Consider the following 56,399-nt stretch of genomic DNA (forward strand, 5'->3'; position numbering starts at 1 on the left):
AAATCAAGGACTTGGCGTGCTTTTGTTGACGTGCTGCAGGTGTTGCCGGACTCTCTGTAAGAAAAGCCGACGCCGCCCGTCAAGGCTGGCCGCCTTGCGGCGAAGGATCCAGCAGAGCGTGCATATGGGGCAGCAAGCGTTGCCCTGGCACATAGTCGCGCATGGCCGTGGCCAGCTGACGCGCCGCCAGCCTGGCCCGGCCATCGTCGAGCATGCGCGTCGCGGCATGGCGCAGGGCGGTTTCCTGGAAGCGGTCGGCGCGCAGCAGCAGGCCGGCGCCGGTCCCCGCGATGCCGTGCATGTTGAGGAATTGGTCGAGGTTGCTGGCGATGCCGATGACGGGCACGCCTGCCGTCAGCGCCTGCTGGCTGGTGGGGCTGCCGCCGTTGCAGATCACCAGGCTGGCGCGCCGGGCCGCCGCGTCGCCCGGCAAGAAGGGCGCGACGTGGGCATTCGGCGGCACGGCATCGACGCGGCCGGTGCCGGCCGTGGCCGCCAATACGGTGACGGGCAGGGGCGCCAGCGCGTGCAGCACGCGCGGCAGCAATTGCCCCTGGCCGGAACTGCCCAGGGTGACGTAGATGATGGGTCGTCCACTGCTCAGTTCCGGGCGCTGCCACCAGTCCGGCAAGTCGAGCGGCGGCGCCCAGATGATGGGGCCCAGGTAGTCGTGCGTGGACGGCATGGCGTGCGGCGGGAACAGTTGCGGAATATCCGCATACACGGTGCGGTCCGCATCCGTATAGATGCGCCGCAGGTCGCTGCCCAGCGACGGCAGGCCATGGCGGCGGCGCACGCGGTTCAGCGGCACGGCATGCGAGGCGAAGGCCAGCGGCCGGATCAGGCGGAACAGGGGGGCTGCCAGCCAGATGGGCAGCAGGCGGGTCAGGGGCAGGCTGGGCACCGTGTAGTGCTGGCGCACGTACGGACTCCAGTAGGCATTGCTGACGGTGAGGTAGGGAATGCGCTGCAGGCGCGCGCTGACGGACAGCGACAGGCGGAAGTCGCCGATCACGAGATCGGGCTGGACGGTATTGAGCAGGCGCAAGTCGTCTTCCACATATGCGTGCAGGGTGCTTTCCGTGTAGACGGGCTTGCCGTGCGCCAAGGCCTGCAGGAATTGCAGCGATGAAATACTGTCGATGCGCCAGCGGCGAAAGGGCGCTTGCTTGAAGCAAAAGTCATAGCCATCGGCGCAGGCAAAATGCACCTCATATTTGTCCTCGTCGAGTCCCTGGGCCAGGCTCAGGGGGCGGCCGACGTGGGCCAGGGTCACTGCCTCGGCCATAAAGAGGATTGTCTTGCGCGCCATGGGGATTGCTTGCATTCGCAGGTGAGAGACCTGCCAGGTTGGAGTGGCGCCGCGCCGTTTAGTTCCCGCGGCGGCTTGCCACTGGCGGGCGCCAGGATTTGGCCGCATCGGCTAGAGTGGGGCAAAGGAGGTCACATGCAAACCCAATTCCGTCCTGCCCTGTTGCGTGCGCACAGCACGCCCGAACCCGATATGCCGCCACCGCCGGAAGGCGATCCCGTCACGCCGCCGCCGGAAACGCCGCCCCACATCGAGCCCGTGCCCGTCGAGGAGCCGACGCCGCCGCCGCCGCCCGTGAAAATGCAGTGACGGGGCGCGGTGCGCCGCCGGCATGGCGGTGACGGGGAGATGCGCGCCGCGTTTATTTCCGATCGGAAATGGACTGCGCGATGGCCGCCAGCGCCACGCCATTTAAACAACAAAAACGCCAATAAATGTTGCCGAGTGGATACAAATCAAGCTCTAACTGTCGAGTGTCATGCGGCCGTCACGATTCTGTTCTTATAATGAGACATCATAAAAATTCTTGTACAGGAGACCATCGTGGGCAATTCCTTGCATAACAAAATTTACCTGGGCCGGCGCCCTGTGATCACCAGCAAAAACCTCGTGGCGCTGGCCCTGGCGGGCGCCGTGGCGGGTTGCGGCCTGGCATGGCTGCTGCTGCGCAGCTACAAATAACGGTCGTCACGCCCGTGTTTCCGCCGCCTGGCCGCCTGGCGGGCGGCGGTAGATTCACGTTGCCTGTTGCCGATGCGCAGCGGGGCGCGTACCATGGGGGCCGAACACCTGGCCTTTTATGGAAAAGTAATGAAGAACGAGAAATTAACGACCGATGAATATGACGCGCTGGAGCAAGTTGCACGCGGCATCAAGACCGAGCGCCCCAGCGCTTGCGTTGCCCGCAATGCCAAGCGCCTGTCCGGCCTGAAGCTGCTCAGCTATGCACGCGATGGCCGTTTGTCCATCACCGAGAAAGCACAACAACTGCTGTTCCTGCGCCGCTGCATCATGGGGCTGCGCGCCGTCGCCACTGATCCGCTGACCAAGCTGGACTCGGACGTGGCTTATTTCCTGGGCAAGAAAGCCCACATCGTGGCGCGCGCCGAAGGCGAGGGCCACGACATTTCCGACAAGGGCCGCGACTCGCTGGCCGACATCGATACCCTGGGCCTGTAAGTCCCGCAACCGGCCCCTGGGGCCGGTTTTCACATCCTTCCCCTTTTTATTATTTCCCCTTTGGAGAACACTTTGGACAGCGCGATGAACTGGTCGGCCCACGAACTGACGATGACGGTCTTGATGACGCCCGATATGGCCAACTTTTCCGGTAACGTGCACGGTGGCACCATCCTGAAGTACCTCGACAGCGTTGCCTATGCCTGCGCCAGCCGCTATTCGGGCAGCTACGTGGTCACCCTGTCGGTGGACCAGGTGATGTTCCTGCAGCCTATCCACGTGGGCGAGCTGGTGACGTTCCTGGCGTCGATCAATTACACGGGCACGACGTCGATGGAAGTGGGTATCCGCGTGGTGACGGAAAACATCCAGCAGCGCCTGGTGCGCCACGCCAACAGCTGCTATTTCACGATGGTGGCCGTGGATGCGAACCGCAAGCCCGTGGCCGTGCCGCCGCTGGCGCTGGAGACGCCGGAACAGCAGGTGCGCTTCGAGCAGGCCAAGCTGCGCAAGCTGTCGCGCCAGAAAGTGTCGAAGAAATAAGTCGTTGCGGACATAAAAAAACGGCCACCAGAGCGATCTGGTGGCCGTTTTTCATTGCATGCCTAGAGGCAATGGCAAACCGTGATTAACGGTCGCCGTAGCTGCGGCGTGCGCCGTCGGTGCTGCGCGGGTTCGAACCCTTGTAGCCGCCGCCGGTGCTTGGTGCGCCGTCTTTACGCGGTGCGCCCGGCTTGCTGAACGTGCGTTGGCCTGGCTTCGCGCCGCCACGGTTGTCGCCTGGTTTCCAGCCGCCTGGACGGGCGCTCGAACGTGGTGCCGATGCCGTTTTCTTTGGCTCGAAACCTTCGATGACATTGACCGGGATCAATTGCTTGGTGAAGCGTTCGATGCGCTTGACGTTCATGCCTTCAGCGTGGTTCACCAGCGAGATGGCCAGGCCATTGCGGCCAGCGCGGCCGGTACGGCCGATGCGGTGGACGTAGTCTTCCGGGAACTTCGGCAGATCGTAGTTGAACACGTGGGTGATCGTTGGCACGTCGATACCGCGGGCGGCAACGTCGGTGGCAACCAGCACTTTGACCTGGCCGCGGCGCATGCCGTCCAGGGTGCGGTTACGCGCGCCCTGATGCATGTCGCCGTGCAAGGCGGCAGCCGAGAAACCGGCGATGTTCAGACGGTCGGCGATGGTGTCGGCGTCACGCTTGGTGGCGGTGAACACAACAGCCTGATCCAAGGTTTCGTCGCGCAGCAGGTGGTCCAGCAGGCGATTCTTGTGCGACAGGTCGTCGACGAAGTGGACGCGCTGCGTGATGTTTTCATGCTTGTTGCTCGAGCTTGCCACTTGGATGACCAGCGGGTTTTTCGTGATGCGGCGGGCCATGTTGCCGACCACGCCATCCAGCGTTGCCGAGAACAGCATGGTTTGACGGCCTTCCGGCGTCGCTTCGACGATCTTTTCGATGTCGTCGATGAAACCCATGTCCAGCATGCGGTCGGCTTCGTCCAGCACCAGGATTTCCAGTTGCGAGAAGTCGATCTTGCCCGAGTCCATGTGGTCGATCAGACGGCCTGGGGTCGCGACCAGAATCTCAGGATTCTTGGCCAGCAATTGCATCTGTTTAGGGTAAGGCATGCCGCCCAGGATCGACACAGCCTTGATGCGGCGGATGCCGGTGCTGTACTTGTCGGTGTTGGTGGTCACTTGCAGGGCCAGTTCGCGCGTCGGCGTCAGCACCAGCATTTTTGGCTGGGCAGCCTTGAAGCGTGGACGCTCGCCGCGGGCGCGCGATGCTTGCATTTCCTGGTTTGGCGTCTTGCCGGCGGCGCTTTGTTCGGCGCTGGCCAGTTTGTGCAGCGACGGCAGCATGAATGCTGCGGTCTTGCCCGAACCGGTCTGCGACGAGACCAGCAGGTCACGGCCCTCGATCGCGGCTGGAATCGCTTGCGACTGTACCGCGGTTGGCGCGGTGTAGCCCGATTCGGTCAGAGCGGCGAGGATGGACGGATGCAGGCCTAAGGATTCAAATGTCATTCTTTTTCTTTCGTGAAAATCAGCGTTCTTGCAAAAAGCAGAACGCAAAATAGCAACGCCAACCAAAACGAAATGACTCAACTAGAAAGAAATTTCGGCACAAAAGCTTTGCGCCGGGACGGTGTCAGGTGCGACACACAAGGCGGGAGGGCTTTATTAAGCGGCATCCTGTGGATGCGCTAAGGCTTGCGAAGCTGCTAAGTTTGTAGTGCATGTAACTGCGGTGTTGCCATCGCTTCAAGGAAACATATTGCAGCGCACAACGACACTATACCGTATTTGCTGCCGTTTTGCACGGCTTAAATGGGAAGAAACGACAGTCCTACCACGTTTTGCTCATGTTTCCTATGTGAAATCAGTAAGAATACGTAGTTTTCTTCCGTCTAATGGAGCATGGCCACGATGTCGGCGGGCAGCGGCGGCGCCTGTCGCGTTTCTCGGGCCAGGTTGATTTGCCGGGCCGCTTGTGCCACGTCGACCAGGCGCCAATTACTCTACTTCCGGATTGACGGCCATCACTTGCGAAAAGCCGCCATCGACGTAGGTAATCTCGCCCGTGATGCCGGAAGCCAGGTCGGACAGCAGGAAGGCGGCCGTGTTGCCCACTTCCTCGATGGTGACGTTGCGTCGCAGCGGGGCGTGTTCGGCCACAAAGCCCAGCAGCTTGCTGAAATCCTTGATGCCGGACGCGGCCAGGGTCTTGATGGGGCCGGCCGAGATGCCGTTGGCGCGGATGCCGCGCGGACCCAGCGATTCGGCCAGGTAGCGCACGGACGCTTCCAGCGACGCCTTGGCCAGGCCCATGGTGTTGTAGTAGGGCACGGCGCGCACGGCGCCCAGGTAGGTCAGGGTCAATACGCAGGCGCCCGGATGCAGCAGGGGCAGGGCGGCCTTGGCCATGGCGGGAAAGCTGTAGGCGGAAATGTCGTGCGCGATGCGGAAACTGTCGCGCGACAGGCCGTCGAGGAAGTCGCCAGCGATCGCTTCGCGCGGCGCAAAGCCGATGGCGTGCACGAGGCCGTCGAGGTGTTCCCAGTGCTGCGCCAGGTCGCTGAAGACGGCGCTGATCTGTTCATCGCTGGACACGTCGCAGTCGAAGACCAGTTCGCTGCCGAATTCCGCCGCAAATTCCGTGATGCGCTCCTTGAAGCGTTCGCCCACATAGGTGAAGGCGAGGGTGGCGCCTTCGCGGTGGCAAGCCTTGGCGATGCCGTAGGCGATGGAACGGTTCGACAGCAAGCCCGTGATGAGGATTTTTTTGCCTTGCAAGAAAGCCATGACGACTCCTGTCTGGGTAGGTGGGCGGGTAAGGCGGATGTGCAACCGGCCGCGACAGCAAGGCTGTGGCGGCCGGTGAGGTAGGTCAATACAGCTCAGGCGATCAGTGACGGGCCTTGGCGCGACTGTTGCCGCCGCCGCGCTGGATGCGCGGTTTCACCAGAGAAATTGGCGCGGCTTGCACCTTGCCTCCCTTGGCGGCGCGGCGCAGTGCCTTGGCGGCCCGTTCCGGACGGTCCGCTTCCAGCAGCATGGTGGCGCTGTCGGCGATTTCCTGGGTGATGTCCTTGTTCATCGTGGCCGAGGTTTTCGGCACGAGGATGGTGGAGCCGGCGCGCAGGCTGGTGCGCTGCGGAATATTGTTGGCCTGGCGCAGCACGTCGGCCGTGGTGCCGAATTTCGACGCCAGGGTTTCGATGCGTTCGCGCGCATTGGTGATCTTGTGCGTCGTCCAGCTCGACAAGGCATGGCCCCATTGCGCCAGGTTGGTGGTGAACTTGGCGGCGTTTTCCTGTGGCAACAGAATCTTGGTCTTTTCGCCGCCGATGATGACGGGGCGGTTAAATTGCGGATTCAAGGCCTTGAATTCATCCATCGACAGTTCGGCCAGCTGGGCGGCGACGGTGATGTCGATGTCGCTGGTCTTGTCGATGGCCGTGAAGTAGGGCTGGTTGTCGACCACGGGCAGGGTCAGGCCGAACTGGGCCGGATTGGCGATGATGTTTTTCACCGCTTGCAGCTTGGGCACGTAGTTGCGCGTTTCGGCCGGCATCAGGTCGGCCAGGCTTTCGAAGTCGGTCGGCTTGCCCAGCGCCTGGTTTTTCTTGATGGCGCGCTGCACCGAGCCTTCGCCCCAGTTGTAGGCGGCCAGGGCCAGTTGCCAGTCGCCAAACATGTCATACAGGCGCTGAAGGTACGTCAGGGCCGCATCGGTCGAGGCCAGCACGCCGCGGCGCTCGTCCTTGAACATGTTTTGCTTGAGGTTGAAATCGCGCCCCGTGGCGGGCACGAATTGCCACATGCCGGCCGCATTGGCGCTGGAGAACGCTTGCGGATTGAAGGCGGACTCGATGAACGGCAGCAAGGCCAGTTCCGTCGGCATGCCGCGCTTTTCCAGTTCCTGCACCACGTGGAAGATGTAGCGCGAGGCGCGCGCCGTCGTGCGGGCGATGTAGTCGGGGCGGGTGGCGTACCAGTTGACGTGATTGGCCACCAGCTGGTTGTTGATGTCGGGAATCGCATAGCCGCTGCGGATGCGGCCCCAGACGTCGGCTTCGCGCAGCGGATCGGAATTGTCGCTGAGGTTTTTCAGCAGGCGGTCGGTCTTTTGCAGGCGGTTGTCGAGGGTGGGGAGTTTCGCCGTGACCTGGGCGGTCATCGGGATCAGGGCAGGTGCAGCGGCGGCGACTGGCGCGTTATCGCTCTCAACACCGGCTTCGTACGCCTGGCTGAGGGCGGGCGCAAGCGCCAGTGCCAACGCCGCCAGGACGGTAGATTTAAAGGAGTTTTCGTGCATAGTGTTCCATTGTTGTCGTCGGAGAAACATCGGACAGACCCATGATCAAGCAGCGAGTGTACGTATATCCACATGCAGGAGTCAAGAATTATGTCAGCATGATGACAGGAAATAAGCGGCAATAAGTGGGATACGGCTGAGTTTCCATTCGCAAATGCTGTCATTATTGCAAATTTAATTTGCCCAATGCGTGATTCGGCCGCTGTTATAGCATACATGGCGAAGAGGCTGGCGCAAGCTTGGACAGCGCCGGGCATGAGGCTGCGCAAAAGTGCGTACAATTTGGCTTTGGCCGGCCATTCGGCTGCCGGCCGCCATATTGATAGAGAGTTAAGTATATGAACACCCCGACGCGCCACGACGACGACAACGCCGTCATCATCGCCAATACCGTTGCCTGGCTGGAAAAGGCCGTGATCGGCCTGAACCTGTGCCCGTTCGCCAAGGCCGTGCACGTCAAGAAGCAGATCCGCTACGTGGTGTGCGAATCGAGCAATCCGGAAGATTTGCTGGCGCTGCTGATGGACGAGCTGCAAATCCTGGCCGACACGGACCCCGAGCAGATCGACACGACCTTGCTGATCCATCCATATACCCTGAACGATTTCCTCGACTACAACGAGTTCCTCGATGTGGCCGACGCGGCCGTCGAAGACATGCACCTGGCGGGCGAACTGCAAGTGGCCAGTTTTCACCCTGCCTATCAGTTTGCCGAGACGTTCGAGGACGACATCAGCAACTACACCAACCGTTCGCCGTACCCGACCCTGCATTTGCTGCGCGAAGACAGCATCGAGCGCGCCGTCGAGGCATTCCCGGAAGCATCGGAAATTTTCGACAAGAATATTGCCACACTGGAAGCGCTGGGCACTGAAGGCTGGGAAAAGCTCGGCTTGCCGAAGGTATCCTGATGGCGGACAAGGAATTGCCGCCGCGTCCCGATACGCCCTGCGTGGCCGTGTGCTCGACGACGTTCGATGAAATCTGCCGCGGCTGCGGCCGCAGCGTGGTGGAAGTGGCCCACTGGGTGTCGATGACGGATGAAGAGAAGGAAGTGGTGTGGGTGCGCATCCTGGCGCAAGGGTATCCGCGCCGGAATACTTGACGTGTTTGTGTTGCCGAACCCAACGGCAAATGCTGGGGTCAGACCCGACGGATCTGACCCCATATTTCAGCGCTAACGATTAATAACTACCAATAAAATCCTTCTTGCCCACTTCGATGCCATTGTGACGCAGGATGTCGTACGCCGTCGTCGCGTGGAAGAAGAAGTGCGGCAGCGCGTAGTGGAACAGATAGGTCTGGCCCGTGAAGTGCTTGGTCTTTTCGCCGCTGCCGGTGGTGATGGCGCGCGTTTCGCTGCCGTCGATGTCCGCTTGCGGCAGGCTTTCCAGGAAGGCGATGGTTTTCACGATGCGCGCCTTCAGCTCTGCAAAGCTCTGTTCGCTGTCTTCATACGGCGGCACGGCCACGCCGGCCAGGCGCGCGCCGCAGCCCTTGGCGAAGTCGGTGGCGATCTGGATCTGGCGCACGAACGGCAGCATGTCCGGGAACAGGCGGAATTGCAGCAGGGCGTTCGGGTCGATTTTCTTGTCTTGCGCGTGCGTTTCCGCCTTGTCCAGGATGGCGGCCAGGCTGCCCAGGATCTGTTTGAAGACGGGGATCGAAGCGGAGTAGATGGAGAAGGTCATGATGGTTCCTCTAGGTAAAGTGGCGCGATGATAGCAAGCTGCGCGCTTTTCTGCTGGCGCCGGCCTGGCGCGCCGGCATGCGTGTGGTTTTTCAACCCTGTTTATATGACATCAGGTAGCCGCCGGCGCGTGTTTGTTGGTGACTTTTCCCGCTTTTTGCATGCATAATTGCTCCTGATAAAGATTCGTCCCGCCTCGCCACCCGATTCCCCTGTAAAGTCAATGATCGCCCGCCTGATCCCTGTTGCCCTGTCGCCGCATGTTTAATTCACCTTCTCAGCGCCTGCGCGCCAGCCTGCGCGTGCTGTATGGCTCGTCGATCTATGGCGCCTTGCTGCTGGTGGTCTTTGGCGGATTGGTCGTGCCCGCCATCTTCGGCAGCTACGTGCTGGTCGGCGTGCATGAGCGCCAGTCGGCGCGCACCAGCCTGAACGAGGCCTTGCAGCGCAATGCCGACATCCTGGCGCTGGGCATGCAGGAGTCGCTGTGGAACATGAATGCGGAATCGGCCCACTCGCTGGTCGAGTCGGTGATGCGCGACCGCTCCGTGCTGCTGGTGAAGGTGCTGGGGCAGGGCGACACGGAATTCATCCGCCTGCGGGCGCCGCAGCGCCCCGTGGGCAATCTGTACCGCGCCGAGCGCGACATCCTCGTGCGCGGCGAACGCATCGGCCACGTCGTCGTCGAAATGGACGATGCGCGCAGCCAGCAGGAGCTGCGCGAAAAGCAGATCTCCTATATTTTCGTGCTGGGCGCACAGCTGGCCGTGTCGATGGCGCTGATCGTGCTGTTCCTGAACCGCCGCCTGTTGAAACCCCTGCGCCGCCTGACGCGCTTTTCCGACCGCCTGTCGCACGGCGATTTCGACACGCCCCTGGCTTCGCATAGCAATGACGAACTGGGGCGCCTGACGGCCCAGCTCGAGCAAATGCGCGCGGCCATCGGCCAGCTGTTCGAGGACGTGGGCCAGCGCGAAGAGCGCTTCCGCAGCATCGTCACGCAGGTGCCGGGCGCCGTCTTCCGCTACCGGCCCGACGGCCCCATCGATTTCGTCAGCGACGCCATCGAGGAAATTTCCGGCTATTCGGCGCGCCAGTTCATGCGCGGCACCACGCATGCCTGGGCCGACCTGATCTGCCCGGAAGACCGCCGCGAGCACCGCCGCGCCGTGCGCCAGGCGGTGGCCGAGGTACGGCCGTATGCGCTGGAATACCGCATCATCGACGCTTTCGGCATCGAACGCTGGGTGGCCGAGAATGGCCAGCCGCAGGCGGGCGAGCAGGGCGTCATCTGGGTCGACGGCATCATTGCCGACATCAGCCAGCGCAAGCACCACGAGATGCGCATCGAAGCGCTGCTGACGGAGCAGAGCGCGATTCTCGATAACGTGATGTTCGGCGTGATGTTCGTGCGTCACCGCCGTATCATTTCCGTCAATCGCCGCTGCGAAGAGCTGTTCGGCTACGACCATGCCGAGATGACGGGCCGTTCGACGTCCATCGTGTTTGCGAGTGCGTATGACTTCGAGGATGCGGGCGAGCGCCAGTATCCGGCGCTGGCCCAGGGCGGCGATTTCAGCGAGGAGCGCCAGTACAAGCGGCGCGACGGCAGCCTGTTCTGGGCGCTGGTCAGCGGCTGTGCGCTCGATCCGCTGCGCCCCAATGAAGGCAGCATCTGGGTGTATGCCGACATCACGGCGCGCAAGGAAGCCGAGGAAAAGCTGCGCCTGTCGGCCACCGTGCTCGAACATATCGCCGACGGCGTGATGGTGGTCGATGCCAGCGGCATCATCGTCACCGTCAATCCCGCCTTCACGCAGATTACCGGCTATGCCGAGGCCGAGGCGGTGGGCCAGCACTCGTCGCTGACCCGCTCGGCGCGCCACGACGCGGCGTTTTACCAGGCCATGTGGGACGAATTGAAGGCCAGCGGTTTCTGGCGCGGCGAAATCTGGCACCAGCGCAAGAACGGCGAACTGTACCTGGAGTGGCTGACCATCAGCGCCGTGCGCGACACGCACGCCACCACCACGCATTACGTGGGCGTGTTCAGCGACATCACCCTGATCAAGGAGTCGCAGGAAAAGCTCGACCACATGGCCCACCACGACCCGCTGACGGCGCTGCCGAACCGCCTGCTGTTCCACGACCGCCTGCAGCACGCCTTGCTGCGCGCCGCGCGCGACCAGGAGCAGCTGGCCGTGCTGTTCATCGACCTGGACCGCTTCAAGAACGTCAATGATACCCTGGGCCACCATGTGGGCGACGAATTGCTGCAAAAGGTGGCCGGCCAGCTGGCGGCCCGCCTGCGCGAAGGCGACACCCTGGCGCGTCTGGGCGGCGATGAATTCATCGTCCTGCTCGAACGCGTCGACGGCGAGTACGGTGCGACGCAGGTGGCGGAAAAGCTGATGACCATGTTCGACCAGCCCTTCACGGTGGCCGACCATGAACTGTTCGTCACCTGCAGCGTGGGCATCAGCCTGTATCCGGACGATGCGCTGGACTTGAACATGTTGATCCGCAATGCCGACGTGGCCATGTACCAGGCCAAGGCGCGCGGGCGCAACGGCTACCGCTTCTATGCGCCGTCGATGACGGGCGAAGGCGTCGAGCGCCTGCGCCTGGAAACCTTTTTGCGCCGCTCGATCGAGAAAAACGAGATGTTCCTGAATTACCAGCCGCAGGTGGAAATCGACACGGGCCGCCTGGTCGGCGTCGAGGCGCTGGTGCGCTGGAACCATCCGGAACTGGGCCTGGTGCCGCCGGCCCGCTTCATTCCGCTGGCCGAGGACAGCGGTTTCATCAACCAGCTGGGCAAATGGGTGCTCGACGAGGCGTGCCGCCAGATGATGCGCTGGCAGGCGCAGGGCTTGCACGTGCCGAAGATGGCCGTGAATCTGTCGGTAAAACAGTTCGAGCGGGGCAGCATCGCCGGCATGGTGGCCGACATCCTGATGGAAACGGGCCTGGAGCCGCAGCGCCTGCAGCTGGAAGTGACGGAATCGGTGATCATGAACACGGGCGACGCGCTGGGCTTCATCAACGATTTGCACGCCATCGGCGTGGGCCTGGCCATCGACGATTTCGGCACCGGTTATTCCTCGCTCGCGTATCTGAAGCAGTTGCCCGTGCAGACGCTGAAGATCGACCGCTCCTTCATCAAGGATATCTCGACGGACGTCAATGACGAGGCGATCGCGATCGCCATCATCCAGCTGGGCAAGAGCATGCAATTGTCCGTGATCGCCGAAGGCGTGGAGACGGAAGAGCAGGCCGCCTTCCTGCTGCGCCATGGCTGCAAGCTGGCGCAAGGTTATTTTTATAGCCGTCCGGTGCTGGCACAGGATATGCTGGAGCGCTGGACCGATCCGCTGGATCAACCACTAACCAATTAAAGGGTATCCCATGGCCGGAGAAAAAAACACGTCGCGCCGCCGTTTCCTGCTCGGCGGTCTGGGTCTCGGCGTGGCCGGCGTGGGCGCCCTGGTGCTGGGCTGGGGCGTGCTGCCGCCGCGCCAGCGCCTGCATGGCAGCGCGCCGCTGCCGCTGCAGGATGGCGCCGTGGCCCTGAACGGCTGGCTGGCCATAGGCACGGACGGCACGGTGACCCTGGCCATGCCGCGCAGCGAGATGGGGCAGGGCGTGCACACGGCCTTGCCGATGCTGGTGGCCGAGGAACTCGACGTGCCTTTGAGCAGCGTCAAGCTGATCCAGGCGCCCATGGACAAGATCTTCGGTAATGTCGCCATGCTCAAGGATAGCCTGCCGTTCCACCCGGACGACCAGGGCCGCCTGAAGGCGCTGGCGCAGTGGACGGTGGCCAAGGCGGCGCGCGAACTGGGCGTGGTCGTCACGGGCGGCTCGTCGAGCGTGAAGGATGGCTGGGGCCCCATGCGCGAAGCGGGTGCGTCGGCACGCGCCATGCTGGTAGGCGCCGCTGCCGTGCTGTGGCAAGTGCCGCCCGGGCAATGCCGCACGGAAGATGGCGCAGTGCTCCACCCGGACGGGCGGCGCGCCAGCTACGCCAGCCTGGCGCAGCACGCCGCCGCAATCGACCCGGGCGCGCCCGTGCTCAAATCTCCCAAGGATTTCAAGCTGATCGGCCAGCCGGCGCCGCGCCGCGACACGCCGTCCAAAGTCAATGGCAGCGCGCGTTTCGGCATCGATGCGCGTCCGCCCGGCATGCTGTATGCGGCCCTGCATCTGCCGCCGCGCCTGGGCGACACCCTGGCCGCGTTCGACGCGGCGCCCATACTCGCCATGCCGGGCGTGAAAAAGGTGCTGGACCTGACGCCGCACCTGCCACAGCGCGGCACGTCGGTCACCTCGTGCGCCGCCGTGGTGGCCGACACCTGGTGGCGCGCGAAACAGGCGGCCGCCGCCTTGCCGACGCAGTGGAAGGCCGGTCCGCAGGCGAACCTGTCCAGCGCCGGCGTGTATGCGGAGTTTGCCCGCCTGCTCGACAGCGAGGCGGGCCATGCGTACCACGCCAGCGGCGAGGTGGAAAGCAAGGCCGTGCAGGGTTTGCGCAGCGTCAAGGCCGAGTACCGCGCGCCGTTTCTCGCGCACGCCGCCATGGAACCCGTCAACTGCACCGCGCAAGTCAAGGATGGCAAGGTGATGCTGTGGGTGTCGACGCAGGCGCCCGGTATCGCCGTCGATGTGGCGGCGAAGGTGGCCGGCGTCGACGCGAAGGATGTGACGATCGAGGTGCTGCTGCTCGGCGGCGGTTTCGGCCGCCGCCTGGAAGTGGATATGGTGGCCCAGGCCGTCGCCATCGCGCTGCAGTGCGGCGGCGCGCCCGTGCAACTGGTGTGGACGCGCGAACAGGACACCCGGCACGATATGTACCGTCCCGCCGCGCTGGCCCGCTTCGCGGCCCGCCTCGACGAACACGGCCGCATCGCGTCCTGGGACAACAAATCCGTCAGCGCTTCCATCACGCATCAGTTCTTGCAGCGCAATTTCGGCTTGCCCGGCGCGGGGCCGGACAAGACGACGGCCGAAGGCGAATTCGACATGCCGTATGAAATCGCCAACCAGCGCATCGCCCACGTGATCGCCGACAGTGCCGTGCCGGTAGGCTATTGGCGCTCCGTGGGGCACTCGCACAATGCCTTCTTCAAGGAAAGCTTTATCGACGAACTGGCGCACGCGGCGGGGCAGGACGGCGTCGCCTTCCGCCGCGCCATGCTGGTGAAACATCCGCGCCACCTGGCCGTGCTCGATGCGGCCGTTGCCAGGGCGGGCAGTCCTCCGCCTAGCCATGCGCATGGCGTGGCCCTGCACCAGTCGTTCGGCAGCATCGTCGCGCAAGTGGCGCAGGTATCCGTGGAAAATGGCGAGATCCGCGTGCAGCGCGTGGTGTGCGCCATCGATTGCGGCATCGCCGTCAATCCGAACATCATCGCCCAGCAGATGGAGTCGGCCGTGTTGTTCGGCTTGTCCGCGGCGCTGGGCGGCGAGATCACGTTCCAGGAAGGCAAAGTGGAGCAAAGCAACTTCCACGACTATCCCGTGCTGCGCATGGGGCAAACGCCCGAGGTGGAAACCATCATCATCGCCAGCGCGGAACACCCCGAAGGCGTGGGCGAGCCGGGCACGCCGCCGATCGCGCCGGCCGTGGCCAATGCCGTGTTCAGTTTGACGGGGAAACGGCTGCGCAGCCTGCCGCTGCGCCTGGGCTGATCTTACTGATCGAGTGTCGCGGCCAGCATGTGGCGCAAGTTGCAGTCGCGCTGCCAGTCGCGGCGTTCCTGCGTGCTGCCGGCCAGCGCCGCCAGTTCCTGCGCGCTGAGCGCCTGCTGCGCCTGCACCATGCGGTGCGCCAGGCCGCCGTCGGGCAGCACGGTGCCGAAGAAGGCCACGTTGTCGTCGTGCTGGATCAGCAGGGTGGGGAAGTTGTCGATGTCGAGGTCGCCCACCACGTCGGCCTGGTCTTCGATGTCGACCCAGACGAAGACGGTGTCCGGGTGGCGCGCGGCCAGTTCCTCGAACGTGGCGCGGTAGCTGCCGCAAGTGCCGCACCACAGCGCGCACAGGCAGGCCACCGTCCAGCGCGGGCCGGCCAGGGCTGCCGCGACGTCGGCGCGGTTATCGGTCGTGAGGGTCAGGCTGTGCATGGTCGTATCTATTCAGTAGGGCGATGGGCGCCGGGCGCCCGATGCGCGTATTCTACCGCGCCCGACGACGTCAGTCGCGGGAATGCATGAGCTTGTTTATCCGTGTTTTTTGATGCAACGCACCTTTCTGGTGGATAATGCTGGTAATTGCGCGCTGATTACGCTGGTCCATGTTGTTTCCTGGCCCCGCAGCCTGACCCCTCCAGTCTGTTTTCATGCCCTGCCCGGTGTCAGCGCTCCCGCCTTTATTTATTTTTATTATGGAATTAGCCAGCTTATGTTGAGTTACCGCCACGCCTTTCACGCGGGTAATCACGCCGATGTGTTGAAACATTATGTGCAGATTCAGTTGTTGCAATATCTGAATCAAAAAGATACCGCCTATAGTTATATCGATACCCATTCCGGCGCGGGCGTGTATGCGCTCGACGGCGGCTATGCATCGAAAAATGCCGAGTACGAAACGGGCATCGCGCCCCTGTGGGACCGCACGGACTTGCCAGCTTCGCTGGCCGAGTACATGAAGTTGATCAAGGAAATGAATCCGAGCGGCAAGATGCGCTATTACCCGGGTTCGCCGTACTGCGCCGACAAGGTCAGCCGCGAGCAAGACCGTCTGCGCCTGTTCGAGCTGCATCCCGCCGATGCCAAGATTCTGGCCGACAACTTCCGCAAGGTCGAGGCGCATGCTCTGGCCCAGGGCGAGCGTCCTACCGTGCGCGGCAAGCGCGTCATCATCACCAAGGCGGATGGTTTCCAGAGCCTGAAAGCCCTGCTGCCGCCGCCATCGCGCCGCGCGCTGGTGCTGATCGATCCGCCGTATGAAGACAAGATGGATTACCGCAAGGTCAAGGACACCCTGGCCGACGCCCTCGTGCGCTTCCCTTCGGGCATGTATGCCGTCTGGTACCCCGTACTGCAGCGCATGGAATCGCGCCAGTTCGCCGACAAGCTCAAGCAACTGCCCAGCTCGGACTGGCTGCACGTGACCCTGACGGTGAACACCCCGTCGCCGGACGGCTTCGGTTTGCACAGCAGCGGCATGTTCATCCTGAATCCGCCGTACACCCTGGAGCCGATGTTGCGCGAAGTCATGCCTTACCTGGTGAAGGTGCTGGGCCGCGACGACGGCGCCAAGTTCGTATTGGAAACGGGCAAGGGCGGACAGAAGAATACGGGCACCAGAAGAGTGTAATCCTGCTTGTCTTGGTAGTACTGTAATAAAAAACGCCACGGGCAATATACCCGTGGCGTTTTTTATGGGCGGGGGATTACTGTCCCAGCAGCAAGAACACGGTCGGTTTCTTGTGGAAGTCAGGAGCCTTGCCGGCAGCCAATTGTTTCTTCCACTGTCCGCCATTCCACGTTTGCACGCTTTCCGTGTCCAGGCTCAGGTCGGTGGCGACGCAGATCAGGGTCGATGGCGCGCATTGCGCCACGAGGGCGTCGAGCATGGCGGCGTTGCGGTATGGCGTTTCGATGAACAGCTGGGTCTGCTTTTCATTGCGCGAACGCCCTTCCAGTTCCTTGATGCGCTTGGCGCGCAGGGCCGCATCCGTGGGCAGGTAGCCGTTGAAGGCGAAGCTCTGGCCGTTCAAGCCGCTGGCCATCACGGCCAGCAGGATCGACGAAGGGCCCACCAGCGGACGCACCTTGATACCGTGCTGATGCGCCAGGCGCACCAGGTCGGCGCCAGGGTCGGCCACGGCGGGCACGCCCGCTTCCGATACGAGGCCCGCGTCGCGCCCCGCCAGCAGGGGCGCCAGCAAGCCGGCCAGCGCTTGCGCCGGGGTATTCACGTTGAGTTCGGAAATCGTGATTTCCTGCAGTGGCTTGGCCAGCGGATGCTGGTTGCCGATCAATTTCAGGAAGGCGCGCGCCGTCTTGGCATTTTCCGCAACGAAATAATCGAGCTGGGACGTGATGTGCCGTACTTGCTCTGGAATGATGTGGGCCAGCGGGTCGGCCGGGCTGTCGGACAGGCCGAGGTGGTTGGGAATCAGGTACAGGGTGCCGGTCATATTCTTATTGTCGGTAAATTAAAGGGTGAAAAACGTGACGCCTGCCTTGCGCAGCATGCCGGTGAGGGCGATCAGCGGCAAGCCGGTGAGGGCGGTCGGGTCGGTGGTGGCGATGCGTTCGAGCAGGGCGATGCCCAGGCCTTCGTTCTTGGCGCTGCCGGCGCAATCGTACGGCTGCTCGATGCGCAGGTAGGCGTCCAGCTCGGCATCGGGCAAGTCGCGCACGGTGACGAGGGTCTGGACATCTTCCACCTGCGCCACAGGCACCGCCTGGCGCCCGTCCAGCAGGCACAGGGCCGTGTGGAACACGGTCTGGCGTCCGCGCATGGTTTGCAGTTGCTGCAGGGCATTCGCATGGTTGCCGGGCTTGCCGATCTGCGCGCCATCGAGGGTGGCGACCTGGTCGGAGCCGATGACGAGGCTGCCAGGATGGCGGTCGAGCACGGCCTGCGCCTTGGCCTGGGCCAGGCGCAGGGCCGTGGCGCTGGGGCTTTCGCCTGGCAGGGGGCTTTCGTCGAGATCGGGCACGGCGACTTCGAAAGGCAGGCGCAGGCGTTCCAGCAATTCCTTGCGGTAGGTCGAACTCGATGCAAGAATCAAGCGCAATGGGGCGGAAGTTGGTATCATTCGGTGGTGGATGGCGGCCGGCATGGCCGCGCTGGTCGATGTCAGTGGAATTTCACGCAAATTCCAGGGCGCAGAGCCCCTGACTGAGGCTCCATGCGGCATGACGGTGTTAATGAAATTGTCATGTTTATGGCAATGATTGCGTCAAAAAAAGATGCTTAGCCTTTGACTCCGTGCTAAAAACCCTGTTATTATCGCAGGTTTTCCGGGGAAATTTTCTACCAATGAATGCTTTTGTGATCGACGCCTTTGATTTTTGTCGTATCAGCGGGAGCCGCGAGGGTGTAACTCCTGTCGCTGAAATGACCCGGTTGACCAAGGATTGTGCAGATAATTCCGGCGAGATCGCCTGGAAGATCGTCGGCGGCACCAGCAAGCTGGGCTACCCGCAACTGACCTTGTCGGTCAACGGCACCGTTCAGCTGGTTTGCCAGCGCTGCCTGACTCCGTATGCTTACGCGATAGATTCTTCGACTGTTCTGATGCTGGGCAAGGATGACGAGCACGCGGACGAGATCGAAGAAATCATCAACGATGAAACGATCGACGTGATCGTCGGCAGCCGCAGCATGGATGCCGCGGCCCTGATCGAAGATGAAGCCTTGCTGGCCCTGCCGCAGGTACCCAAACACGACGTCTGCCCCGATACGGCGCAGCTCGATGCTCTCAAGACTGAAAAGAAGTCGCCGTTCGCGGCACTGAAAGACTTGAAGCCAGAATAAGTAGTGTAAGAAAGGAAACCTTAAAAACCGTGGCGAGCGGTCAGCGCAGCAGGTTTGTGGGGTTCCGAGTAAAGAACGTGTCAAACGCGTGTAGTAATCGAGTATGGCAAGTGTAGTGAAATGTAATTGTAATAAACGATGTCGGTCCGGGCTATTTTCGGGTAGTCTTTGCCGCTGGGATACTCGATTCGCATGTATTTGCTAATCGATTGTGCTAAAATTTTAGAACTTATGTATTAGGAGTCATCATGGCAGTTCAACAGAACAAGAAAACCCCTTCCAAGCGCGGCATGCACCGTTCGCACGACTTCCTGGTCGCGCCGCAATTGAGCGTCGAGCCAGTTACCGGCGAAACACACATGCGTCACCATATCAGCCCTAACGGCTTCTATCGTGGCCGTAAAGTGTTGAAGACCAAAAACGACGAGTAATCGACGTTTTTGTTGGGTAAGATGAAAGCGGTGTTGCGTGGTTATTCGGCGTGGCGCCGCTTCTTCTTTTTTATCGGCTGCAATTCATCTTGCGCACCCGTCATTTTGAATCAAGCTTGCTCAGGCGGTGCATGACATGCTGCGCCCTGCATATGCTCCAGTCCGATTCACATCTTGCCGCACGCCCGCAGCGGTATTGAATCAACACAAATGACAATCAAAATTTCTATCGACTGCATGGGCGGAGATCACGGTCCCTCAGTCACTATCCCCGCAGCAATTTCCTTCGTAAAACATGAGCCTGAAGCCGAACTGATCCTTGTTGGATTGGAAGACGTGATCCGTGCCGAACTGAAAAAACATAAAGCCGACACGCATCCGCGCCTGTCGGTATTGCATGCCTCCGAACAAGTTACCATGGACGATCCCCTGGAAGTGGCCCTGCGCCGCAAGAAGGATTCCTCCATGCGCGTGGCCATCGAACAGGTCAAGAACGGCGTGGCGCAAGCCTCCGTTTCCGCCGGTAATACGGCAGCCCTGATGGCCGTGTCGCGCTATGTATTGAAAACCATGTCCGGCGTCGACCGCCCGGCCATCTGCAGCATCTTGCCGAATCAAAAGAACGGCCCCACCTACATGCTGGATCTGGGCGCCAACGTCGATTGCGAACCGCATCACTTGCACCAGTTCGCCATCATGGGTTCCGTGCTCGTGTCCGCCATGGAAGGCATCGCACGCCCCACGATCGGCTTGCTGAACGTGGGCACGGAAGATATCAAGGGCAATGAAGTGGTGAAGCTCACCTCGAAGCTGCTGCAGGCCGACCACGAGCGTGGCGCGCTGAACTTCTACGGCAACGTGGAAGGCAACGATATCTTCAAGGGCACGACCGATATCGTCGTCTGCGACGGTTTTGTCGGCAATGTCACCCTGAAGGCCATCGAAGGCCTGGCGCGCTTCATGAAAGACGTGCTCACTTCCGAATTCAAGCGCAATCCGATTACCATGCTGGGCGCGCTGATCGCCCGCGGGGCCCTGAAAGCCATCGGCAACCGCTTGAATCCATCGCGTTACAACGGCGCCAGCCTGCTGGGCTTGCGTGGTCTCGTCTTCAAGAGCCATGGCAGCGCCGATGCCTATTCCTTCGAATGGGCCTTGCGCCGCGCCTTTGATGCGGCAAAAAATGACGTGCAAGCGCACCTGGCCAGCCTGATCGCCGAGCTGATGCCGCGCACGCCAGTACCGGACGAACCTACATCAACAAGCTCTACCATTTAGTGGACGGGTATTTGCATGACTGTTTTTAGCAAAACTTACAGCAAAATTATCGGTACCGGCAGCTACTTGCCGGAGAAGCGCGTCACCAACCAGGATCTGACCGAACAGCTCGCCGCCAAGGGCATCGAGACGTCGGATGAATGGATCGTGTCGCGCAGCGGCATTTCGGCGCGCCATTACGCGGCGCCGTCGCAAAACTCCTCGGACCTGGGCGTGGAAGCGGCCAAAAAGGCCCTGGAAATGGCTGGCCTGAACGGCAACGACCTGGACCTGATCATCGTCGCCAGCTCGACCCCCGATTTCTTCGGCAGCTTCCCCAGCACGGCCTGCATCGTGCAAAACAAGCTGGGCATCACGAACAACTGCGCCGCCGTCGACGTGCAAGCCGTCTGCAGCGGTTTCGTGTATGCGGTGGCCACGGCCGACAGCTTCATCCAGTCGGGCATGCACAAGAACGTGCTGGTGATCGGCGCCGAAGTGTTTTCGCGCATCCTCAATTTCGACGACCGCGGCACTTGCGTGCTGTTCGGCGACGGCGCCGGCGCCATCGTCATGACGGCATCGAAAGAGCCGGGCATCCTGGCCACCAAGCTGCACGCGGATGGCCGCCACTCGAACATCCTCAGCGTGCCGGGCAGCCTGGCTGGCGGCGCGCTGGACGGCAGCGCCTTCCTCTACATGGATGGCCCGGCCGTGTTCAAGCTGGCCGTGTCCGTACTGGAAAAAGTCGCGCACGAAGCCCTGGAACATGCCAACATGACCTCGGACCAGATCGACTGGCTGATCCCGCACCAGGCGAACATCCGCATCATGAACAGCACGGCCAAGAAACTCGGCTTGCCGCTGGACAAGATGGTCGTCACCGTCGACCAGCATGGCAACACCTCGGCCGCCTCGATTCCGCTGGCGCTCGACATCGCCGTGCGCGACGGCCGCGTCAAGAAGGGCGACAACGTCATGATGGAAGGCGTGGGCGGCGGCTTTACCTGGGGCGCCGTGCTGGCGCGCATGTAATCCCGCAACATTATTAAAAAAAACGGAGTCGACATGACACAATTTGCATTTGTTTTCCCAGGCCAAGGCTCGCAAGCGATTGCGATGCTCGACGGTTTCGCCGGCAACCCCGTGGTTGCGCAGACCGTCGCCGAAGCGTCGGACGCCCTGCAATTCGACCTGGGCAAGCTGATCGCCGAAGGTCCGAAGGAAGAACTGGATCTCACCACCAACACGCAACCGGTGATGCTGACGGCGGCCGTGGCCTTCTACCGCGCCTGGCTGGCGGCCGGCGGCCCCGTGCCGACGGTCGTGGCCGGTCACAGTCTCGGTGAATACTCGGCGCTGGTCGCCGCCGGCGTCATTTCCTTCAAGGATGCCGTGCCGCTGGTGCGTTTCCGCGCGCAAGCCATGCAGGAAGCCGTGCCCGTCGGGCAGGGCACGATGGCTGTCGTGCTGGGCCTGTCGGATGACGACGTGCGCGCCGCCTGTGCGGAAGCGGCGGCGGAAAACCCCGCCCTGGTGGTCGAGCCCGTCAATTTCAATGCGCCAGCGCAAGTCGTCATCGCCGGCCACACGGCTGCGGTCGAGCGCGCCTGCGAACTGGCCAAGGCCAAGGGCGCCAAGCGCGCCATGAAACTGCCCGTCTCCGCGCCATTCCACTCGTCGCTGCTGAAGCCCGCGTCGGACCGCTTGCGCGAATACATGGCCGGCCTGACGTTCGCCGCGCCGCAGATCGCCCTGATCAACAACGTCGACGTGGCCATCGTCAACGACGTGGCCGGCATCAAGGATGCGCTGGTACGCCAGGCGGCCAGCCCCGTGCGCTGGGTGGAAACCATGCAAAAGGTTGCCGCGGATGGCATCACGCAAGTGATCGAATGCGGTCCGGGCAAGGTCCTGATGGGCCTGGCCAAGCGCATCGACCCGGTGCTGGTGGGCGACGCCATCGTTGACCAGGCTTCGCTGGAACGCATTTTGACGCAGCTCAAATAAACATCAGATCGCGGCAGGCTGCCTGCCGCGGTTGCTCTTAAGGATACTCATGAATTTAGCAAATCAAGTCGTGCTGGTCACGGGCGCCTCGCGCGGCATCGGCCGCGCCATCGCCACCGAACTGGGCAAGCAGGGCGCCACCGTGGTCGGCACCGCCACCTCGGAAAGCGGCGCGCAAGCGATCACCGATTACCTGGCCGCCGAAGGCGTGGCGGGCAAGGGCCTGGTCCTGAACGTGACCGATGCGGCGCGCTGCGCGGCCGTCGTCGATGAAGTGCAGAAAACCTACGGCAGCCTGTCGATCCTCGTCAACAACGCGGGTATCACGCAAGACCAGCTGGCCATGCGCATGAAGGATGAAGAGTGGGACAGCGTCATCTCGACGAACCTGTCGGCCGTCGGCCGCCTGTCGCGCGCCGTGCTGCGTGGCATGATGAAAGCCAAAACTGGGCGTATCATCAACATCACGTCGGTCGTGGCTTCGTCGGGTAATCCGGGGCAAATGAATTACGCGGCGGCCAAGGCCGGCGTGGAAGGCATGAGCCGCGCCCTGGCGCGCGAAATCGGCAGCCGCAACATTACCGTGAACTGCATCGCGCCGGGCTTCATCGATACCGACATGACCAAGGCTCTGAGCGAAGAGCAGCATGCGGCCCTGTTGACGCAAATTCCCCTGTCCCGCCTGGGCAAACCGGAAGACGTGGCAGCGGCCGTGGCCTTTTTGGCCTCGCCGCAAGCGGCGTATATCACGGGCACGACCCTGCACGTGAACGGCGGAATGTACATGAATTGATGTGAAAGGTAGACAGGGCGGGCGTTTGTGGCATGATTCAACGGTCGTTTTTGTCTATAATCGCATCTTTTAGCAGCAGCTTCGGTTGAATTAGCAGCAGACACCGAAATTAGTATTCGGACGCGCAAACCTGATAAAATGCGCGCACTTTCCGTAACACACACTTTGGAGCCATAACATGTCGGATATCGAACAACGCGTTAAGAAAATCGTCGCTGAGCAACTGGGCGTTGCAGAAGCAGACATCAAAATCGAATCCTCCTTCGTCGACGACCTGGGCGCCGATTCCCTGGACACCGTGGAACTGGTGATGGCCCTGGAAGACGAATTCGAAATGGAAATCCCTGACGAACAAGCTGAAAAAATCACCACCGTGCAACAGGCGATCGACTACGCCACCGCACACGTCAAGGCCTAAGCCTGTCTGACCGACTTCAGGAGAATCGCTTGAGCCGTTCTAAAAACCGTCGTGTTGTTGTCACCGGCCTGGGTTGCGTTTCACCAGTCGGCAATACTATTGCCGAGGCGTGGGGCGCAATCATTGAAGGTAAATCCGGCATTGCCACGATTACCAAGTTTGATGCACAGCCATTCACCACGCATTTTGCCGGTGAAGTCAAAGGTTTCAATATCGAAGAGTACATCTCCGGTAAGGAAGCCCGCCATATGGATACCTTTATCCATTACGGCATGGCTGCAGGCATCCAGGCGATGCAGGACTCCGGCCTGGAAGTGACCGAAGAAAACGCCGAGCGCATCGGCGTGATCATCGGTTCCGGTATCGGCGGCTTGCCGCTGATCGAGGAAACCAAGTCCGAGTACGAAAAGCGCGGTCCGCGCCGTATCTCGCCATTTTTCGTGCCTGCCTCGATCATTAACATGATCTCTGGCAACCTTTCGATCAAATATGGTCTGAAGGGCCCGAACCTGGCGATCGTTACAGCGTGCACCACCGGTTTGCACAGCATCGGTGCCGCAGCGCGCATGATCGAGTACGGCGATGCCGACGTCATGATCGCCGGCGGTGCCGAATCGACCGTGTCGCCGCTGGGCCTGGGCGGTTTCGCTTCGGCACGTGCCTTGTCGACCCGCAACGACGATCCGGCAACGGCATCGCGTCCGTGGGATGCCGACCGCGACGGCTTCGTGCTGGGCGAGGGCGCTGGCGTCATGGTGCTGGAAGAGTACGAGCACGCGGTGGCCCGCGGTGCCAAGATCTATGCCGAAGTGCATGGTTTCGGGATGAGCGCAGATGCTTATCACATGACCTCGCCGCTGGAAGATGGTAGCGGCGGCAGCAAATCGGTGATCGCGGCCCTCGACAACGCAGGCTTGAACGCGGATCAGATTCAGTACCTGAACGCGCACGGCACGTCGACCCCGCAAGGCGACGTGGCGGAAGTGATGGGCATCAAGCGCACCTTCGGTGATCACGCCAAGAAACTGGTCGTCAACTCGACCAAGTCGATGACGGGCCATTTGCTGGGCGGCGCGGGCGGTCTGGAAGCGGTGTTTACGGTCCTGGCATTGCACCATCAGGTGTCGCCTCCGACCATCAACATCTTCAACCAGGATCCGGCGTGCGATCTCGATTTCTGTGCCAACACGGCGCGTGATATGAAGATCGATTATGCAGTGAAAAATTCGTTCGGCTTCGGCGGCACGAATGGCACGCTGATTTTCGGTAAAGCGAAATAAGCAGGAACTTTCAAGCGCTCGCTACGGTCAAATCGTAGTGAGCGCTGATTCGCCGCCAACGTTCGTTGGCGGCTGAATTTGCCCGGCATGGTGCCGGCGCGCCTTTTTTCTCCCATGAACTATGTCGATCGCGGTAGCGGCTGTCATTCGCACGCCTGTCTGTTTGCGCCTGTTGCAAGCGGTGCTGGGACTGTGCGCCTTGCTGGCCGCCTGGCCCTTGAGCGGTCTCTGGCGCAGTCTGCCCGCGTCCGGCCAGCTGGTGGGTGGCTATGCGCTGGGCTGGAGCGGTGCCTTGCTGAGTGCGGCTGGCGGCGTGTTTTTGCTGGCTTTGCTGCGCCGGCGCAGAAAGCCGCAGGCGCTTGATATTTCGCCGGTCGGGCAGTTGCGGCTGGCGGTATATCTGGAGCATGGCGCGGCGCCGGATGCCGGTGCCGCCGGGCAGGCGCAGCCGGCCGGGCCGGGGCCTGTGGCGGCGCCGGGGCTGCGCCTGTTGCCGGGCTCGACCCTGTGGCCGTCGCTGCTGGTGCTGTGCCTGGCGGATGCCGCCGGACGGCGCACGGCGGTGCTGGTGCAGCGCGGCGGCAGTTGCACCGCCTTCCGCCCGCTGGCCGTGGCTTGCAGGGCGATCGCGGCGCGGAACAGGGAAGAATAAAAGTGGGACGAACACTGAACTTCTTGCAGCGGGCCAACTCTATATCCATACAGGCGCCCACGCTGCATGACTACAGGGACATCGGGCGTGAGGACAGAGCGCGAGTATGATCAGTTGCTGGTCGAGCGGGTGCAGGCTGGCGACAAACGGGCATTCGATGTGCTGGTATCGAAATATCAGCGCCGCTTGATGCGCCTGGTGTCGCGCCTCGTGCATGACCCGGCGGAGGCTGAAGATGTGGTGCAGGAAACCTTTATCAAGGCATACCGGGCGCTGCGCCATTTTCGCGGCGAGGCCGCCTTTTATACCTGGTTGTATCGCATCGGCATCAATACGGCCAAGAATTATCTCGTCACGCAGGGGCGGCGCGCCGCTACATCCAGCGACGCCGACGCCGAGCAGGCGGAGTCTTTCGATGACGGCAATAAATTGCGCGACAACAATACGCCCGAATCGGTGCTGGCCAGCAAGCAGATTGCCGCCACCGTCAATGCGGCCATGGATGTGCTGCCCATCGAATTGCGCACGGCCATCGTGCTGCGCGAGATCGAGGGCCTGAGCTATGAAGAGATATCGGAGATCATGGCGTGCCCCATCGGCACCGTGCGCAGCCGGATTTTTCGCGCGCGCGAAGTGATTGCGGAGAAATTGAAGCCGTTGTTGGACATGCCGATTGACAAGCGCTGGTAATCTGGAGAGTATGAGGTTGGCATGGCTGCGCCCGGTTTCCGCACCGATCCTCTTGAAATGGCAGGACCCATCATGGATACGCATACACGATTGCACGAGACTATTTCCGCGCTGGCCGATGGCGAGCTGGCGGCGAGCGAACTCGAACTGGCGTTTGCCGCCCTCGATACGCCATCGGGACGGCAAGCCTGGGATGCCTATCGCCATATCGGTGAGGTGCTGCGCTCGGAGCAGTACGGCCATGCGCTGAGCGCCCAATTCGATGCGCGCCTGGCCAGCCGCCTGGCCGCGGAGCCGGCACCAGAAGAGTCCGCTGCCCATGCGGAACCGCTGCCGCCGCTGGCCGCCGGCATCGTGCCGCCTGGCGTGGCCGAACCGCTGGAGGCGGGGCCGCTGGCGCAGCGCTAGCGGGCGCCTCGTCCATCTTATGCCTGGCTTAACCTTCCCGTCGCCCCCTTGACACTGGCCTTCCGTACGATTGACACTGTGCGCAGGCAATATCTTGCTTTTGCGATATATTGTTGCATTGTTTGCCATGCGCGCTGTCAGGTGGGTTTGCCCCTGGATTTCCGTCATGACGGCCAATCATGCGCGCAGGCAATCGCCTGATCCGCGTTTTGAACCGTTTATATACTCGAAAAGATCCTTTCCATGAAAAAAAACATGTGTGCCGCCAGCAAGTCGTTTTCAGTGAAGACGCTTTCCGCCTTATTGTTCGGTACGGCTGGCGTCTTCCTTGCTCCCACCATGCTGGGCCTGGCGCCACAGGCGCAGGCCGCCGTGCCGGCCGTGAAACTGCCTGATTTCTCGGACCTGGTCGACGCCGTCGGCCCGGCCGTGGTGAATATTCGTACCACCGAACGCCTGAAAATGGGCGGCGCCGGGGCTGGCGTGGGCGGTCAGGATGAGCAGGAAATGCAGGAATTCCTGCGCCGCTTCTTTGGCGGCGCCATGCCCGCGCCGCGCCAGCAGGCGCCCCGTGGCGGCCGCCGCGCCGTGCCGCAGGAGCAGGAAGTGCAGCGCGGCGTCGGTTCCGGCTTCATCATTTCGGCCGATGGCTACGTGCTGAGCAACGCCCACGTGGTCGACGGCGCCGACGAGGTGTATGTGACCCTGACGGACAAGCGCGAATTCAAGGCCAAGGTGATCGGTGCCGATGCGCGCACCGACGTGGCCCTGCTGAAAATCGAGGGCGCCAACTTGCCGCGCCTGACCATCGGCGACTCGAACAAGATCCGCGTGGGCGAGTGGGTGATCGCCATCGGCTCGCCATTCAACCTGGAAAACACGGTGACGGCCGGCATTATTTCCGCCAAGTCACGCGATACGGGCGATTACCTGCCCCTGATCCAGAGTGACGTGGCCGTCAACCCCGGCAACTCCGGTGGTCCGCTGATCAATATGCGTGGCGAGGTGATCGGCATCAATTCGCAGATTGCCACCTTGTCCGGCGCCTACAATGGCATTTCGTTTGCCGTGCCCATCGATGAAGCCATGCGCGTGGGCGAGCAGCTGAAAAAGACGGGGAAAGTCGTGCGCGGACGCATCGGCGTGCAGATCGGCGAAGTGAGCAAGGACGTGGCGGAATCGCTGGGCTTGCCGAACGCCAAGGGTGCGCAAGTGTCGATGGTGGAGCCGGGCGGGCCGGCCGACAAGGCGGGCATCAAGCCGGGCGACATCATCCTGAAATTCAACGGCGCGCAGATCGAGCGTTCCTCCGACCTGCCGCGCCTGGTAGGCGGCGCCGCCGTCAACGGCAAATCCACGGTCACCGTCTGGCGCAAGGGCGCGCAGCAGGACATTCCCGTCACCGTCGTCGAGCTGGAAAGCGAGAAAACGGCGAAGAAGGGCGCCAAGGAGCCGGAAGCGCAAGCTGTCAATGCGCTGGGATTGAAAGTCAGCGACGTGCCGGCCGCGAAGAAGCAGGAGCTGAAGATCGAGGCTGGCGTGCTGGTCGACGATGCCGACGGCGTGGCGGCCCTGGCCGGCTTGCAGCCTGGCGACGTGATCTTGCAATTGAACAACGTTGCCGTGAAAGACGCCAAGCAGTTCAATGCCCTGGTGGCCAAGCTCGATCCGAAAAAGTCGTCGGCCGTGCTGGTGCGCCGTGGCGACGTGGCGCAATTCGTTTCGCTGCGTCCGTCTGCCAAGTGAGTTTCTGATTCCATCCGCATCCCGGCCCCGGCCGGGATGCCTTTCCCTTTTCTTCATGCACTTCACCCTCTATTCCCGCAGTTATTGCCATTTATGCCAGGACATGCTGGACGCCTTGCTCCTGCTGCAAGCGCCCGGAAAGCCGTTCACCGTGGACGTGATCGATATCGATGCGTCGCCCGACGCCTCGCTGCTGGCCCGTTTCGACGAGCTGGTGCCGGTGCTGTTCGGTGACCTGGCGCAGCCCGAGCTATGCCATTATTTCCTCGATGAAGCAGCGGTACGGCGCTGCCTGGCGTAGCTTAAATGGCAATATTGACACTGCATTGCACCATTATGGTGCTGAAAACAGCCGAAAATGTCGGCTTGGCCCGGTGCCGGCCTCATAAGACGGGCTTTCTACTCTGAAATCCGGTAAAATGGGGAGGTCGAAAAAGCTACTGTCCGAGGCAGCAGCTTCTGTCGCTTCAAAAGCGCTCGCCTGGGCATGCAGATGTCCTGCTCGGAGCGCTTTTTTCATCATGAGTGGGGCGCCTGGTTCTGGCCCTGTTTGGCCCGGACATGATTCCCCTGATTCCTGTTAAAGCAGTGTCGTCAACTTCGCACTTATATTAGTTAATGAACAACATACGCAATTTCTCCATCATCGCCCATATTGACCACGGTAAATCGACCCTGGCTGACCGCATCATTCAATTGTGCGGCGGCTTGTCCGACCGCGAGATGGAGGCGCAGGTGCTCGATTCGATGGATCTGGAGCGCGAGCGCGGCATTACCATCAAGGCGCAAACGGCGGCCCTGCACTACAAGGCGCGCGATGGCCAGATCTACAATCTGAACCTGATCGATACGCCAGGCCACGTCGACTTCAGCTATGAAGTGTCGCGCTCGCTGTCGGCGTGCGAAGGCGCGCTGCTGGTTGTTGACGCGTCGCAAGGCGTGGAAGCGCAAACCGTGGCCAACTGCTACACGGCGCTGGACCTGGGCGTGGAAGTGGTGCCCGTGCTGAACAAGATCGACTTGCCGAACGCGGATCCTCCGAGCGCCATTGCCGAGATCGAAGACGTGATCGGCATCGACGCAGGCGACGCCGTGCATTGCTCGGCCAAGACGGGCTTCGGCGTGCTGGATGTGCTCGAGCAGCTGATCGTCAAGGTGCCGCCGCCGAAGGGCGACCCCGATGCGCCGCTGCAGGCGCTGATCGTCGACTCCTGGTATGACGCCTATGTGGGCGTGGTCATGCTGGTGCGCGTCATCAACGGCACCCTGAAACCAAAAGACAAGATCCGCCTGATGGCCACCGATTCGGTGCAGCTGGTGGAAGACATCGGCGTGTTTTCGCCCCGTTCGCAATCCTTGCCGCAACTGTCGGCAGGCCAGGTGGGCTTCATCATCGCCGGCATCAAGGAATTGAAAGCGGCGAAAGTGGGCGACACCGTCACCCTGGCCAACCGTCCTGCCGCCGCGCCATTGCCCGGCTTCAAGGAAGTGCAGCCGCAAGTGTTCGCCGGCCTGTTCCCCGTGGAAGCGAACCAGTACGACGCGCTGCGCGACTCGCTGGAAAAACTGAAATTGAACGACGCGGCCCTGATGTACGAGCCGGAAGTGTCGCAGGCGCTGGGCTTCGGCTTCCGCTGCGGCTTCCTGGGCTTGCTGCACATGGAAATCGTGCAGGAACGCCTCGAACGCGAATTCGACATGGACCTGATCACGACGGCACCTACCGTGGTGTACGAAGTGATCCAGCGCGACGGCACCATGATCAACGTCGACAATCCGTCGAAGATGCCCGATCCGTCGCGCATCGAGGAAGTGCGCGAGCCTATCGTCACGGTCAATCTGTACATGCCGCAGGAATACGTGGGTTCCGTGATCACCCTGTGTATCGGCAAGCGCGGCATCCAGATGGACATGAGCTACCACGGCCGCCAGGTCAAGCTCGTGTATGAAATGCCGATGGCCGAGATCGTGCTGGACTTCTTCGACCGCCTGAAATCGACGTCGCGCGGCTATGCCTCGATGGATTACGAGTTCAAGGAATACCGCGCGGCCGACGTGGTCAAGGTCGACATGCTGATCAACAGCGAAAAAGTCGATGCGCTGGCCATCATCGTCCACCGTTCGAACAGCCAGTACCGCGGCCGCCAGGTGGCTGCCAAGATGCGTGAACTGATCCCGCGCCAGATGTTCGACGTAGCCATCCAGGCGACCATCGGCGCGAACATCATTTCGCGCGAGAACGTGAAAGCCTTGCGCAAGAACGTGCTGGCCAAGTGCTATGGCGGCGACATCAGCCGCAAGAAAAAATTGCTGGAAAAGCAAAAGGCGGGTAAGAAACGCATGAAGCAAGTGGGTTCCGTAGAGATCCCGCAAGAAGCATTCCTGGCAATTTTACAAGTGGATGGTTAATACATGAACCTGCAAGTGATTTTAGGAAATTTCGCTTTAATCCTGTTCGTGCTGATGGTGTTGACGGGCCTGGTCTGGTGCCTGGATGTGTTTTATCTGTCCAAGCAGCGCCGCAAGGCGGCCGACCTTGCCCTGGCCGAGTTCGATGCGCGCCAGTCCAAGCTGGCCGCCGAGGGCATCAAGTCCGATGCGGGCGGCAGCCGCGCCACCATCGAGGCGGCCCTGTTGCGCCAGCCGACCTGGGTCGAGTATTCGGGCAGCTTCTTCCCCGTCATCGCCCTCGTGTTCTGCCTGCGCTCGTTCCTGTACGAGCCATTCAAGATCCCGTCGAGCTCGATGGTGCCGACCTTGCTGGTGGGCGATTTGATCCTGGTCAACAAGTTTACTTATGGCATTCGTTTGCCGATCGTCAACAAGCGCATCATTGAAGTCAACGATCCGCAGCGTGGCGACGTCATGGTGTTCAAGTACCCGAAAGATATGTCGCAAGACTATATCAAGCGCGTGATCGGTGTGCCCGGTGATAAAATCACCTATGAAAACAAGCGCTTGACGGTCAACGGCAAGGAAGTGCAATACACGCCGCTGGACGACTACCTGGACGACGAAAGCACCGTTTACCACAAGCAGCTGGAAGAAAACCTGACGGGCGTGAGCCACCGCATCCTCAACGACGAGCCTGCTCCTACGTTGAACTTGCGCGAAGTCAAGGATTTCCCGCACAAGGAGTCGTGCGACTACAACGAAGACGGTTTCACTTGTGTGGTACCAGCAGGCAACTACTTCATGATGGGCGACAACCGCGACAATAGCGCGGACAGCCGCTACTGGGGCTTCGTGCCGAACGAGAACATCGTCGGCAAGGCTTTCCTAGTGTGGATGAACTTCAGCAATCCGAAACGCGTGGGCGGCATACACTAAGCCGTCCCTATGGCTGCCGCGCCGATTCCCCGCGCGGCGGCCAGCCGAATTACTCAGATGACACAGAAACAACAATGAATCTTCAGTTATTGCAAACCCGTTTAGGCTATACGTTCCAGGATGCTGGCCTGTTGCAGCAAGCCTTGACGCATCGTAGCCACAGCAGTTTGCATAACGAGCGGCTGGAATTCCTCGGCGACTCCATCCTCAACTGCGTGGTCGCTTCCATCCTGTACGAACGCTTCAAGTCCATCGACGAGGGCGACCTGTCGCGCCTGCGCGCGAATCTGGTGAAGCAGCAGTCGCTGTATGAAATCGCGCAAAAGCTGGAACTGTCGCAATTCCTGCGCCTGGGCGAAGGCGAGCTGAAATCGGGCGGTTTCCGCCGTCCGTCCATCCTCGCCGATACCCTGGAAGCCTTGCTGGGCGCGATTTTCCTCGACACGGGCTTCGACGCCGCCAGCACGGTGATCCGCGCGTTCTACATCCCCATCCTCGACTCGGTCGATCCGCAAACCCTGGGCAAGGATGCCAAGACCCTGCTGCAGGAGTTTTTGCAAAGCAAGAAAATTTCGCTGCCACAATACAACGTGGTGGCTACCCACGGCGCCGCCCACAGCCAGGAATTCGAGATCGAATGCCTGGTGCCGAAATTGAACATCCAGGTCTACGGCCGTGGCGGAAGCCGCCGCGCCGGTGAGCAAGCCGCCGCCAAACTGGCGCTCGACGTGGCCGAGCAGGCGCTGTTGAAGTCGCCAGCCGCCAGCCGCAAGCCGAAACCGCGCGCCGCCCAGCTCAAGCTGGCCGGCATTGCCACCATCCAGAGCGACGACGCGGCAGCCCCTGCTGCCCCGGCGATCGCCGCTCACACTAAACAGAATCGACACTAGCATGACAGCCACCAAAATGCCCGACAACTTCCGCTGTGGCTATATCGCCATCGTGGGCCGCCCGAACGTGGGCAAATCGACCCTGATGAACGTGCTGATCGGCGCGAAGGTCAGCATCACTTCGCGCAAGGCGCAAACGACGCGCCACCGCATCACGGGCATCCAGACGGTGCCGGACGCGCAATTCATCTACGTCGACACGCCGGGCTTCCAGACGCGCCATTCGAACGCGCTGAACAAGACGCTCAACAAGACCGTCACCAACACCCTGATTTCCTCGGACGTGATCTTGTACGTGATCGAGGCAGGCACCTTCGGCCCGGCCGACCAGCAAGTGATGGACCTGCTGCCGAAGGAAGTGCCGTGCATCCTCGTCATCAATAAATCGGACCGCGTGAAGGACAAGGCCGTGCTGCTGCCGTTCGCGCAAAAAATCGCCGCCATGCGCGACTTCGCCGCCATCGTGCCCGTCTCGGCCAAGCTGCACTTCCAGCTGGAAGGCTTGCAGGACGAGATCAAGCGTTTCCTGCCGGAAAACCAGCCTATCTTTGGCCCGGACGACATCACGGACCGCAGCGAGAAATTCCTCGCCTCGGAAATCGTGCGCGAAAAACTCTTCCGCTTCGTCGGCGACGAACTGCCGTACACGAGTACCGTGCTGATCGAGAAATTCGAACAGGAAGGCGATCTGCGCCGCGTGTTTGCCGCCATCCTGGTCGAGCGCGATACGCACAAGTCCATGATCATCGGCAACAAGGGCGCGCGCCTGAAGGAAGTCTCCACCCAGGCCCGCCTGGACATGGAAAAGCTGTTCGGCGGCCCCGTGTACCTGGAAATCTGGGTCAAGGTCAAATCGGGCTGGGCCGACAACGAGGCGGGCTTGCGCGCCTACGGCTACGAGTAATCCGCAACCCGGGGGCGACGCCACACGCATGAGCACCACCACGCCAGCGCAGCACGATCCTGCGCCAGCCTCGTCTGCTGTCTCCGCACCGGTCACTGCACCGGTCCCCGCGCCGGCGGCCATCTTGCCGCCGGCCGCACCGCCTGTCACTCCTGCCGCGCCCCGGCGCAGCCGTCCGCCCGCGCGCGACGGACGCATCACGGGCCAGCCAGCCTTCGTGCTGCACAGCTATCCGCATAAAGAAACCAGCCTCATCGTCGATGTGTTTACGCGCGAGTACGGCCGCATCGCGCTTGTCGCCAAGGGCGCCAAGCGGCCCCATTCGCAGTTGCGCGGCGTGCTGCAAACCTTCCAGCCCCTGCAGGCGGGCTGGACGGGCAAGTCCGAGCTGCGCATCTTGACGGGCGCCGAATGGGTGGGCGGTATGTTGCCGCTGGAAAAGACCGCCTTGCTGTGCGGCTTCTATTTGAACGAATTGCTGGTCAAATTGCTCGCGCGCGACGATCCGCATCCCGTCCTGTTCGACCACTACGTTGCCACCTTGAATCAACTGGCGCACAATGAGCCGCCGCCCATCGTGCTGCGCAAGTTCGAGCGCGCCCTGCTCAAGGAAACGGGCGTGGCGGCCGACCTGACGCGCTGCACGGGCACGCGCCAGGCCGTCGAGGCGGGGCAGGTCTATGTGGTCGACCCGGAACGGGGGCCGCGCCCGGCGCGCGCCAGCGATGCCTGGCCCAGGATCACGGGCAAGACCCTGCTCGACATGGAGCGCGAAGATTATCTTGACGTGGCCACGCAGGCGCAAAGCAAGCTGCTGATGCGCTTTTTGCTGGCCCATCAACTGGGCGGCGCCACCTTGAATACGCGCCAGATACTGATCGATTTAATGCAGCTGTAGCTGCGGTTTGCAGCACGACAGCACTTTACGGATACCATCACTATGAGCTTTTTGCAGCCTTCCGGCCCCGTCATCGACCTGGGCGTCAATATCGACCACGTGGCCACCTTGCGCAATGCGCGCGGCACCGCCTATCCTGACCCGATCCGCGCGGCCCTGCTGGCCGAGCAGGCGGGCGCCGACGCCATCACCCTGCATCTGCGCGAAGACCGCCGCCACATCAAGGATGCGGACGTGATCGCCATCGCCCCGCAATTGCTCACGCGCATGAACCTGGAAGCGGCCGTCACGCAAGAGATGATCGACTTCGCCTGCCGCATCAAGCCGGCGGACGTGTGCCTGGTGCCGGAAAAGCGCACGGAAGTGACGACGGAAGGTGGCCTGGACGTGGTGCGCTACTTCAAGGAAGTGCAGGCGGCCGTGCAGCAGCTGCAAGGCGAGGGCATTCGCGTGAGCCTGTTCATCGATGCCGATGAGCAACAGATCGCCGCCGCCGCCGAGCTGGGTGCGCCCGTGATCGAGCTGCACACGGGCCGCTATGCCGATACGCAAGGCGCCGAGCAACTGGCCGAGCTGGAACGCATCAAGGCGGGCGTGCTGTTCGGCGTGGGGCGCGGCTTGAAGGTCAACGCGGGCCACGGCTTGCATTACACCAACGTGCAGGCGATCGCCGCCATTCCCGATATTGCCGAATTGAACATCGGCCACGCCATCGTCGCGCACGCCGTGTTTGTCGGCTGGGAAAATGCCGTGCGCGAAATGAAGGCTATCATGGTGGCCACGCGCCTGGGCCACAGGGCCTGAAAAGGGAGCTCAGCATGATTTACGGCATCGGTACCGATATCTGCAAGATTCCCCGCATCGAGGCGGCCCTGGCGCGCCACGGCGAGCGTTTCGCGAAAAAGATACTGGGACCGCAGGAGCTGGAAAAGTTCCGTGCCCGCAGCGCCAAGAATGCCGTGCGCGGCGTGCGCTTCCTCGCCACGCGCTTCGCGGCCAAGGAGGCGTTTTCCAAGGCCATCGGCCTGGGCTTGCGCATGCCGATGACCTGGCCCGCCGCGCAGATGCTGAACCATCCCAGCGGCAAGCCGATGATCGTCTGCAGCGGCGTGCTGGCCGAGTTCATGGAACAGCACCGCCTGAGCGCGCAAGTGACCATCAGCGATGAAGAAGAATATGCGGTCGCGTTCGTGATCGTGGAACAAGCAGGGTAACTATAAGTGCGCCATAAGTGCGCAATGAGCCAGCAATGACCGAAGCAAGCCCAGAATCTTCCTTGGCGGAAACACCGCCCGACCCGCGCGCGCAGGTGCTGGCCACCGTCGCCAAGCTACCGAATTTGCCCGGCGTGTACCGCTATTTCGATGCCGCCGACAAGGTGCTATACGTCGGCAAGGCGCGCGACCTGAAAAAGCGCGTCTCCAGCTATTTCCAGAAGAACCTGGCCAGTCCCCGCATCGCCATGATGGTCGAGCGCATCGCGCGCCTGGAAACGACCGTCACGCACAGCGAGGCGGAAGCCTTGATCCTGGAAAACAACTTGATCAAGGCACTGCAACCGCGCTACAACATCCTGTTCCGCGACGACAAGTCGTATCCGTACCTGAAGATCACCAATGGCGATGCGCCGCGCATGGTGTATTACCGGGGCGCGGTGGACAAGAAAAACCAGTATTTCGGGCCGTTCCCCAGTTCCTGGGCCGTCAAGGAATCGATGCAGATCCTGCAAAAGGTGTTTTTGATCCGCACCTGCGAGGATAGCGTGTACGCCAACCGCACGCGGCCGTGCCTGCTGCACCAGATCGGCCGCTGCAGCGCGCCGTGCGTGGACCTGATCAGCAAGGAAGACTATAAGAACGACGTGGAAAATGCGGCGCGCTTCCTGCGCGGACGCCAGAGCGAGGTGATGGCCGACCTGGAAAAGAAGATGCACGCGTTTGCCGCCGAGCTGAAGTTCGAACAAGCCGTGGTGGTGCGCAACCAGATCGCCTCGCTGTCGCGCGTGCTGCACCAGCAAAGCATGGAAACGACGGGCGACGCCGATGTCGACATCCTCGCCGTGCTGGTGCAGGGCGGGCGCGCCTGCGTCAACCTGGCCATGGTGCGCGGCGGGCGCCACCTGGGCGACCGCGCCTACTTCCCCAGCCAGCTCAGCGATGCGGCGGCCATTGCCGAGGAACCGATCGAGGTGGAAGTGCTGGCCGCCTTCCTGGCCCAGCACTACACGGAAAAATTCATTCCCGGCACCCTGATCCTGAATATCGAATTCGACCAGCCGGCCCTGATGGTGGCGCTGATGGAGCAGTGCGGCCACCGCATCAACCTGATCTTCCAGCCGCAGGGGCAGCGCCGCCAATGGCTTGAGATGGCGCAAAAGGGCGCCGAGATTTCGCTGGCGCGATTGTTGTCGGAGCAGGGCTCGCAGCAATCGCGCACGCGGGCGCTGGCCGAGGCGCTGCGCCTGGAAACGGAAGACCTCGACAGCCTGCGCGTGGAGTGTTTCGACATCAGCCACACGCAGGGCGAGGCGACGCAGGCGTCGTGCGTCGTATTCCACCACCACGCCATGCAGAACGGCGAATACCGGCGCTACAACATCAACGACATCACCCCCGGCGACGATTACGCGGCCATGCGCCAGGTCCTGATGCGCCGCTACGAGAAAGTGGCGAATGGCGATGGCGTGATGCCCGACGTGGTCTTGATCGACGGCGGCAAGGGCCAGATCGAAATGGCGCGCCAGGTGTTCGCCGAGCTGGGACTCGATATCAGCTTGATTGTCGGCGTGGCCAAGGGGGAAGGGCGCAAGGTGGGCCTGGAAACCCTGCTGTTCGTCGATGGCCGCGCGGCCCAGGAACTGGGCAAGGAATCGGCGGCCCTGATGCTGATCGCGCAAATCCGCGACGAGGCGCACCGCTTCGCCATCACGGGCATGCGCGCCAAGCGGGCCAAGACGCGCCAGACGTCGCGCCTGGAAGAGATCGAGGGCATCGGCGCCAAGCGCCGCCAGAAGCTGCTGTCGCGCTTTGGCGGCTTGCGCGGCGTGGTCGACGCCAGCGTCGAGGACCTGATGTCGGTAGAGGGGATTTCCACGCAACTGGCAGAAGAAATCTACAAGCAGCTGCACTGATGATAGAGCCGCCTGGTCCGGTGCCGCGGCAACCGGACTAGGCTAATACCCTGTGGCCATGTAGACTAGTGGCGCTTTCTTCACGCTTTCCTCATGTTCAATTTACCCGTCGGCCGATTGCTCTCTTATGCCTTTTAATATTCCCATCCTTTTGACCTGGCTGCGCGTGGCCCTGATACCGCTCGTCGTCGGCGTGTTTTACTTGCCGCCGTCGATGCTGCTGCATGGCGACCAGAACCTGGTTGCCACCCTGGTCTTCATTGTTGCCGCCGTCACCGACTGGTTCGACGGCTTCCTCGCGCGACGCTGGAACCAGACGTCGGCCTTCGGCGCCTTCCTCGACCCGGTCGCCGACAAGCTGATGGTGGCGGGTGCCTTGCTGGTGCTGGTGCAACTGGACCGTGTCAATGCCGTGCTGGCCTTCATCATCATCGGCCGCGAAATCACGATTTCCGCGTTGCGCGAATGGATGGCGCAGATCGGCGCCTCGAAGTCGGTGGCCGTCAGCTCGATCGGCAAGATCAAGACGGCCGCGCAGATGACGGCCATTCCCTTGCTGCTGTACCACGAAGTGATCTTTGGCGCGATCGATACCCATGTGTGGGGCGAGAAGCTGCTGTGGATCGCCTGCGTGCTGACGGTGTGGTCGATGTTTTACTATTTGCGCCTGGCGTGGCCTCTCATCAAGGAAAAGGCTGGAAATCTGCACTAAGAACAGGCAGGCGGCTGCTTTGTGCGGAATATTTTGCAAAAGACCAGATATTGCCCGTTGACAGCCCCTGTAATCCCTCTATAATGCTGGCCTGTTGTTGATGACGCGGGAGTAGCTCAGTTGGTAGAGCGCAACCTTGCCAAGGTTGAGGTCGAGAGTTCGAGACTCTTCTCCCGCTCCAGTTTTCTGGATCGTGTCATAGGTAAAAACAGCGAATGCAGTAAAAAGTAGTACTGGCGATGTAGTAGAGCTTCTGATACAATGTTGTCCACTGCGGGAGTAGCTCAGTTGGTAGAGCGCAACCTTGCCAAGGTTGAGGTCGAGAGTTCGAGACTCTTCTCCCGCTCCAGTGAATGCTGGGTCAGCAGTAAAGCAGCACTGGTAAACGGTAGCAAAAGGCAGTAAAATAGCGGTTCGTATGCGGGAGTAGCTCAGTTGGTAGAGCGCAACCTTGCCAAGGTTGAGGTCGAGAGTTCGAGACTCTTCTCCCGCTCCAGCGAAAGCTGAAGCAGTACAGCAAGAATGGCAGTAGCAGAAAATAGAAGCTCCAATGCGGGAGTAGCTCAGTTGGTAGAGCGCAACCTTGCCAAGGTTGAGGTCGAGAGTTCGAGACTCTTCTCCCGCTCCAGAATTCTAAAGGGAAGCTAAGCTGGCTTCCTTTTTTTATCCGCCGCCATGCGCGGCGCGATTATGCGGTAACCAAGCTCCAATGCGGGAGTAGCTCAGTTGGTAGAGCGCAACCTTGCCAAGGTTGAGGTCGAGAGTTCGAGACTCTTCTCCCGCTCCAGTTTTCAAGGTGGGCCGCAAGGCGCATCCAAGCAGTTCCTCTGGCGAGGTAGCAAAGAGGTTATGCAGCGGCCTGCAAAGCCGTTTAGACGGGTTCGATTCCCGTCCTCGCCTCCAGATGAAAAAAATAGCCCACTTTCGAGTGGGCTATTTTTTTGTCTGCGCTTTGGCCAGGCTTTTGCCGATGGCGCATCTTGTATAATGCCGGCAAGCTCAGCCGCGCCGCCTGGCGCCTTGATGAACCTCCCCCTTTCCGCCATACCGATGTAGTCACTGACGACTTTCCTGTTCCGTTCGACCTCAGCGCCGCGTTTCTGTGACGCCCACTGGCATGGCCGCGCCTGATTATTCTCCATCCGGCCGGCATTTTCCTGTTCCGACTTTGGATACGCATCAATGATCAACACAACTTTTCGGGATGAGTGGTACTCGAACCTGCAAAAAAACGTCTTGGCGGGCTTGACCACGTCATTTGCCCTGGTGCCAGAATGCATCGCCTTTGCCCTGGTGGCGCAGCTCAATCCCCTGATGGGCCTGTATGGCGCCTTTATCATCTGCGCCATGACGGCCATCTTTGGCGGACGTCCCGGCATGATTTCGGGCGCCGCCGGCTCCATGGCCGTCGTCATCGTGGCGCTGGTGGCGCAACACGGCGTGCAGTATCTGCTGGCCACCGTGGTGCTCGGCGGTATCTTGATGGCGCTATTCGGCATCTTGCGCCTGGGTAAGCTGATTCGCATGGTGCCCCATCCCGTGATGCTGGGTTTTGTGAATGGCCTGGCCATCGTCATCGCCATGTCCCAGCTGGAACACTTCCGCCAAGCCACGCCGCAGGGCGAAGCCTGGCTGCAAGGCACGCCCTTGCTCGTGATGGGTGGCCTGGTGCTGCTCACCATGGCCATCGTCTACGTGCTGCCGCGCCTGACAAAAGCCGTGCCGCCGGCGCTGGTGGCCATCCTGGGCGTGGGCGTGCTCAGCCATGTTTTGCACCTGCCCACGCGCACCCTGGGCGACCTCGCGCATATCGCGGGCGGCTTGCCGGCCCTGCATTGGCCTGCCGTGCCGCTGGACATGGCCACCTTGCACATCATTTTTCCGTATGCGGCGCTGATGGCCATGGTGGGCTTGCTGGAAACCTTGCTCACTTTTAATCTCACGGATGAGATAACAGAAACGCGGGGGCAGCCGAACCGCGAATGCATCACCCTCGGCGCATCGAACGTCGTCTCGGGCCTGTTTGGCGGCATGGGCGGCTGCGCCATGATCGGGCAGACGATGATCAACCTGAGTTCCGGCGGCCGCTCGCGCCTGTCGGGCGTGACGGCCGGCGTGATGATCTTGCTGTTCATCCTGTTCCTGTCGCCGCTGATCGAGCGCATCCCGCTGGCGGCCCTCGTGGGCGTGATGTTCGTCGTGGCGCAGCAGACGTTTGCCTGGGGCTCCTTGCGCGTGCTGGGCAAGGTGCCGTTGCAGGATGCGCTGGTGATCGTCGCCGTGACGGTGATCACGGTATTCACGGACCTGGCGATGGCCGTGCTGTGCGGCATCGTCATCGCCGCCTTGAATTTTGCCTGGCAACATGCGCGCGACATGCGTGCCGACATCGATGACAGCACGCAAGGCATGCGCGTCTACCTGCCGCATGGCACCTTGTTTTTTGCTTCCACCACGCATTTCCAGGAACTGTTCCAGGCAGCGTCGGACCCGGCCCGTGTCATCCTCGACTGCCGGCACCTGCACATGGCCGACCACTCGGCCATCGCCGCCATCGAATCGCTGTATGAGCGCTATGACAGGGCAGGCAAGCATCTGCAGGTGACGCATCTGTCCGCCCGCAACGAGGCCTTGCTGCAGCGGGCCGGGGTGGATGTGGGCGTGGCGTAAAATATTGGATTGCTGAATGTCTGTGGAGTGTGAATGCTGTCGAACGAACAAGAACAATCATTGCAACAAAGCCAAACGGCTTTTGATGCCTACTATGACGCGCTGGGCGCTTCGCTGGTAAATTTCGTCGAGCGCCTGGGCATCCAGCCGGCACACGAAGTGTTGACGAACGCGGCCGAATACCTGCCGTACATCGATGCGGCCATGCGCACCATCGTCATTCGCGACGAGAGCTGGCAGTGGGTGAAAACCATGCTCGGCTATTTTATCGGCGAATACTTCGTGCAAGGCCATGCGGGCTGCTGGTATGTGGAAACGCGGGCGGAATCGCCGCATTTTTGCCGCATCATGGTGGGCGGCTTCGAGCATGGCATGCCCGCGGACGCCGCCATCGATCCGGAAGCGCTGGCGCTGGAATTTTTGGGGCAATCCGCGCCGCGCGAGCTGGCGGCACTGATCACCCAAGCGCAAGCCCGCGCGGCGTGATGCCGCACGGCTTGCAGAAGCGGATTTAAAACTCTTCCCACTCGCCTTCGGCCGGGCTTGTTGCCTTGCTGCTGGCGCGCGTCACGGGCAGGCGCAGGGCAGGGGCCGTAGCCTTGCGGGCCGGCGCGGCTGCGGGCGCTGCGGGCGCGCCGCGCTGTGCGGTTTTCACGCTGAAACGGTCGGTGGCCGCCGCATTGGCGTCCAGGCGGAAGACGCTGACCACCTGCGCCAGTTCGCTCGCCTGTTCCTGCATCGCTTCGGCCGCTGCCGAGGCTTCTTCCACCAGGGCTGCATTCTGCTGCGTTACCTGGTCCATTTCGGAAATGGCCTGGTTGACTTGCTCGATGCCCGCGCTCTGCTCTTCGCTGGCATTGCTGATCTCGCTCATGATGGACGTGACGAAGCCGATGCTTTGCACGATTTCTTCCATCGTCTTGCCGGCCTTGTCGACCAGGTCCGTGCCCACGTCGACTTTTTGCACGGAGTCGTCGATCAAGCCCTTGATTTCTTTTGCCGCCGCTGCCGAGCGCTGCGCCAGGTTGCGCACTTCCGTGGCGACCACGGCAAAGCCGCGACCCTGTTCGCCGGCGCGCGCCGCTTCCACGGCCGCGTTCAGGGCCAGGATGTTGGTCTGGAAGGCGATGCCATCGATGACCGAGATAATATCGACGATTTTCTTCGACGAGGTATTGATCTCGCTCATGGTGGCGACCACTTCGGCCACCACGGCGCCGCCGCGGCTGGCGATGCCGGCCGCGTCGCCAGCCAGTTTATTCGCCTGGCGCGCATTGTCCGCGTTTTGCTTGACGGTCGAGGTCAGTTCTTCCATCGACGAGGCCGTTTCTTCCAGCGAACTGGCTTGCTGTTCCGTGCGCGACGACAGGTCCTGGTTGCCGGCGGCGATTTCCGCGGAGGCCGTGGCGATGGTGTCGGTGCCGCTGCGCACCTGGCCGACGATGCCGACGAGGCTATCGTTCATGGTTTTCAGGGCATGCATCAGCTGCCCTGTTTCATCGCGGCCCTGGGCTGTGATGACGCTGCTCAAGTCGCCCGCTGCCACGGTTTCCGCCACTTTCACGGCGGCGCGGATGGGGCCGGTGATCGAGCGCGTGATCCACCAGGCAAAGCCGATGCCCATCAGCACGGCCAGCACGCCCATGGTGATCAGGAAGATGCGGGTGCCGCTGTAAGCTTCGATGATGCTGGCGCCGACGCCGTCGGCCGCCTTGATCTGCATGCCGGCAAAGCGCTTCACTTCGGCCAGGTAAGCCACGGTGATGGGCGCGACTTCCTTGTCGAACACGATCTTGGCGCCCGCCACGTCGCCGTCGGCCTTCATCTTGAAGGCGCGTGCGCGCGTCGTCACGTAGTCGGTGCGCACCTTGCGCACCACCTTGAACTGCTCGATCACGGCCGGGTTGAGCAAGGACGCGATGATGTCGTCCTGCAGCTTGCTGGAACGCTCCGCATCGACCTTCAAGTCTTCCTCGATCTTGGCGCGCACGACCGGATCGGTGATCTCGAACGAGGCGACGCCGCGCACGCTGTTGAGTTCAATGATCTTCGACCATTCGGCCACCATGCGCTGGTTCTTGATGCTGGTATTGATGAGGCGGTAAGTCAGGTCGCTGGCCGTTTGCATGCGCACGAGGGCGGTGATGGTCAAGGCGGCAAGCAACAGCAATACGACAGCAAAGCCGACGCCAAGGCGGCTGCCGATGTTCAGGTTTTTCATGTAATTCCTAACAGTTTAATAGTCATGATCGCCGCCGCCAGCAGGGGCGGACAGGCGCCGCAAGGCGCAGGGGATCGGGGTCTTCGGGTGCCGCGTGATGGCTGTGCGGCGCGCCACGCTGAGCGTGGCGATGGAGGTAAAGCAAGGGGCATATCGGTCAGGCTGACCGCTGCCCAGCAAGCCGCAAGTATAGCATTGACGCAGAGAAATAGTTTCTGGCGGCAATTTTAATTATTTTTTGATATTGATTTCCTGTTGCTTTTTTACGTCAAGTACCTAGTTAATAAGTACTATCACTTACATTCATCCTTACTTTTCCCATCGCTGGCTGATAAAATACTAATGATAATCATTCGTATTAAAACTTCGACCAGGGAATTGTATGCAGCAACAGCGCAAGCCAGGATGTAAACCGATCACCATCGCCGTACTGGGCGCCTTGACCTTGGGCGCCACGCCACTGGCGGCCTGGGCGCAGGAAAGTTTGCCCGCCGTCACCGTGACGGCGTCGAAGGACAAGGATGGCTACGTGGCCGCCACCTCCGCCAGCGGTACCAAGACGGAAATGGCCTTGCGCGACGTGCCGCAAACGATCAACGTGGTGCCGGCCGCCGTCATCCGCGACCAGAACGCCATGTCGATCCAGGACATCATGAAGAACATCCCCGGCGTGGGCTTGTCCACGGGCGACGGCCAGCGCGACCAGGTGTTCATCCGCGGCTTCACGGCCATCGGCGACCAGTTCGTCGACGGCTTCCGCGATGACGCGCTGTATTTCCGCGACCTGTCGAACGTGGAGCGCCTGGAAGTGATCAAGGGACCGGCCGCCGTGCTGTACGGCCGCGGTTCCTCGGGCGGCCTGGTGAACCGCATCACGAAGAAGCCGGGCGTGGATATCGCGGATGTGGCCCTGAGCTTGACGAACACAGCAGGGCGCCGCGGCGAAGTCGACGTGGGCCGTGTCGGCGAGACGGTGGACTGGCGTGTCACGGGCGCGCGCGAATTGTCGGACAGCTACCGCGACCAGCAATTCATCAACCGCACGGCGCTGGCGCCGTCCGTGGCCATCCGCCTCTCCAGCGCCACCAAATTGCTGCTGCAGGGCGATTACCTGGAAGACCGCCGCCTGACGGACTTCGGCATTCCGTCCTACCAAGGCCGTCCCGTGGCCGTCGATGCGGGCACGTATTACGGCGCCGCCAACGCCCGCGATGCCGACTTCAGCCAGTCGCGCGTGGTGTCCACGGCCGCCACCCTGACGCACAAGTTCAGCGATAGCTTGTCGCTGCGCAATGCCTTCCGTTACTACGACTATCACCTGGACCGCAACAACACGAATATTTCCGGCAACGTCAACGAAGTCAAGGGCACGATGAGCCTGGGCCACGCCAAGCTCAACCGCGACGAGAGCGGCTGGTTCAACCAGACGGAACTGACGCAAAAGCTGGTCACGGGCACCATGCGCCACGAAGTGCTGTACGGCGCCGAATTCGGCAAGCAAAACAAGGATGCCAACAGTTGGGCCGCCATCGCTGTAACGACATCTGCGAAGCCCGTGTCGATCTTCAATCCTGTTCTGCCCGTCGTCGATCGCAGCAAGCTGGGCGCGCGCAGTGATACCTTCGGTACCTACGACACGGCCGCCGCCTACGTGCAGGACGCCATCAGCTTCAGCGACGAGTGGAAGGCGCTGGCCGGCTTGCGCTACGACCGCTACAAGCAGCAGTCGCGCCTGGCCAATGCGCTTGGCGTGACGACGGCGGATCTGTCGCGCACGGATTCGGCCTACAGCCCCCGCGCCGGCCTCGTCTGGCAACCGAGCGCCGTGCAATCGTACTACGCGTCGTGGAGCCGCTCGTTCCAGCCGAGCGGCGAGAACTTCGCCCTGGCCGCCAACAATGCCGACCTGGCGCCGGAAACCACGCGCAACACGGAAGTGGGCGCCAAGTATGACCTGTGGGGCGGCCGCGCCAACGCCACCGTGTCGCTGTTCCGCCTGGAGCGCGACAATATCAAGACCAGCGACCCGATCACGAACCGCATCGTGCCCGTCGGCACGCAGCGCACGGATGGCCTGGAACTGACCTTCAACGCGGACTTGCACGATGGCTGGAAAATGATGGCCGGCTACGCTTACCTGGACGCCACCATCACCGATTCCATCGCCAAGGACAAGAGCGTCAATGTGCCGGGCGGCACCGTCGCCAGAGAAGTGCCGGTCAAGGGCAAGCGCGCCACCTTGACATCGCGCAATACGGCCAACCTGTGGCTGACGAAAGACCTGGGCCACGGCTTCACGGTGGGCGGCGGCGCGAACGCCGTCGGCAGCCGCTTCGCCAATCCGGGCAACACGGTGGTGCTGCCAGGCTATGTGACGGCCGACGCCATGGCCGCGTACCGCACGGGCCGCTATGAAGTGCAGCTGAACGTCAACAATATCGGCGACACGCGTTACATCGTGTCGGGCCACGGTTCCAGCCCGAACCTGAGCTTGCCGGGCGCGCCGCGCAATGTGGCGCTGACCTTGCGCTACAGCCTGTAATTTGGCCGGCCAGTTCGGCCGCATCCCCAAAAACCCGCTCGCGAGCGGGTTTTTTTTCGTGGGCGGGTAGCGATGTGCAAGCGTGCCGGGCAGGCTGGCATTGTTTAGAGGGAACGTTCGGTATCGTCAAATTAATATTGACTAAAGGCAATTTTTTCCAGCGGACTAAGCCTTGTCGGAGTTTGAGGGGTAAAATACTGTCATACGGCACAGGCATGGTGCTTATATCTTAGTGATATGACACTACCACGACGCCGTATGACTTTTTATTTACTCACATCATAGAGGCCTGAATATGGTTCAGATGTCCAGGCGCCAGTTCCTTCGGGTAACTGGCGCGACCATTGCTGGTTCCAGCCTCGCCCTGCTCGGTTTCGCACCGGGCCAGGCGATGGCGGAAGTGCGGCAATACAAGCTGTCTCGCACCACCGAGACACGCAATACCTGTCCCTACTGTTCGGTAGGATGTGGCGTCCTGCTGTATGGACTGGGCGACGGCGCGAAAAACGCCGTCTCCAGCATCATCCACGTGGAAGGCGATGCCGATCACCCGGTGAACCGCGGCACCTTGTGCCCGAAAGGCGCCAGCCTGGTCGACTTCATCCACAGCCCGAACCGCCTGAAAGTGCCCGAGTACCGCGCACCGGGCGGCACGGAATGGCAACCGATCTCCTGGGATGTGGCGCTCGACAAGATCGCGCGCCTGATGAAGGATGACCGCGACGCCAACCTGATCGAGAAGAATGCCGACGGCAAGACCGTCAACCGCTGGCTCTCCACCGGCATGCTTGCCGCGTCCGCCGGCAGCAACGAGGTCGGGTATCTGACCCACAAGACAGTGCGCAGCATGGGGATGCTGACCTTTGATAATCAGGCGCGTGTATGACACGGACCGACGGTGGCAGGTCTTGCCCCGACGTTTGGCCGTGGCGCGATGACGAATCATTGGGTCGATATCAAGAATGCCGATGTGATTTTGGTCATGGGCGGCAATGCAGCAGAAGCACATCCTTGCGGATTCAAATGGGTAACGGAAGCGAAGGCGCATAACAAGGCCAAGCTGATCGTTGTCGATCCGCGTTTTACCCGTACCGCATCCGTGGCAGATTACTACTGCGCCACGCGTACCGGCACGGACATCGTCTTCCTCGGCGCGATCATCAATTATCTGCTGACGAACGACAAGATCCAGCATGAGTACGTGCGCAACTACACGGACATGCCCTTCATCGTGCGCGAAGACTATGCGTTCGAGGACGGCCTGTTCTCGGGTTTCGACAAAGAAAAAGGCAAGTACACCAACAAGGCCACCTGGGATTACGAGATCGGCGAAGATGGCTATGCCAAGGTCGACCCGACCCTGGAACACCCGCGCTGCGTCTACCAGATGATGAAGAAGCACTACGCGCGCTACACGACCGAGATGGTCGAGCGCACGTGCGGCGTGTCGGCCGACAAGTTCCACAAGGTGGCAGAAGCCCTGGCTTCGACCGCCGTGCCGGGACGCGCCGGTACCATCCTGTACGCGCTGGGCTGGACGCACCACTCGACGGGCGCGCAAACCATCCGCACGGGCGCCATGGTGCAGTTGCTGCTGGGTAATATGGGTATCGCGGGCGGCGGCATGAACGCCTTGCGCGGCCACTCGAACATCCAGGGTCTGACCGATCTGGGCCTGATGTCGAACCTGTTGCCAGGCTACATGACCTTGCCGAACGAGTCCGAGCAGGATTTCGACGGCTATATCGCCGCGCGCGCCACCAAGCCGCTGCGGCCTAACCAGCTCAGCTACTGGAGCAATTACCGCAAATTCCACGTCAGCTTCATGAAGACGTGGTGGGGCGACTTTGCCACGGCGGAAAATAACTACGCCTTCGACTACCTGCCGAAACTCGACAAGCCGTATGACTTGATGCAAGCCATCGAGAACATGCACCAAGGCAAGATGACGGGCTATATCTGCCAGGGCTTCAATGTGCTGGCGTCCGCGCCGAACAAGCAGAAGGTCACGGAAGCGCTGTCGAAGCTGAAGTTCCTCGTCATCATGGATCCGCTGGCCGTGGAAACGGGCGAATTCTGGAAGGCGCACGGGCAATATCACGAAGTCGATCCCACCAAGATCATGACGGAAGTGTTCCGCCTGCCGACCAGCTGCTTCGCCGAAGAGCGCGGTTCGCTGGTGAGCTCCTCGCGCGTGCTGCAGTGGCACTGGCAGGCGGCCGAACCGCCGGGCCAGGCGCGCAGCGACCTGGAGATCATGTCGGGCCTGTTCTTGCGCATGCGCAACATGTACAAGAAAGAGGGCGGCAAGTTCCCCGATCCTATCGTCAACCTGACGTGGAATTATGCGCAGCCGCATAACCCGCAGCCGGAAGAAATCGCCCGCGAATTCAACGGCAAGGCGCTGGCCGACTTGTACGATCCGAAAGATCCGACCAAGCTGCTGGTGAAGAAGGGCGAGCAGCTGGCCTCGTTCGCGCAATTGCGCGACGATGGCACGACCACCAGCGGTTGCTGGATCTTCGCCGGCAGCTGGACGCAGGCGGGCAACCAGATGGGACGGCGCGACAATAGCGACCCGACCGGCATCGGCCAGACCCTGGGCTGGGCCTGGGCGTGGCCGGCCAACCGCCGCGTGCTGTACAACCGCGCTTCGTGCGACTTGAAGGGCAAGGCTTTCGACCCGACGCGCAAGTTGATCGAGTGGAATGGCACGAACTGGAGCGGGGCCGATATTCCCGACTTCAAGGTCGACGAACCGCCGGAAAACGGCATGGGTCCGTTCATCATGCTGGGCGAGGGCGTGGCGCGCTTCTTTGCACGCGGCGCCATGGCCGAGGGGCCGTTCCCCGAGCATTACGAGCCGTTCGAAAATCCGCTGGGCTACAACCCCATGCATCCGAAAAACCCGCAAGCGACCAGCAATCCGGCCGCGCGCGTGTTCGCCGATGACCGGAAAATGTTCGGCACGCATGAGGAATACCCGCATGTGGCCACCAGCTACCGCCTGACCGAGCATTTCCACTACTGGACCAAGCATGCACGCCTGAATGCCATCATCCAGCCGCAGCAATTCGTCGAAATCGGCGAAGAACTGGCCAAGAGCATCGGCGTCGTTGCCGGTGGGGAAGTGCGCGTCAGTTCCAAGCGGGGTCACATCATCGCCAAGGCCGTCGTCACCAAGCGCATCAAGGCTTTGATGATCGAGGGCAAGCCGGTGCATACCGTGGGCCTGCCACTGCACTGGGGCTTTACGGGCGTGGCCAAGCCGGGGTATCTGATCAATACCCTGACGCCGGGCGTGGGGGATGCGAATTCGCAAACGCCGGAATTCAAGTCCTTCCTCGTGAAGGTGGAAAAAGCATGATGGGAGCTCAATAATGGCACTGCAATCCTTAGATATCCGGCGCCTGTCGGCTACCACGGTAACGCCGCCGCAAGCGCGCAGCCCGGTGACGGGCACCGTGGCCAAGCTGATCGATGTGTCGAAATGCATCGGCTGCAAGGCTTGCCAGACGGCGTGCATGGAATGGAACGACTTGCGTGACGAAGTCGGCGAAAACCATGGCACCTATGACAATCCGACGGACTTGACGCCGCAATCGTGGACGGTGATGCGTTTTGCCGAACACGAAAACAACGACGGCAACCTCGAGTGGCTGATCCGCAAGGATGGCTGCATGCACTGCGAGGACCCGGGCTGCCTGAAAGCCTGTCCGGCGCCGGGCGCCATCGTGCAATATACGAACGGCATCGTGGATTTCCATCAGGAAAACTGCATCGGCTGCGGCTATTGCGTGGCCGGCTGTCCTTTCGACGTGCCCCGCATTTCGAAAAAGGACGACCGCGCCTACAAGTGCACGCTCTGTTCGGACCGCGTCGCCGTGGGCCAGGAACCGGCCTGCGTGAAAACGTGCCCGACGGGCGCCATCGTCTTCGGCACCAAGGAAGACATGAAGGTGCATGCGGAAGAGCGCATCGTCGACCTGAAGTCGCGCGGTTTCGAGAATGCGGGCCTGTACGACCCGCTGGGCGTGGGCGGCACGCACGTGATGTACGTGCTGCACCATGCCGACAAGCCGAAGCTGTATTCGAACTTGCCGGAACGCCCGCGCATCAGCCCGATGGTGGGCTTCTGGAAGGGCTGGTCCAAGCCGCTCGCGGTGGCCGGCATGGCCGCCACGGCGCTGGCAGGCTTCTTCCATTACACGCGTGTCGGTCCGAACGAAGTGAGCAAGGACGAAGAGCACGAGGCGCTGGAAGAGGCCAAACGCATCCGGGAGGAAGACCATGAGCCACAGTGATCTGCATGATGGAAAGCTGCGCGACAAGGATGGTAACCCGCTGATCCAGCGCTACGACCCGAACGAGCGCACGAATCACTGGGTGACCGCCATCACCTTCGTCATGCTGGCCCTGTCCGGCCTGGCCATGTTCCATCCCTCGATGGCGTGGCTGGCGAACCTGTTCGGCGGCGGGCAATGGACGCGCATCCTGCATCCGTTTGCCGGTCTGGTGATGTTCGTCTCGTTCGCGATCCTGGTGGTGCGCTTCTGGCACCACAACAAGTTCGAGGACGGCGACAAGCAGTGGCTGAAACAGATGGATGACGTGCTCAACAACCGTGAAGAAAAGCTTCCGAAGATCGGCAAATACAATGCCGGCCAGAAGATCCTGTTCTTCGTGCTGCTGGCCTGCATGGCGGGATTGTTGCTGTCGGGCATCGTGATCTGGCGCGCGTACTTCGCGTTCTACTTCCCGATTCCCGTCATCCGCGCGGCCGCCTTGCTGCACGCCGTGTGCGCGTTCGGCATCATCTGCGCCATCATCGTGCACATCTATGCGGCCCTGTGGGTCAAGGGCTCGATCGGCGCCATGGTGCGCGGCACCGTCACCTACGGCTGGGCGCGCAAGCACCATCCGAAGTGGTTCGAGGCGGTGATGCGCAACGGCAAAGACTGACCGTTTTTTGCTTAATCAGCCCAAGTGCAAGAGCAGGGGTCAGACCCGCCGGGTCTGACCCCTGTTTTCCTTTGCGGCTTGCGATGACTGTATCGATTAAAATACTTTTACATCCCCTTTTTTGATGGGAACTCCATTGGTACAACGCATTCTTCAGCCAGGCGAAATCGAAGGCCTGGACCACAACGCGATTCCGCGCCTGCTGCTGCCGCAGCCTGACAGCCTGTTCAAGGCGCGCGCCTTGCGCTTGCGCGAACTGGCGCAGGGAAACATCAAGGGCATCCCCGTCGACGCGGGCATGCAGGGTTACCTGGTGCTGATGGCCGCGCTGGCCGACGCGCAAGCCGCCGTGGTGGGAAAACTGGCGCCCGGCGCCGTGCCCGCCGCCGACCCGGACGCGCTGCGCCGCGCGATGCAGCACCGCATGCCGGTGCTGCCCGTCAACGGCGCCCGCCCGCCCGTCTGGCGCGACATATTCGCCAGCCTGCTCGATGAACTGGCCGCCACGGCGGCAAGCCAGCCGGCCCTGTCCGGCGGCCTGACGCAGGTGCTGGCCCAGCTGCGCGCGCTCGACGCGCCGGCGCTGGACGCCTGCGCCGATGCCGTGCTCGATGAAAACGGCGACAACCTGAACCCCATGCATGCGCCGTTCGTCGCGGCCGCCCTGCAAATCTTGTGGTCGGTGTCAGCCAGCGAACTGCGCGCCGCGCGCGTGCCGGACCTGGAAACGGGCACCCTGTGCCCCGTCTGCGGTTCGCACCCCGTCGCCAGCGTGATCCGCATCGGCGGCGGGTCGCAGGGCTACCGCTATCTGCACTGCGGCATTTGCGAAAGCGAATGGCATATGGTGCGCGTGAAGTGTTCGACCTGCGAACAGAATGGCAAGATCGCCTACCAGGGCCTGGATGCGGCCGATGCGGCGCCGTTCGACCCCGTGACGGCAAAGGACGACAAATTGCCGAACAAGGCGAATGATCCGAAGAAGGTGGCGCGCGCGGAAACCTGCGACGATTGCCATACCTACCGCAAGGTCTTCAACCAGGAACACGATTACAACGTCGAGCCCCTGGCCGACGACCTGGCCAGCCTGATGCTCGACCTGCTGGTGGGCGAAGCGGGCTACCAGCGCGCCAGCGGCAATCCGCTGCTGTGGCTGGGGAAGGGCGACAGCAGCGAGGGCCAGCCAGCATGACGACGGGGCAAACCGTGCGCCTGCCATCGGTAGACCGTATCCTGGGCGACGCGGCTTGCCTGGCCCTGATTGCGCATTACGGTCGCGCGCAAACCCTGGCCTGCGCGCGCGCCGTGCTGGCCGAACTGCGCACGGCCATGCTGGCCGGTGCAGTCTGCGAAGAGGGCGCATCGATCGCCGCCATCGCCGCACAGATGGCCGAACGGCTGCAGGCGCAATCGCGCTCGCAGCTGCGCGCCGTCTTCAACCTGACGGGCACCGTGCTGCACACGAACCTGGGCCGCGCGCTGCTGCCCGACGCCGCCGTGCAAGCCGTGGTGGAAGCGTTGCAGTGGCCGATGAACCTGGAATTCGACCTGGAGACGGGCAAGCGGGGCGACCGCGACGACCTGGTCGAGGAACTGCTGCGCGAATTGACGGGGGCCGAAGCGGCCACCATCGTCAACAACAATGCGGCCGCCGTGCTGCTGATGTTGAACACCCTGGCGCAGGGCAAGGAGGTGGTGGTGTCGCGCGGGGAGCTGGTGGAAATCGGCGGCGCCTTCCGCATCCCCGACGTGATGACGCGCGCGGGCGCCGTGCTGCGCGAAGTGGGCAGCACCAACCGCACCCACCTGGCCGATTACGCGAACGGGATCAACGAACACACCAGCCTGCTGATGAAGGTCCATTGCAGCAATTACGCCATTACCGGCTTCACGAAAAGCGTGGAGCTCGACGAACTGGTGCCGCTGGCGGCACAACACGGCGTGCCGACGGCCGTGGACCTGGGCAGCGGCACCCTGGTTGACCTGGCGCAATATAGTTTGCCCCATGAAACGACGGTGCGCGAAACCATCGAGGCGGGCGCCGACCTGGTCACCTTCAGCGGCGACAAACTGCTGGGCGGGCCGCAATGCGGCGTCATCGTCGGGCGCGCCGACCTGATCGCGAAGATCAAGCGCAACCCCCTGAAACGCGCGCTGCGGGTCGGCAAGCTGACCCTGGCCGCCCTGGAACCCGTGCTGCGGCTGTACCGCGCGCCGGACTTGCTGGCCGAACGGCTGACCACCTTGCGCTTGCTGACGCGTCCCGCCGCCGCCATGCGCGCGCAGGCGGAAATGCTGCTGCCGCTGCTGCAGGGCGCGCTGGGCGCCGCGTACGCAGTCACGGCCGAAGCCATGACCAGCCAGATCGGCAGCGGCGCCTTGCCCGTCGACCAGCTGCCCAGCTTTGGCCTGGCCATCCGCAGCGCGCCAGGCTCGCGCCTGAGCAACCCCTTGGGAGCGCTGGAACAGCGGCTGCGCGCCTTGCCGTGCCCCGTGATCGGGCGCATCGGGCAAGACACCCTGTGGCTCGACTTGCGCTGCCTGGAAGCGGCGCACGAGACGGCCTTCGTCGCGCAGCTCGCCGAGTTGTCCGCATGATCGTCGGCACCGCGGGCCATATCGACCATGGCAAGACGACGCTCACGCGCGCGCTGACGGGCGTGCACACGGACCGCCTGAAGGAAGAGCAGGCGCGCGGCATCTCGATCGAACTCGGCTACGCCTATCTGCCGCTGCTTGACGGCACGGTGCTGGGCGTGATCGACGTGCCGGGCCACGAAAAATTCATCCGCACCATGGCTTCCGGCGTGACGGGCATCGATTTCGCCTTGCTCGTGGTGGCCGCCGACGATGGCGTCATGCCGCAGACGCACGAGCACCTGGCCATCTTGCAGCTGCTGGGCGTGACGCGCGGCGCCGTGGCGCTGACGAAGGTCGACCGCGCCGACAGCGCCCGCGTGGCGCAGGTGGAAGCGGACATCGAGGCGCTGCTGGCCGGCATGCCGCTGGCGGGCAGCCCGATTTTCCCCACCGCCGCCAATCGCGACGGCGATGCCGGCGTGGCCGCCCTGCTGGCGCACCTGACGCAGGTGGCGCGCAGCTTGCCGCAACGCGACGAGCGGCGCTTGTTCCGCCTCGGCGTGGACCGCGTGTTCACCTTGTCGGGGCAGGGCACCATCGTCACCGGCACGGCGCTGGCGGGATGCGCGCGCGTGGGCGACATGCTGCAGCTGGCGCCCGGCGGCGCGCCAGCGCGGGTGCGCAGCATCCATGCGCAGAACCGCGCCGCCGAGACGGGCACGGCGGGCCAGCGCCTGGCGCTGAACCTGGCCGGCATCGACCGCGAGCGCATCGAGCGGGGCAACTGGATCGTCGCGCCCGAGCTGGCGCAGTGTTCCGAACGCCTCGACGTGGAGCTCACCCTGCTGCCCGACGCGGGCGTGCAACTGAAAGCCTGGTCGCCGCTGCACGTGCACCTGGGCGCGGCGCACCAGCTGGCGCGCGCCGTCATGCTCGATGGCGAGACCCTGTCGCCGGGGCAGACGGGCAGAGTACAGCTGGTGTTCGATGCGCCCATGCACGGCGTGCCGGGCGACCGCTTCGTCGTGCGCAATGCGCAAGCGACGCAGACGGTGGGCGGCGGCATGGTGCTCGATCCGTTCGGCCCCGCGCGCAAGCGGCGCAGCCCGGCCCGGCTGGCGTGGCTCGATGCGCTGGCCGCGTTCGTCGCGCACGGCGACTATGCGGCCCTGCTGGCGCAAAGCCCGCTGGGGCTGCGTGTATCGCTGCTGGTGCGCCTGTCCCTGCTGCCGGCGGGAGCCCTCGCGCTGCCGCCCGACACGCGGCGCATCGCCCTGCGCGCCGGCGACGCCCTGCTGCTGGCGCCGGATGCGTTGCTGGCGCTGGAAGCGCGCGTGCTGGCAGCCCTGGACGTCTTCCACGCGCGCGCACCCGACGAGGCGGGACCGGAACTGTGGCGCCTGAAACGCATCGTCGACGCCGAGATGGAAGACGCCTTGTGGAGCCACCTGGTCGAAGGCTTGCTGGCGCGCGGCGAGATCCTGGCGCGCGGCGCCAGCCTGCACTTGCCGACGCACAGCGTGGAACTGACGCCGCAGGAGCAGGCCATGGCCGAACCCTTGCTGGCCGCCCTGGAGCAGGGGCGTGCCGATCCGCCGTGGACGCGCGACCTGGCGCGCGGCTTCGGCCTGGCCGAGGACGAGACGCGCCGGCTGTTGCGCAAACTGGCCAAGGCAGGGCAGATCAGCCAGGTCGTGCACGACCTGTTTTATCACCAGGCGGCGCTGGCCGAACTGGCGCAACTGGTGCGGCAACTGGCGCACAAGGCGGAAGAGGATGCAGGCTTGCCAGCCGGCAATGGCGCCGTGGGCGCGGCCACGTTCCGCGACGCCAGCGGCCTGGGCCGCAAGCGGGCGATCCAGGTCTTGGAATTCTTTGACCGCGTCGGTTATACTCGCCGTGTTGGCAATGGGCATCTATTGCGCCCGCAAGCGCTGTGGTCCTACACCGCGGCCTTGCCCAACAGCTAAGTACTAGCTCAGGCACCGCGGAAAGCACACTCATCCGGTGATGTGGCCGGGCTTCAAACCCGGTGGAGGGCGTCAGACGTTCTCCCGTAGGTTCGACTCCTACTGTTTTCCGCCAGTTATTCTTCCTTCCCCCTGCACGGTGATCGCCTCGGCGTTGGCCTGTTGTCACGTTGCGGTAAATAAATGGTGTTATTGATAATATGTAACGATGCCAGGGTGAGCCGATGGTAACATCGGCTTGTATCCCCTGTGGCAGATGAAAGCAAGCATGAAACAAGCAAGCATGGCGTGGCTGCTGGCAGTGGCGCTGCTGATGCCGGCGCTGGCCGCGGCGGTGGACGTGCGCATCGTCGGCGAGCATTTACCGCCGTCGAGCATGATGGAAGGCAATGTCGTCGTCGGACGTGAAACGCTCAAGGTGCGCGACATCATGGCGCGCGCCGGTCTTTCCTACAGCATCGAGCTGCTGCCGTGGAAGCGCGCGTACGCGCAGGCGCTGCGCGAAGCCGACACCTGCATCTTTTCCACCAGTCGCACGCAGGAGCGCGAAGCGCAATTTCGCTGGATCGGGCCCCTGAACGAAGCGGAATGGATACTCTACGGCCTGGCCGAACGGCATTTGGCGCTGCGCACGCTCGATGATGCGCGCGGCCTGGTGATCGGCACGGTGCTGGGCGACGCGCGCGACGATTACCTGCGCCAGCGCGGCCTGAACGTGGCGCCCGTGACGCAGGAGTGGCTCAATCCGCAAAAGCTGCTGCTCGGACGCATCGACCTGTGGGCCGTCGGCATGGCGGTGGGCAGCAAGCCGTTTGCCGGCAAGGAGTGGGAGGGCAAGGTGGTGCCGCTGCTGACCTTCAACCGCGTGCAGACTTACCTCGCCTGCAACAGGCAGTTGCCCGAGGCGCAGGCCTTGGCCATGCAGCGGGCGGCGGCGGCCATGCGCCGCGACGGCAGCATGGCGCGCGAACATATCCGCTAAGGTCCGCTTCAGCTTTCCAGCCACTGGCGCACGCAGTTGCGCCCCTCGCGCTTGGCCTGGTACAAGGCCTGGTCCGCGTGGCTGTAGGCCGTTTCGAAGGCCGTGCCGGCGCTGTTCCAGCTCAGGCCCACGCTGACGGTGATGGCGCGCGTGATGGGCGCCGCATGGCGCTGGCGGCCGACGCTCTCGCAGATGCGCTGCGCCACCTGCGCCGCATCGTCGCGCGAGGAAGTGGGCCAGACCACGGAAAACTCTTCGCCGCCGACCCGGCCGATGGCCGTTTCCTGTCCCAGCAGTGCCTTCAGGCAGTCCACCACGGCCTGGATCACGCCGTCGCCAGCCGGGTGGCCGAAGTCGTCGTTGACCTGCTTGAACAAGTCGATGTCGAGCACGATCAGCGCCATGTCGCCCTGCGCCA

The 56,399-nt window shown here is 62.4% G+C and carries 53 protein-coding genes and 7 tRNA genes (1 of these 60 cut by a window edge); 48 read left to right on the plus strand and 12 right to left on the minus strand.

The genetic code is table 11. The annotated features are described in order from the left end of the window. Positions 1 to 79: 79 nt before the first annotated feature. Positions 80 to 1,312 (minus strand): glycosyltransferase, encoded by a 1,233-nt coding sequence (locus tag CLU94_RS22455; protein ID WP_099667250.1) that lies wholly within the window; start codon positions 1,310 to 1,312, stop codon positions 80 to 82. 135 nt (positions 1,313 to 1,447) lie between these two features. Between CLU94_RS22455 and CLU94_RS28460 the strand changes: the two genes are divergently transcribed. From CLU94_RS28460 to CLU94_RS22465, 4 genes are all read left to right on the plus strand, one after another. Then, a complete protein-coding gene (locus tag CLU94_RS28460; RefSeq protein ID WP_162835752.1) occupies positions 1,448 to 1,621 on the plus strand; it encodes a hypothetical protein in 174 nt (57 codons plus the stop codon). A gap of 246 nt (positions 1,622 to 1,867) precedes the next feature. After that, positions 1,868 to 1,993 (plus strand): hypothetical protein, encoded by a 126-nt coding sequence (locus CLU94_RS28750; protein WP_257218939.1) that lies wholly within the window; start codon positions 1,868 to 1,870, stop codon positions 1,991 to 1,993. Positions 1,994 to 2,122: 129 nt separating this feature from the next. Beyond that, entirely contained in the window at positions 2,123 to 2,491 is a 369-nt protein-coding gene (locus CLU94_RS22460; protein WP_099667251.1) for a hypothetical protein, read from the plus strand. Between the two features lie 84 nt (positions 2,492 to 2,575). After that, complete coding sequence (locus CLU94_RS22465; RefSeq protein ID WP_071326331.1) at positions 2,576 to 3,034, plus strand: acyl-CoA thioesterase; 459 nt, start codon at positions 2,576 to 2,578, stop codon at positions 3,032 to 3,034. An 85-nt stretch (positions 3,035 to 3,119) separates the two neighbouring features. Here the strand turns inward: CLU94_RS22465 and CLU94_RS22470 are convergent, their stop codons facing one another. From CLU94_RS22470 to CLU94_RS22480, 3 genes are all read right to left on the minus strand, one after another. Beyond that, positions 3,120 to 4,526 (minus strand): DEAD/DEAH box helicase, encoded by a 1,407-nt coding sequence (locus CLU94_RS22470; protein WP_071322891.1) that lies wholly within the window; start codon positions 4,524 to 4,526, stop codon positions 3,120 to 3,122. 489 nt (positions 4,527 to 5,015) lie between these two features. After that, positions 5,016 to 5,804: an enoyl-ACP reductase FabI gene (gene fabI / locus CLU94_RS22475; RefSeq protein WP_099667252.1), complete on the minus strand. Its 789-nt coding sequence runs from the start codon at positions 5,802 to 5,804 to the stop codon at positions 5,016 to 5,018. A gap of 103 nt (positions 5,805 to 5,907) precedes the next feature. Then, positions 5,908 to 7,320 carry a transglycosylase SLT domain-containing protein gene (locus CLU94_RS22480; RefSeq protein WP_034779271.1) on the minus strand — a complete coding sequence of 471 codons (1,413 nt, stop codon included), beginning with the start codon at positions 7,318 to 7,320 and terminating at the stop codon, positions 5,908 to 5,910. A 338-nt stretch (positions 7,321 to 7,658) separates the two neighbouring features. On the opposite strand from CLU94_RS22480, the gene CLU94_RS22485 reads away from it, so the two are divergent. Continuing rightward, entirely contained in the window at positions 7,659 to 8,231 is a 573-nt protein-coding gene (locus CLU94_RS22485) for a DUF1415 domain-containing protein (protein ID WP_099667253.1), read from the plus strand. Then, positions 8,231 to 8,425, plus strand: coding sequence for a DUF1289 domain-containing protein (locus CLU94_RS22490; RefSeq protein WP_034779267.1), 195 nt, complete (start codon positions 8,231 to 8,233; stop codon positions 8,423 to 8,425). The genes CLU94_RS22485 and CLU94_RS22490 overlap by 1 nt, the downstream gene beginning before the upstream one ends. A 79-nt stretch (positions 8,426 to 8,504) precedes the next feature. Here the strand turns inward: CLU94_RS22490 and CLU94_RS22495 are convergent, their stop codons facing one another. After that, positions 8,505 to 9,011, minus strand: coding sequence for a DUF1993 domain-containing protein (locus CLU94_RS22495; RefSeq protein ID WP_034779265.1), 507 nt, complete (start codon positions 9,009 to 9,011; stop codon positions 8,505 to 8,507). A 259-nt stretch (positions 9,012 to 9,270) separates the two neighbouring features. Between CLU94_RS22495 and CLU94_RS22500 the strand changes: the two genes are divergently transcribed. Beyond that, complete coding sequence (locus CLU94_RS22500; protein WP_099667254.1) at positions 9,271 to 12,408, plus strand: EAL domain-containing protein; 3,138 nt, start codon at positions 9,271 to 9,273, stop codon at positions 12,406 to 12,408. Positions 12,409 to 12,418: 10 nt separating this feature from the next. Next, positions 12,419 to 14,701 carry a xanthine dehydrogenase family protein molybdopterin-binding subunit gene (locus CLU94_RS22505; RefSeq protein ID WP_180278735.1) on the plus strand — a complete coding sequence of 761 codons (2,283 nt, stop codon included), beginning with the start codon at positions 12,419 to 12,421 and terminating at the stop codon, positions 14,699 to 14,701. 2 nt (positions 14,702 to 14,703) lie between these two features. Here CLU94_RS22505 and CLU94_RS22510 read toward each other — a convergent pair whose 3' ends face one another. Continuing rightward, positions 14,704 to 15,135: a thioredoxin family protein gene (locus tag CLU94_RS22510; RefSeq protein WP_099667255.1), complete on the minus strand. Its 432-nt coding sequence runs from the start codon at positions 15,133 to 15,135 to the stop codon at positions 14,704 to 14,706. A 70-nt stretch (positions 15,136 to 15,205) separates the two neighbouring features. Then, positions 15,206 to 15,469, minus strand: coding sequence for a hypothetical protein (locus CLU94_RS28465; protein ID WP_180278538.1), 264 nt, complete (start codon positions 15,467 to 15,469; stop codon positions 15,206 to 15,208). On the opposite strand from CLU94_RS28465, the gene CLU94_RS22515 reads away from it, so the two are divergent. Then, positions 15,413 to 16,330, plus strand: a complete 918-nt coding sequence (locus tag CLU94_RS22515; RefSeq protein ID WP_070255356.1) for a 23S rRNA (adenine(2030)-N(6))-methyltransferase RlmJ — start codon at positions 15,413 to 15,415, stop codon at positions 16,328 to 16,330. The two genes, CLU94_RS28465 and CLU94_RS22515, sit on opposite strands and share 57 nt — an antisense overlap. Before the next feature lie 76 nt (positions 16,331 to 16,406). Here the strand turns inward: CLU94_RS22515 and CLU94_RS22520 are convergent, their stop codons facing one another. Both CLU94_RS22520 and CLU94_RS22525 read right to left on the minus strand, forming a co-directional pair. Next, a complete protein-coding gene (locus CLU94_RS22520) occupies positions 16,407 to 17,156 on the minus strand; it encodes an SAM-dependent methyltransferase (protein ID WP_099667256.1) in 750 nt (249 codons plus the stop codon). Between the two features lie 18 nt (positions 17,157 to 17,174). Beyond that, positions 17,175 to 17,783 carry a Maf-like protein gene (locus CLU94_RS22525; RefSeq protein ID WP_099667257.1) on the minus strand — a complete coding sequence of 203 codons (609 nt, stop codon included), beginning with the start codon at positions 17,781 to 17,783 and terminating at the stop codon, positions 17,175 to 17,177. Between the two features lie 224 nt (positions 17,784 to 18,007). Here CLU94_RS22525 and CLU94_RS22530 point away from each other — a divergent pair, with 224 nt between their 5' ends. The 13 genes from CLU94_RS22530 to CLU94_RS22590 all read left to right on the plus strand — a co-directional run bounded on the left by CLU94_RS22530 (position 18,008) and on the right by CLU94_RS22590 (position 28,491). Next, positions 18,008 to 18,505 carry a YceD family protein gene (locus tag CLU94_RS22530; protein WP_099667258.1) on the plus strand — a complete coding sequence of 166 codons (498 nt, stop codon included), beginning with the start codon at positions 18,008 to 18,010 and terminating at the stop codon, positions 18,503 to 18,505. A gap of 248 nt (positions 18,506 to 18,753) precedes the next feature. Beyond that, on the plus strand, positions 18,754 to 18,936 hold the full coding sequence (gene rpmF, locus CLU94_RS22535; RefSeq protein ID WP_034749653.1) for a 50S ribosomal protein L32: 183 nt from the start codon (positions 18,754 to 18,756) through the stop codon (positions 18,934 to 18,936). A 210-nt stretch (positions 18,937 to 19,146) separates the two neighbouring features. Then, entirely contained in the window at positions 19,147 to 20,214 is a 1,068-nt protein-coding gene (gene plsX / locus CLU94_RS22540) for a phosphate acyltransferase PlsX (protein WP_034779241.1), read from the plus strand. 15 nt (positions 20,215 to 20,229) lie between these two features. Then, a complete protein-coding gene (locus tag CLU94_RS22545) occupies positions 20,230 to 21,228 on the plus strand; it encodes a beta-ketoacyl-ACP synthase III (protein ID WP_099667259.1) in 999 nt (332 codons plus the stop codon). Positions 21,229 to 21,261: 33 nt separating this feature from the next. Continuing rightward, complete coding sequence (fabD, locus tag CLU94_RS22550; RefSeq protein ID WP_077406717.1) at positions 21,262 to 22,203, plus strand: ACP S-malonyltransferase; 942 nt, start codon at positions 21,262 to 21,264, stop codon at positions 22,201 to 22,203. Positions 22,204 to 22,252: 49 nt separating this feature from the next. Next, positions 22,253 to 22,996 carry a 3-oxoacyl-ACP reductase FabG gene (gene fabG, locus CLU94_RS22555; RefSeq protein WP_035820245.1) on the plus strand — a complete coding sequence of 248 codons (744 nt, stop codon included), beginning with the start codon at positions 22,253 to 22,255 and terminating at the stop codon, positions 22,994 to 22,996. 178 nt (positions 22,997 to 23,174) lie between these two features. After that, positions 23,175 to 23,414: an acyl carrier protein gene (gene acpP, locus CLU94_RS22560; RefSeq protein ID WP_008449912.1), complete on the plus strand. Its 240-nt coding sequence runs from the start codon at positions 23,175 to 23,177 to the stop codon at positions 23,412 to 23,414. A gap of 29 nt (positions 23,415 to 23,443) precedes the next feature. Beyond that, positions 23,444 to 24,694: a beta-ketoacyl-ACP synthase II gene (gene fabF / locus CLU94_RS22565; protein ID WP_099667260.1), complete on the plus strand. Its 1,251-nt coding sequence runs from the start codon at positions 23,444 to 23,446 to the stop codon at positions 24,692 to 24,694. Positions 24,695 to 24,815: 121 nt separating this feature from the next. Then, the gene (locus CLU94_RS22570; protein ID WP_099667261.1) at positions 24,816 to 25,346 is read left to right on the plus strand and encodes a hypothetical protein; all 531 of its coding nucleotides are present in this window, start codon (positions 24,816 to 24,818) and stop codon (positions 25,344 to 25,346) included. A gap of 66 nt (positions 25,347 to 25,412) precedes the next feature. Then, positions 25,413 to 26,036, plus strand: coding sequence for an RNA polymerase sigma factor RpoE (gene rpoE, locus CLU94_RS22575; protein WP_171985072.1), 624 nt, complete (start codon positions 25,413 to 25,415; stop codon positions 26,034 to 26,036). A gap of 72 nt (positions 26,037 to 26,108) precedes the next feature. After that, positions 26,109 to 26,444, plus strand: coding sequence for a sigma-E factor negative regulatory protein (locus tag CLU94_RS22580; RefSeq protein WP_077406705.1), 336 nt, complete (start codon positions 26,109 to 26,111; stop codon positions 26,442 to 26,444). 243 nt (positions 26,445 to 26,687) lie between these two features. Beyond that, positions 26,688 to 28,190, plus strand: a complete 1,503-nt coding sequence (locus tag CLU94_RS22585; RefSeq protein ID WP_099667262.1) for a DegQ family serine endoprotease — start codon at positions 26,688 to 26,690, stop codon at positions 28,188 to 28,190. Positions 28,191 to 28,245: 55 nt separating this feature from the next. Next, positions 28,246 to 28,491, plus strand: coding sequence for a glutaredoxin family protein (locus tag CLU94_RS22590; protein WP_099667263.1), 246 nt, complete (start codon positions 28,246 to 28,248; stop codon positions 28,489 to 28,491). A 33-nt stretch (positions 28,492 to 28,524) separates the two neighbouring features. On the opposite strand, the gene CLU94_RS28135 is transcribed toward CLU94_RS22590, so the two are convergent. Then, positions 28,525 to 28,713 carry a hypothetical protein gene (locus tag CLU94_RS28135; protein WP_143451506.1) on the minus strand — a complete coding sequence of 63 codons (189 nt, stop codon included), beginning with the start codon at positions 28,711 to 28,713 and terminating at the stop codon, positions 28,525 to 28,527. A 95-nt stretch (positions 28,714 to 28,808) separates the two neighbouring features. Here CLU94_RS28135 and lepA point away from each other — a divergent pair, with 95 nt between their 5' ends. The 17 genes from lepA to CLU94_RS22675 all read left to right on the plus strand — a co-directional run bounded on the left by lepA (position 28,809) and on the right by CLU94_RS22675 (position 41,210). Then, complete coding sequence (lepA, locus tag CLU94_RS22595; RefSeq protein ID WP_034749621.1) at positions 28,809 to 30,599, plus strand: translation elongation factor 4; 1,791 nt, start codon at positions 28,809 to 28,811, stop codon at positions 30,597 to 30,599. Positions 30,600 to 30,602: 3 nt separating this feature from the next. Next, positions 30,603 to 31,520: a signal peptidase I gene (lepB, locus tag CLU94_RS22600; protein WP_099667264.1), complete on the plus strand. Its 918-nt coding sequence runs from the start codon at positions 30,603 to 30,605 to the stop codon at positions 31,518 to 31,520. Positions 31,521 to 31,594: 74 nt separating this feature from the next. After that, entirely contained in the window at positions 31,595 to 32,410 is an 816-nt protein-coding gene (gene rnc / locus CLU94_RS22605; protein ID WP_077406693.1) for a ribonuclease III, read from the plus strand. Position 32,411: 1 nt separating this feature from the next. Continuing rightward, a complete protein-coding gene (gene era / locus CLU94_RS22610; RefSeq protein ID WP_099667265.1) occupies positions 32,412 to 33,314 on the plus strand; it encodes a GTPase Era in 903 nt (300 codons plus the stop codon). A 28-nt stretch (positions 33,315 to 33,342) separates the two neighbouring features. Then, positions 33,343 to 34,212: a DNA repair protein RecO gene (gene recO / locus CLU94_RS22615; protein WP_099667266.1), complete on the plus strand. Its 870-nt coding sequence runs from the start codon at positions 33,343 to 33,345 to the stop codon at positions 34,210 to 34,212. Positions 34,213 to 34,254: 42 nt separating this feature from the next. Beyond that, positions 34,255 to 35,016 (plus strand): pyridoxine 5'-phosphate synthase, encoded by a 762-nt coding sequence (gene pdxJ, locus CLU94_RS22620; protein ID WP_099667267.1) that lies wholly within the window; start codon positions 34,255 to 34,257, stop codon positions 35,014 to 35,016. A gap of 14 nt (positions 35,017 to 35,030) precedes the next feature. Continuing rightward, positions 35,031 to 35,426 (plus strand): holo-ACP synthase, encoded by a 396-nt coding sequence (acpS, locus tag CLU94_RS22625; RefSeq protein WP_077406683.1) that lies wholly within the window; start codon positions 35,031 to 35,033, stop codon positions 35,424 to 35,426. Between the two features lie 35 nt (positions 35,427 to 35,461). Next, a complete protein-coding gene (gene uvrC, locus CLU94_RS22630; protein ID WP_077406680.1) occupies positions 35,462 to 37,342 on the plus strand; it encodes an excinuclease ABC subunit UvrC in 1,881 nt (626 codons plus the stop codon). Positions 37,343 to 37,469: 127 nt separating this feature from the next. Further along, positions 37,470 to 38,054 carry a CDP-diacylglycerol--glycerol-3-phosphate 3-phosphatidyltransferase gene (gene pgsA / locus CLU94_RS22635; RefSeq protein WP_034749601.1) on the plus strand — a complete coding sequence of 195 codons (585 nt, stop codon included), beginning with the start codon at positions 37,470 to 37,472 and terminating at the stop codon, positions 38,052 to 38,054. Positions 38,055 to 38,159: 105 nt separating this feature from the next. Then, positions 38,160 to 38,235: transfer RNA gene (locus CLU94_RS22640), tRNA-Gly, on the plus strand. A 92-nt stretch (positions 38,236 to 38,327) separates the two neighbouring features. After that, a tRNA-Gly gene (locus tag CLU94_RS22645) sits at positions 38,328 to 38,403 on the plus strand. A 71-nt stretch (positions 38,404 to 38,474) separates the two neighbouring features. Beyond that, positions 38,475 to 38,550, plus strand: a tRNA-Gly gene (locus CLU94_RS22650). A gap of 56 nt (positions 38,551 to 38,606) precedes the next feature. Then, positions 38,607 to 38,682 (plus strand) — tRNA-Gly (locus CLU94_RS22655). Between the two features lie 83 nt (positions 38,683 to 38,765). Further along, a tRNA-Gly gene (locus CLU94_RS22660) sits at positions 38,766 to 38,841 on the plus strand. 42 nt (positions 38,842 to 38,883) lie between these two features. Further along, a tRNA-Cys gene (locus CLU94_RS22665) sits at positions 38,884 to 38,957 on the plus strand. 279 nt (positions 38,958 to 39,236) lie between these two features. Then, positions 39,237 to 40,724, plus strand: a complete 1,488-nt coding sequence (locus tag CLU94_RS22670) for a SulP family inorganic anion transporter (protein ID WP_099667268.1) — start codon at positions 39,237 to 39,239, stop codon at positions 40,722 to 40,724. Between the two features lie 60 nt (positions 40,725 to 40,784). Further along, positions 40,785 to 41,210: a hypothetical protein gene (locus CLU94_RS22675; protein ID WP_143451507.1), complete on the plus strand. Its 426-nt coding sequence runs from the start codon at positions 40,785 to 40,787 to the stop codon at positions 41,208 to 41,210. A 25-nt stretch (positions 41,211 to 41,235) separates the two neighbouring features. On the opposite strand, the gene CLU94_RS22680 is transcribed toward CLU94_RS22675, so the two are convergent. Continuing rightward, positions 41,236 to 42,945 (minus strand): methyl-accepting chemotaxis protein, encoded by a 1,710-nt coding sequence (locus CLU94_RS22680; RefSeq protein ID WP_099667270.1) that lies wholly within the window; start codon positions 42,943 to 42,945, stop codon positions 41,236 to 41,238. 382 nt (positions 42,946 to 43,327) lie between these two features. Between CLU94_RS22680 and CLU94_RS22685 the strand changes: the two genes are divergently transcribed. The 9 genes from CLU94_RS22685 to CLU94_RS22730 all read left to right on the plus strand — a co-directional run bounded on the left by CLU94_RS22685 (position 43,328) and on the right by CLU94_RS22730 (position 55,981). Further along, positions 43,328 to 45,487: a TonB-dependent receptor gene (locus tag CLU94_RS22685; RefSeq protein WP_099667271.1), complete on the plus strand. Its 2,160-nt coding sequence runs from the start codon at positions 43,328 to 43,330 to the stop codon at positions 45,485 to 45,487. A gap of 295 nt (positions 45,488 to 45,782) precedes the next feature. Continuing rightward, positions 45,783 to 48,854: a formate dehydrogenase-N subunit alpha gene (gene fdnG / locus CLU94_RS22695; RefSeq protein ID WP_143451508.1), complete on the plus strand. Its 3,072-nt coding sequence runs from the start codon at positions 45,783 to 45,785 to the stop codon at positions 48,852 to 48,854. A gap of 13 nt (positions 48,855 to 48,867) precedes the next feature. Beyond that, entirely contained in the window at positions 48,868 to 49,791 is a 924-nt protein-coding gene (gene fdxH, locus CLU94_RS22700) for a formate dehydrogenase subunit beta (protein WP_034779207.1), read from the plus strand. Further along, a complete protein-coding gene (locus CLU94_RS22705; protein WP_099667273.1) occupies positions 49,778 to 50,449 on the plus strand; it encodes a formate dehydrogenase subunit gamma in 672 nt (223 codons plus the stop codon). Before fdxH ends, CLU94_RS22705 begins: the two co-directional genes overlap by 14 nt. A gap of 124 nt (positions 50,450 to 50,573) precedes the next feature. After that, positions 50,574 to 51,641, plus strand: a complete 1,068-nt coding sequence (fdhE, locus tag CLU94_RS22710; protein WP_180278737.1) for a formate dehydrogenase accessory protein FdhE — start codon at positions 50,574 to 50,576, stop codon at positions 51,639 to 51,641. Then, positions 51,638 to 53,047, plus strand: coding sequence for an L-seryl-tRNA(Sec) selenium transferase (selA, locus tag CLU94_RS22715; protein ID WP_099667275.1), 1,410 nt, complete (start codon positions 51,638 to 51,640; stop codon positions 53,045 to 53,047). Before fdhE ends, selA begins: the two co-directional genes overlap by 4 nt. Then, the gene (selB, locus tag CLU94_RS22720) at positions 53,044 to 54,999 is read left to right on the plus strand and encodes a selenocysteine-specific translation elongation factor (RefSeq protein WP_099667276.1); all 1,956 of its coding nucleotides are present in this window, start codon (positions 53,044 to 53,046) and stop codon (positions 54,997 to 54,999) included. Before selA ends, selB begins: the two co-directional genes overlap by 4 nt. 19 nt (positions 55,000 to 55,018) lie before the next feature. Next, positions 55,019 to 55,114 (plus strand) — tRNA-Sec (locus CLU94_RS22725). Between the two features lie 153 nt (positions 55,115 to 55,267). Beyond that, a complete protein-coding gene (locus CLU94_RS22730; protein ID WP_253192659.1) occupies positions 55,268 to 55,981 on the plus strand; it encodes a substrate-binding periplasmic protein in 714 nt (237 codons plus the stop codon). Positions 55,982 to 55,989: 8 nt separating this feature from the next. Here the strand turns inward: CLU94_RS22730 and CLU94_RS22735 are convergent, their stop codons facing one another. Beyond that, positions 55,990 to 56,399, minus strand: partial view of a GGDEF domain-containing protein gene (locus tag CLU94_RS22735; protein WP_099667277.1) — the 3' portion only. The gene runs 331 nt beyond the window's last position; the window shows 410 of its 741 coding nt (coding positions 332–741); its start codon lies off the right edge, out of view; it ends in the stop codon at positions 55,990 to 55,992.

The organism is Janthinobacterium sp. 13, from assembly GCF_002749695.1.
GTDB lineage: Bacteria > Pseudomonadota > Gammaproteobacteria > Burkholderiales > Burkholderiaceae_D > Janthinobacterium > Janthinobacterium kumbetense.

Bases quoted from the DNA above. Each gene is read 5' to 3' on its own strand.
- acpP (WP_008449912.1), top strand. From the start codon at position 23,175: ATGTCGGATATCGAACAACGCGTTAAGAAAATCGTCGCTGAGCAACTG.
- selA (WP_099667275.1), top strand. From the start codon at position 51,638: ATGACGACGGGGCAAACCGTGCGCCTGCCATCGGTAGACCGTATCCTG.
- selB (WP_099667276.1), top strand. From the start codon at position 53,044: ATGATCGTCGGCACCGCGGGCCATATCGACCATGGCAAGACGACGCTC.
- fabD (WP_077406717.1), top strand. From the start codon at position 21,262: ATGACACAATTTGCATTTGTTTTCCCAGGCCAAGGCTCGCAAGCGATT.
- CLU94_RS28460 (WP_162835752.1), top strand. From the start codon at position 1,448: ATGCAAACCCAATTCCGTCCTGCCCTGTTGCGTGCGCACAGCACGCCC.
- CLU94_RS22455 (WP_099667250.1), bottom strand. From the start codon at position 1,312: ATGGCGCGCAAGACAATCCTCTTTATGGCCGAGGCAGTGACCCTGGCC.
- CLU94_RS22495 (WP_034779265.1), bottom strand. From the start codon at position 9,011: ATGACCTTCTCCATCTACTCCGCTTCGATCCCCGTCTTCAAACAGATC.
- CLU94_RS22570 (WP_099667261.1), top strand. From the start codon at position 24,816: ATGTCGATCGCGGTAGCGGCTGTCATTCGCACGCCTGTCTGTTTGCGC.
- CLU94_RS22685 (WP_099667271.1), top strand. From the start codon at position 43,328: ATGCAGCAACAGCGCAAGCCAGGATGTAAACCGATCACCATCGCCGTA.
- CLU94_RS22545 (WP_099667259.1), top strand. From the start codon at position 20,230: ATGACTGTTTTTAGCAAAACTTACAGCAAAATTATCGGTACCGGCAGC.
- CLU94_RS22480 (WP_034779271.1), bottom strand. From the start codon at position 7,320: ATGCACGAAAACTCCTTTAAATCTACCGTCCTGGCGGCGTTGGCACTG.
- plsX (WP_034779241.1), top strand. From the start codon at position 19,147: ATGACAATCAAAATTTCTATCGACTGCATGGGCGGAGATCACGGTCCC.
- CLU94_RS22470 (WP_071322891.1), bottom strand. From the start codon at position 4,526: ATGACATTTGAATCCTTAGGCCTGCATCCGTCCATCCTCGCCGCTCTG.
- CLU94_RS22670 (WP_099667268.1), top strand. From the start codon at position 39,237: ATGATCAACACAACTTTTCGGGATGAGTGGTACTCGAACCTGCAAAAA.
- CLU94_RS22525 (WP_099667257.1), bottom strand. From the start codon at position 17,783: ATGATACCAACTTCCGCCCCATTGCGCTTGATTCTTGCATCGAGTTCG.
- era (WP_099667265.1), top strand. From the start codon at position 32,412: ATGACAGCCACCAAAATGCCCGACAACTTCCGCTGTGGCTATATCGCC.
- CLU94_RS22490 (WP_034779267.1), top strand. From the start codon at position 8,231: ATGGCGGACAAGGAATTGCCGCCGCGTCCCGATACGCCCTGCGTGGCC.
- CLU94_RS22510 (WP_099667255.1), bottom strand. From the start codon at position 15,135: ATGCACAGCCTGACCCTCACGACCGATAACCGCGCCGACGTCGCGGCA.
- CLU94_RS22465 (WP_071326331.1), top strand. From the start codon at position 2,576: ATGAACTGGTCGGCCCACGAACTGACGATGACGGTCTTGATGACGCCC.
- CLU94_RS22530 (WP_099667258.1), top strand. From the start codon at position 18,008: ATGAATGCTTTTGTGATCGACGCCTTTGATTTTTGTCGTATCAGCGGG.
- CLU94_RS22520 (WP_099667256.1), bottom strand. From the start codon at position 17,156: ATGACCGGCACCCTGTACCTGATTCCCAACCACCTCGGCCTGTCCGAC.
- rpoE (WP_171985072.1), top strand. From the start codon at position 25,413: ATGACTACAGGGACATCGGGCGTGAGGACAGAGCGCGAGTATGATCAG.
- rpmF (WP_034749653.1), top strand. From the start codon at position 18,754: ATGGCAGTTCAACAGAACAAGAAAACCCCTTCCAAGCGCGGCATGCAC.
- CLU94_RS22680 (WP_099667270.1), bottom strand. From the start codon at position 42,945: ATGAAAAACCTGAACATCGGCAGCCGCCTTGGCGTCGGCTTTGCTGTC.
- rnc (WP_077406693.1), top strand. From the start codon at position 31,595: ATGAATCTTCAGTTATTGCAAACCCGTTTAGGCTATACGTTCCAGGAT.
- CLU94_RS22500 (WP_099667254.1), top strand. From the start codon at position 9,271: ATGTTTAATTCACCTTCTCAGCGCCTGCGCGCCAGCCTGCGCGTGCTG.
- CLU94_RS22705 (WP_099667273.1), top strand. From the start codon at position 49,778: ATGAGCCACAGTGATCTGCATGATGGAAAGCTGCGCGACAAGGATGGT.
- lepA (WP_034749621.1), top strand. From the start codon at position 28,809: ATGAACAACATACGCAATTTCTCCATCATCGCCCATATTGACCACGGT.
- fdhE (WP_180278737.1), top strand. From the start codon at position 50,574: ATGGGAACTCCATTGGTACAACGCATTCTTCAGCCAGGCGAAATCGAA.
- CLU94_RS28135 (WP_143451506.1), bottom strand. From the start codon at position 28,713: ATGATGAAAAAAGCGCTCCGAGCAGGACATCTGCATGCCCAGGCGAGC.
- fabI (WP_099667252.1), bottom strand. From the start codon at position 5,804: ATGGCTTTCTTGCAAGGCAAAAAAATCCTCATCACGGGCTTGCTGTCG.
- CLU94_RS22730 (WP_253192659.1), top strand. From the start codon at position 55,268: ATGAAACAAGCAAGCATGGCGTGGCTGCTGGCAGTGGCGCTGCTGATG.
- fabG (WP_035820245.1), top strand. From the start codon at position 22,253: ATGAATTTAGCAAATCAAGTCGTGCTGGTCACGGGCGCCTCGCGCGGC.
- fdxH (WP_034779207.1), top strand. From the start codon at position 48,868: ATGGCACTGCAATCCTTAGATATCCGGCGCCTGTCGGCTACCACGGTA.
- pdxJ (WP_099667267.1), top strand. From the start codon at position 34,255: ATGAGCTTTTTGCAGCCTTCCGGCCCCGTCATCGACCTGGGCGTCAAT.
- CLU94_RS22585 (WP_099667262.1), top strand. From the start codon at position 26,688: ATGAAAAAAAACATGTGTGCCGCCAGCAAGTCGTTTTCAGTGAAGACG.
- CLU94_RS22505 (WP_180278735.1), top strand. From the start codon at position 12,419: ATGGCCGGAGAAAAAAACACGTCGCGCCGCCGTTTCCTGCTCGGCGGT.
- CLU94_RS22485 (WP_099667253.1), top strand. From the start codon at position 7,659: ATGAACACCCCGACGCGCCACGACGACGACAACGCCGTCATCATCGCC.
- CLU94_RS22590 (WP_099667263.1), top strand. From the start codon at position 28,246: ATGCACTTCACCCTCTATTCCCGCAGTTATTGCCATTTATGCCAGGAC.
- CLU94_RS22580 (WP_077406705.1), top strand. From the start codon at position 26,109: ATGGATACGCATACACGATTGCACGAGACTATTTCCGCGCTGGCCGAT.
- CLU94_RS22460 (WP_099667251.1), top strand. From the start codon at position 2,123: ATGAAGAACGAGAAATTAACGACCGATGAATATGACGCGCTGGAGCAA.
- acpS (WP_077406683.1), top strand. From the start codon at position 35,031: ATGATTTACGGCATCGGTACCGATATCTGCAAGATTCCCCGCATCGAG.
- pgsA (WP_034749601.1), top strand. From the start codon at position 37,470: ATGCCTTTTAATATTCCCATCCTTTTGACCTGGCTGCGCGTGGCCCTG.
- recO (WP_099667266.1), top strand. From the start codon at position 33,343: ATGAGCACCACCACGCCAGCGCAGCACGATCCTGCGCCAGCCTCGTCT.
- lepB (WP_099667264.1), top strand. From the start codon at position 30,603: ATGAACCTGCAAGTGATTTTAGGAAATTTCGCTTTAATCCTGTTCGTG.
- CLU94_RS22515 (WP_070255356.1), top strand. From the start codon at position 15,413: ATGTTGAGTTACCGCCACGCCTTTCACGCGGGTAATCACGCCGATGTG.
- uvrC (WP_077406680.1), top strand. From the start codon at position 35,462: ATGACCGAAGCAAGCCCAGAATCTTCCTTGGCGGAAACACCGCCCGAC.
- CLU94_RS28465 (WP_180278538.1), bottom strand. From the start codon at position 15,469: ATGTTTCAACACATCGGCGTGATTACCCGCGTGAAAGGCGTGGCGGTA.